This is a genomic window from Mycobacterium sp. SMC-4 (assembly GCF_025263265.1).
GTDB lineage: Bacteria > Actinomycetota > Actinomycetes > Mycobacteriales > Mycobacteriaceae > Mycobacterium.
Map to the genome: position 1 here is coordinate 3,261,005 of NZ_CP079869.1, position 56,793 is coordinate 3,317,797.

Consider the following 56,793-nt stretch of genomic DNA (forward strand, 5'->3'; position numbering starts at 1 on the left):
GGCGGCCTCGGCGAGCGCGGGCGCAGCCTGAGCCTGCAGAACGTCACGTTCGAGCGCCTCCTTCTGCTGCATCAAGGCCTGATTGACCGCGCGTGCGGCGCCGAGTTGGTACGAGCGCTCCGCGGCATCAGTGGACAGCCACAGCGTCACCCCGAGACCGAGCCCGAGCGCAGAGATCACCAGCACCACGAACGGGACCCGCGTGATGAGTCGGCGCGGGTTCAGGTCGATCGACGCCAGTCTGACCAGGATTCGTTGCCGAAGCGGAGGGCGAACAACCTTGGGCGCCTTGGCTTTCCGGGCCTTCGAACGCGCCTTGGCCTGGGAGGCACTCTTGGGCCGCACCGGACCGTCGGCCGGTCGGGACGTCGGCGTGGTCCGCGGCGCCGACCGGTCGGGCCGGGTGTCACGGATGTTCTGTCGACCGCGGGGGGCCGCTTCCAGCGTGGCCCGCTTTGCTTCGCGAGAGCTGCGTCGGGAGTCGCGCTGGCGGTTCTTCCTGGCCGGCTCGCGCGTGCGGTCCGACCCTGTGCGAGTAGTCCGCACCGGTTTCTTCGACTTCATCGCGACTCCCCCATAACTTTCTCGACCGCGCGCAGCCGGACCGGAGCGCTTCTCGGATTTCGGTTGATCTCGTCAGCGTCGGCGCGTTCGGCGCCGCGGGTCAGTGCGACGAATTGTGCTTGGTGGCCGGGCAGTTCGACCGGCAGCCCGGGCGGTGTGCGCGAGGCGGTCGCCGCCGCGAACGCGGTTTTGACGATTCGGTCTTCCAGAGACTGATAGGCCATCACGGCGATCCGGCCGCCGGGCCGAATCGCGTCGAGGGCAGCGGGGATGGCCCGGTGCAGCGACTCCAGTTCGGCGTTGACGGCGATGCGTAATGCCTGGAAGGTGCGCTTGGCTGGGTGGCCGCCAGTGCGACGGGCCGGCGCGGGGATCGCCGCATAGAGCAATTCGACCAGCTCAGAGGTGGTGCGCAATGGTGCCGTAGCTCGGCGTCGCACAATGTGGGAGGCGATGCGCCCGGCGAACCGCTCCTCGCCGTAGTTGCGCAGTATGCGGGCGATGTCCTTCTCGCCGTAGCTGTTGAGGATCTCGGCTGCGGTCAGCTCCGACTGGCGGTCCATCCGCATGTCCAGCGGAGCGTCGGTGGCGTAGGAGAAGCCCCGCTCGACCTGGTCGAGCTGCATCGACGACACTCCGAGATCAAACAGGATCGCGTCCACTTCCGCTGTCGCCGAGGGGCTTTGCGCGATCGCCTCAACGAGGCCGTCGTAACGGGTCTGCACCAGGGTGACCCGGTCGGCGAACGGCTCCAGTCGCCGGCGCGCGAGGTTCAGCGCCTCCGGATCACGGTCCAGCCCGATCAGTGACAGACCGGGGAACTGGTCGAGGAAGCGCACCGCGTGGCCGCCGGCGCCCAGCGTCGCATCGACGAGCGTAGCGCCGGCGCCGTCTCCGCTGCGCCGCATGAGCGCCGGGGCCAGCAGCTCAACACATCGGTCGAGCAGTACCGGGATATGTGGCTCGTGATCGACCATCGCAGCACCGTGGGGTTCAGGGGCGGCCCCTGCAGTGTGGTCCCTGTCCGAGAGCACGAACCTGACGTCGGGGAAGTACGTCAGGGTCGGTTCGGGCAGAGGCCACACTGCACGGACCTGCCGGCCAGTGGGCAGATCAAAAGATGTCGCCGAGTGCTTCATCGCTGGCCGCGGAGAAGTTCTCTTCGTGTAGCTCCTGGTAGTTGCGCCAAGCCTCGGCGTCCCAGATCTCGAGGAACTCGATCGATCCGATGACGACGCAGTCCTTGCTCAGGTCGGCGTAGCGCCGGTGTTCCGAGGACAGAGTGATCCGCCCCTGCGCGTCCGGATACTGCTCGTCGGTGCTGGCCGCCAGATTTCGCAGGTACGCCCGAGCCTGCGGATTGCCGCGTTTGGCGCGTCCATTGATCTCGGCGATCATCGCCTCGAACTCCGCTCGCGGATAGACAGCAAGGCTGTGATCTTGACTTTTGGTGACCATCAACCCTCCTGCCAATGCGTCGCGGAACTTGGCGGGCAACGTGAGCCGCCCCTTGTCGTCGAGCTTGGGCGTGTAGGTGCCGAAGAACATCTCGTCACCTCGCAGACCTTCTCAAGCCTTGCCCTTCACGAAGCCCCGGTCGCTCCGTTGTCCGCCACTTTACCCCACAATCCCCCACTTTGCGCCTAATCCTCCCGCGCGTTTCCACTCAGAGCCCGCTCATCGGCAGTGGGAATCCAGACAAGGGACCCCCGGCGACGCAGCGCACGGGCAGACGCGGGACAAAAGCCCTGTTCAGCGGCCTACGGCGGCACCAAACTCAGATGTGGGGCGTAGTGGGGCCAAAAAAGGGGGCAGCCCGACCGGGCTGCCCCTACCGAGTGAGTCCGAGCTACTGCTCGAAACGCCGACGGAAGCGATCCTCCATGCGACTGGTGAACGAACCGCCGTTACCCTTGGCGCGCTTCTGACGCGCTGCGGAAAGATCGTCGGGCACATTGTCGCGGCCCGCGGCCACCCGCGGCCCGGTGATGGCGAACACCACACCGCCGAACATGACGATGAAGCCCACCACAGACAGGATCGGGAAGCCCCCGATCCAGGTCGCGTTGATCACCACACCCGACACCAGCATGGCCAAGCCGAGGATGAACAGCGCAGCACCTTGGAAGCGGCGCCGAGCCGACGGAGCACGCAGGTTGCCCCCACGGACGCTGGACGCGAACTTGGGATCCTCGGCATACAGCGCGCTCTCGATCTGGTCGAGCATGCGCTGCTCATGATCGGAGAGTGGCATTCGTCCCTCCCTCTCGCCGCGGCGGTGTGGCAGTCGTTCGATTCATGGATGCCCAACTTCGGGCGCTTAACACTCATGATACGAGCTCGATCTGCGCCGTACCACCTAGTTCACCGCCCGATTCTATGACGGACACTGTCACCAGGAACCGCCACCTCGTCGAAGTCGATAATGGACACGACTCACCGATCACCACGCGGAAGGGCACACAGTTGGCGACGCACCTGATCGAGTTGTCGCCCAGCGATATGAAGCGCCGGCTCGGCGACGCGCTGGCAATCTACGTCGACGCCATGCGCTACCCCCGTGGGACCGAGGACCAACGTGCCTCGATGTGGCTCGAACATGCCCGTCGACAGGGGTGGAAGGCGGTAGCTGCGGTCGATCTGGCACCGCCGGCCGAGCCGGCAGGTCTGGCACCGCCGGCCGAGCCGGCAGATCTGGCACCGCCGGCCGAGCCGGCAGACCTGGCACCGCCGGCCGATGCACCGATGCTGGGCATCGCTTACGGCTATTGCGGCGCGCCCGACCAATGGTGGCAACAGCAGGTCAGTGCCGGTCTACGCCGCAGCGGGGCCGACGCCGCGCGGATCTCGGAGTTGATGAGCAGCTACTTCGAGCTGACCGAACTGCACATCCATCCACGTGCGCAGGGCCGCGGCCTCGGCGAAGGCCTGATCCGCCGGCTGCTCGACAACCGCAGTGAGCGCAATGTGCTGCTCTCCACACCCGAGGTCAACGGCGAGGCCAACCGCGCGTGGCGGCTGTATCGCCGACTGGGTTTCACCGACGTGATCCGTGACTACCACTTTGCCGGGGATCCCCGCGCGTTCGCCATCCTCGGACGGGCACTGCCTTTGGTGAAACCCCCGCCCGGACGGCCGACTTGAGGTCCCTCGACGCGCCTCATCTGGCACGATGACCGGGTGCTGATCCGTCACCGGACCTCCAAGCGTCTCCTGACGCTGCTGTTGTTGCTGTTGCTGGTGGCCCCGTCGATGACCGGGTGTGTTCGGGTGCGGGCGTCGATCACGGTGTCCCCCGACGACCGGGTGTCGGGCCAGATCGTCGCCGCAGCGATGCCGCGTGACGACAACGACAAGGGCCCCCAGCTGGTCAACAACCTGCCGTTCGCCCAGAAGGTCGCGGTGTCGGAGTACAGCCGCGATGACTACGTGGGCTCTCAGGCGGTGTTCTCCGACCTCACCTTCGGCGAAGTTCCGCAGTTGGCCGGGATGAACCGCGACGCCGTCGGGATGGACATCTCGCTGCGCCGCGCCGGCGACCTGGTGATTCTGGAAGGTCGCGCCGACCTGACCACGCTCAACGATTCCGAAGCCGACGTCTCGTTGTCGGTCGCGTTCCCCGGGGAAGTCACGTCCACCAACGGCGACCAGATTTCGTCGCAGGTGGTCGAGTGGAAACTGCGTCCGGGTGTCGTGAGCACGATGAACGCCCAGGCGCGTTACACCGATCCCAGCGCGCGGTCCTTCGTCGGCGCCGCGATCTGGTTGGGGGTCGCCTCGTTTCTGGTCGCAGGAGTGATCGGGGCGCTGGCCTACACCAACCGGGACCGTTCCCCCCGCCCCGGGGATCGGCAGGACACCGCGCAACAACCCTGAGTTGCTGCGCTTGCCGGCACAGCATTTACTCTGAGTGCACTTGCCGGGGCGAGTGCTGACGACACAGAAAGGGGCGTCCGCTGAGCGTGGATGCAGCGGCACCATCGGCCGTCGAACTGGCCGCGGCCGTCACCGGACAGCTGCGGGACTACCTGCGCGAGCGTCGCCGCGACGCCGCGTACATCGGTGCCGACTACGCGGTGCTCACCGAGGCACTCGAGGAGTTCGTGCTCCGCGGCGGCAAACGGTTGCGCCCGGCTTTCGCCTACTGGGGATGGCGCGCGGTCGCCGGCACCGAACCCGGACCCGACATCCTGCGATTGTTCTCCGCGCTGGAACTTCTGCATGCGTGCGCTCTGGTCCACGACGACGTGATCGACGCGTCGGCGACACGACGCGGACTGCCGACCGTGCATCGGATTTTCGCCGAGCGGCACAGCGACAAGGACTGGCACGGCTCCGCCGAACAATTCGGGCTCTCGGCAGCGATCCTGCTCGGTGACCTGTCGCTGGTGTGGGCCGACGACATCGTCGCCACCGCCGTGGCCGGGACCGAAGCCCACGCGCGCGTACAACGAGTGTGGTCAGCGATCCGCACCGAGGTTCTCGGCGGTCAATACCTGGACATCGTGTCCGAAGCCAGCGGCGCCGAGACGGTCGCGTCGGCCGTCACCGTGAACATCTACAAGACGGCCTCCTACACGATCACCCGGCCGCTGCAACTCGGTGCGGCTGCCGCGGCCGACCGGCCCGAGGTGCTCGAAGCGTTCCACGAACTGGGCACCAGCCTCGGCGTGGCCTTCCAACTGCGCGACGACGTGCTCGGGGTTTTCGGAGATCCCCAGGTCACCGGGAAGCCCTCCGGGGACGACCTGCGCTCCGGCAAGCGCACGGTGCTGCTGGCCGAGGCTGTCGAGCTCGCCGAGAAGAACGATCCGGACGCTGCTGAACTGCTGCGCACCTGCATCGGCACCGAGCTGACCGAATCGCAGGTCGTCGAGGTTCGCGCGGCGATCGAGTCGGTAGGTGCGCTGGCCGCGGTGGAAGGCCGGATCGATCGGTTGACCCGTAGAGCCATCGGTGTTCTCGACTCCGTACCGATCGACGCGCACGCTCGGGTCGGTCTGACCGAACTCGCCAGATTGGCCGCCAACCGGTCCGCGTAGGCATGACGACGCCAGCGCCCACAGAGGCTTCGAGAACGAATCTGTCGGAACGAATGTCCGAACAGCTCCGACAACTGACCGCCTTCACCCGCTCGCCGTCGGCCCGGCCCGCGCTGCTGGGCGCCCTCGGCGCCGCACTGATCACCGCGGGTGGCGTCGGCGCAGGCAGCACCCGATTGCACGACCCGCTGCTGGAGTCCATGCACATGTCCTGGCTGCGGTTCGGGCACGGACTGGTGCTGTCGTCGATGCTGCTGTGGGGCGGCGTGGCGCTGATGCTGGGCGCGTGGTTGTGGCTGGGCCGGCGGGTGATCGACCGCACCGCCACCGAGTACACGATGATCGCCACCACCGGGTTCTGGCTGCTGCCGTTGCTGCTCAGCGTCCCGGTATTCAGTCGCGACACGTATTCCTACCTGGCGCAGGGTGCACTGCTCCGCGACGGCTTCGACCCGTATGTGGTCGGTCCGGTGGAGAACCCGAACACGTTGCTGGACGACGTCAGCCCGATCTGGACGACCACCACCGCCCCGTACGGTCCAGCGTTCATCCTGGTCGCCAAATTCGTCACGATGATCGTCGGGGACAACGTCGTTGCCGGCACCATGTTGTTGCGACTGTGCATGTTGCCGGGGCTGGTGCTGCTGATCTGGGCAGCGCCACGGATCGCACGACACATCGGCGCCAATGGCGCGACCGCGTTGTGGATCTGTGTGCTCAATCCGTTGGTGATCATCCACCTGATGGGTGGGGTGCACAACGAGATGCTGATGGTCGGTCTGATGATGGCCGGCATCGCGCTGACATTCCGCGGCCGATACGCCGGGGGCGCCGCGTTGATCGCCGTCGCGGTAGCCGTAAAAGCCACCGCAGGCCTGGCAATCCCGTTCATGGTCTGGGTCTGGGCCCGCGGGCTGCGGGAGCGTCGCGGATTTTCACCCCTACGGGCCTTCGTGTCCGCGACGGCGGCATCGCTGCTGATCTTTGTCGCGGTGTTCGCGGTGTTGTCATTGGCCGCCGGGGTCGGACTGGGTTGGCTGACCGCCCTGGCGGGTTCGGTGAAGATCATCAACTGGCTGACCGTGCCGACTGCTGCGGCCAATCTGATCAACGCTGTGGGTGGACTGGTGATCCCGGTCAACTTCTACGCCGTGCTGGAGATCAGCCGCATCATCGGCATCGCGATCATCGCGGTGTCGGCGCCCCTGCTGTGGTGGCGGTATCGACATACCGACCGGGAAGCGTTGCAGGGCACCGCGCTGCTGATGGTGGTCGTCGTGCTTTTCGTGCCGGCTGCGCTGCCGTGGTACTACACCTGGCCACTGGCCGTGGCGGCGGCACTGACGCAGTCACCGCGCGCGATTGCGCTGATCGCCGGGTTCTCGACATGGATCACCGTGATCTGGCGGCCCGACGGTGCCCATGGCATGTACTCCTGGACCCATGTGCTGTTGGCCCTGGCCTTCGCGGTGGCGGCGTGGTACTGGCTGGCCCGAGCATCGGTCAGTACGGCGCGACCGCCGAGCGGTCAGTAGGCCACGACCGTCGAGCGGTCAGTAGGCCACGACCGTCGAGCGGTCAGTAGGCCATAGCCTGCGCGCGACGAATGACCTCACGGGCCTGGTGAGAATGCAACGCATCGGCCGGACGGGCGTTGGCCACCTCTTCGGTGGAGCCGTCGCGCCGAATCGTCAACGACGGATCCGGGGTGAACAACCAGCGCATGATCTCGGTCTCCCGGTAGCCGCCGTCGTGCAACACCACGAGCAACCCGGTCAGGCTCTTGACCACCTGCCCGCTGTCATCGAAGAAGATCTTCGGGACCACAACGTCTTTACCGCGCCGCACCGCCACCAGATGGCCTTCACGCAGATGCTGATGCACCTTCGACAGCGGGATGCCCATCATGCGGGCCACCTCGCTGAGTTGGTAGACGGCCTCGTCAGGGTCCAGCACGTCCTCGGCAGTCGGAATGCTGCTCATCGCACAGAGTCTAGAACTACGCGCATCTACGCGCTGCCCCCTTGCCCGGCCCGTGCGCCGAACTCCCCCGGCGCCGACTCGTACCATATGTGCGGTGGAGACCTACCAGCCTGCAGACGCCCTCACCGGCTCTGTACTGGACGGCCGCTACCGGGTCGACGGGCTGATCGCCACCGGTGGTATGTCCGGGGTGTACCGCGGGCTGGACCTGCGTCTCGACCGCCCCGTCGCGGTGAAGATCATGGACTCCCGCTACGCCGGCGACGACCACTTCCTGACCCGGTTCCAGCGGGAGGCTCGGGCTGTCGCACGCCTCAAGCACCCGGGTTTGGTCGCGGTCTACGACCAGGGTGTCGACGGGCGTCACCCGTTTCTGGTGATGGAACTGGTAGAGGGCGGAACGCTTCGGGAACTGTTGCGTGAGCGTGGGCCGATGCCGCCGCACGCGGTCGCCGCGACGCTTCGGCCGGTGCTCGGCGGTCTGGCCGTGGCTCACCGCGCCGGTTTGGTACACCGCGACATCAAACCGGAGAACGTACTGATCAGCGACGACGGCGATGTCAAGATCGCCGACTTCGGGCTGGTCCGCGCAGTCGCCGAGGCGAAGATCACCTCGACCAGCGTCATCCTCGGCACCGCGGCGTATCTGGCGCCCGAACAGGTCGCCACCGGCGAGACCGACGCGCGCGGCGACGTCTACGCAGTCGGCGTTCTGGTCTTCGAGTTGCTGACCGGCCGCACCCCGTTCGCCGGGGACACCCCGCTGGCGGTGGCCTACCAGCGTCTTGAGCACGACGTGGTTGCTCCGAGCACGGTGATCAGCGGTGTGCCAAGGCAGTTCGACGACATCGTGGCGTGCGCGACATCCCGCGACCCGGAACACCGCTTCGGCGATGCGGCCGAAATGGCCGAACAACTCGACGTGATCGCGCGCGAACTCGCACTACCAGAGTTTCGGGTGCCGGCGCCGCGGAACTCCGCACTGCACCGCTCCGATACCGTGCCCGGCGACCGCGCCACCGCGATTAACGCGCCCGACGACGATGCCGACATCAGCGCCGCGCGGCCCGGCGACGGTCAGACTCGTGCGTTCAGCCGAGCCGAGCTGCCGCCGCAGGATCTCGATGATGACCCCGAATATCAGCCTTTGACAGGGCAATTCGCCGGCATCGAGCTCTCGGAGTTCTATTGGGCCCGGCAGCGCGCCAAGCGCATGCTGTTGTTCTGGGTGATCGCGGTGATCACCCTGGCGGGGCTGGCCGCCGCGGGAGCCTGGACGCTGGGCACCAACCTGCCCAACTTGCTCTAACCGCGGAGCATCTCCGCTTCTGCCTAACCGCGGAGCATCTCCGCTTCTGCCTAACCGCGGAGCATCTCCGCGACCAAGAACGCGAGCTCCAGCGACTGCTGGGTGTTCAGCCGCGGATCACAGGCTGTCTCGTAACGACCGGCCAAGTCGGTGTCAGAGATGTCCTGCGCACCGCCCAGGCATTCGGTGACGTTCTCGCCGGTGATCTCGACGTGGATGCCACCGGGATGGGTGCCCAGCGCATGATGCACCTCGAAGAAGCCCTGCACCTCATCGACGATGCGGTCGAAGTGACGCGTCTTGTACCCGGTCGACGACTCATGGGTGTTGCCGTGCATGGGATCGCACTGCCAGATCACCTGATGCCCGGAGGCCTGCACCTTCTCGATGATCGGCGGGAGCACGTCGCGCACCTTGTGGTTACCCATCCTGCTGACCAGAGTCAGACGGCCGGCAACGTTGTGCGGATCGAGCCGTTCGACGTACTCGACGGCCAACTCCGGTGACGTGGTGGGGCCGATCTTCACGCCGATCGGGTTGGCGATCACCTCGGCGAACGCGATATGGGCCCCGTCGAGTTGGCGGGTGCGCTCCCCGATCCACACATAGTGGGCAGAGAGGTCGTAGAGCTTCGCGGGTGCGTCCTGCGCGGCTGGATCTTTCTCGGCCAGGCGCAGCATCGCCCGCTCGTAGTCCAGCACCAACGCCTCGTGGCTGGCGTAGATCTCGGCGGTGTCGAGGTTGCGATCGTTGACGCCACAGGCGCTCATGAAGTTCAGCGCCCGATCGATCTCACCGGCGAGCGCCTCGTAGCGCGCGCCGGCCGGCGAGGTGCGGACGAACTCGCGGTTCCAGTCATGCACCAGATGCAGCGATGCCAGTCCCGAGGAGGTCAGCGCGCGGACCAGGTTCATCGCCGCGCTGGCATTGGCGTAGGCGCGAACCAGTCGGGACGGATCATGTTCGCGAACCGCGGCGTCGGGGGCGAACCCATTGATCATGTCGCCGCGATAGGACTTCAGGCCCAGCGCGTCGATATCGCTGGACCGCGGCTTGGCGTACTGGCCGGCGATCCGGGCAACCTTGACCACCGGCATGCTGGCGCCGTAGGTCAGCACCACCGCCATCTGCAACAGCGTGCGGATGTTGGCGCGGATGTGGGGTTCGGTGTTGTCGACGAATGTCTCGGCGCAATCCCCGCCCTGCAGCAGGAACGCCTCGCCGCGGGCAACTGCGGCCAGCTGGGACTTGAGCCGTTCTATCTCCGAGGGCACGGTGACCGGAGGCACGCTCTCGAGCACAGTGCGCATCGCGGCCGCCTGACCGGCATCCCAGCTCGGCTGCTGCACGGCGGGCTTGGCCAGCGCAGCGTCCAACCGTTGGCGCAGGTCCTCCGGCAGCGGCGGAAGCGCAGGTAGCTGGTCGATGGGTACGTCGACGGTCCAGTTCACCCGTCAATGGTAACCGCGGGTCAAAACCGCAGTTGGGGGTCGCGCCGGCCGGTGATCAGCTGATACCGCAGCAGGTTGTGTTTGGCGTCGACGAGCGCATCATGGGCGTCGCGCGGGCGCGGCGGCATCCGCGGTGAGCCGCGGTCCTCCCAGAACTGGCGCAACTCACGGGTGAACCGCGGGATCGCCGGCGGCAGATCGGTCATCGGGCCCCATAACTGGCACAACACCACGTGGTCGTAGGCGCCCACCCACGCCCACAGCTCTATCGGTTCGTCGCCGTCGACACCAAAGAAATCCTCGAGTTCAGAGCGGATCTGACGCCGCGAGCGCCACAGCGACGACGCCGGCGACGGTAGCTTGGGCAGGACGTGCTTACGCACCCACCGGCCTGCCCGCTCCGGGTCGAATTCGGTTGAGATCGCGTAGTATTCGCGGCCATCCTCGGCTGCGACACCGATCGAGATCAACTCGATGGTGCGGCCGTTGTCGATGAACTCCGTGTCGTAGAAGTAGCGCAAAGCTATCCGGCTTCCTGTGAGACGGCCTCGCGCCCGCCGGGAGCGGGTGCGGCACGGATCTCCCGGTCGAGTTGCTGATCGACCAGCGCGTCGTCGGGAAACTTGGGCATCCCGGCGATGGCGTCCTGCAGCCATAGTTTGGCCTGAACCACCGGACGGCGCAGCCAGCGCTCCCGTTCCAGCGCACGGTGCATCTTGCGGGGCCGGGTGGTGTAGCGCCACCGCGCCCACGGGGCATGCGGCCGCGACAACCGTAGCGCACCGATGAACAGCAGCGGGGTGATGAACATGCCCACCAGGCCGGTCCACACCTTGCCCTTGAGCAACACGATCACCGCCAACACCAGCGTGGCCGCGGCGCCCACCACCACCGCGGTGCGCGCCTCCCAAGACTGGTCGCGCTGCCAGATGCCGACGTCGAAGAACGACAGCGGGTTGAATCCCAGCACCAGCAGCCCGGCCACGGCCACCGCAACGAACACCGCATCGACGGAGGTGCGGCCGTCCTCGGCCCAGTAGACGTCCGACAGATGCAGGATCAATGCGAACTCGTCGAGCACCAGCGCCGCTCCGATACCGAAAAAGATTGAAGCGGCCGTGAACTCGGGTACACCTCCGTCGACCGCCAGCGTCACCATCGCCACACCGGAGACCATGACCAGAATCACACCGATCACCACGTGGTGGATGTGCAGGCCCGAACCGCCGGAGATGTTGCGCGGTTGCCACCACTTGCGCGGCGCGTCGCTGTCGGCGTGCCTGCGGATGTACCGCACGATCGTGCGGGTGACGAAGAACGTCACGATGAACGCGAACAGGCAGCACACCAGCGGCAACCGCGAATACGGAATACCCATCGGGAGGCCCGACGCAGCGCTCAGCGTGAGGTGCACCCGCAAAACCTACGCCGACCGACGCGTGTCGGGCCGGGATACCCGCCGGCGCGCCGGTACGCCCCGATAGTCTGGAGCCTGACATGAGTACGTTGCGGTCGCCCGGCGGGGCGGGGTGGGGGCCGAAGCTCGCCTGGCGGTTGTTCCAGCTGATGACCACGGCAGCGCTGATGTGGGCGGGTTGGCGACTGCTGGGACGCATCCCCTACCGGATCGACATCGACGTCTACCGCATGGGCGGCCAGGCGTGGCTCGACGGCCGGCCGCTGTACGCCGACGGGGCGATCTTCCACACCCGGGGCGGCATCGATCTGCCGTTCACGTATCCGCCGCTGGCTGCGGTGTTCTTCGCACCGTTCGCCATGCTGTCGCTGGAAGCTGCCAGCGTCGCGATCACGGTGACGACACTGGTCTTGTTGCTGGTCTCGACGGCGATCGTGCTGACCCGGCTCGACGTCTGGCCGACCACCACGGCCACCGGTGAGCCCGCGTGGGCGCGACGAATCTGGCTCTCCGCGGCTCTCGTGGCGCCGGCGGTGCTGTTCCTCGAACCCATCCGGGCCAACTTCGACTTCGGCCAGATCAACGTGGTGCTGATGACGTTGGTGATCGCCGACTGCATCCCGCGCCGCACCCCGTGGCCGCGCGGCATGCTGCTGGGTATCGCGATCGCGCTGAAGCTCACCCCGGCGGTGTTCCTGCTGTTCTTCCTGCTGCGCCGGGATACCCGGGCACTGCTGGTCACCGCGATCTCGGCGGTGGTCGCGACGCTGACCGGGTTCGCGTTCGCGTGGAGTGATTCCTGGGAGTACTGGACCGAGACGGTCCGCAACACCGACCGCATCGGTACGGCCACGCTCAACACCAACCAGAACATCGCCGGCGTGCTCGCCCGCCTGGGCCTGGACGAAGGCCCGCGTTTCGCGCTGTGGACATTGGCCTGCTTCGCCGTGCTGGCGCTGACCGTGTGGGCGGCCCGGCGAGCTCTGTGTGCCGGACAGCCGACGCTGGCGCTGATCTGCGTGGCGATGTTCGGTCTGGTCGTCTCACCGGTGTCGTGGTCGCATCACTGGGTCTGGTCACTGCCCGCGGTGATCGTCACCGCGGTGCTCGCCGTGCGACTGCGCCACGCCGCACTCGGGGTGGTCTCGGCCGTCGGGTTGGCGTTGATGATCTGGTCGCCGATCACGCTGCTACCCGCCCACCAGGAGACCACGGCGACGCTGTGGCGTCAGTTGGCCGGCGCGTCCTATCTGTGGTGGGCGCTGGCGGTGGTCGCCGTCACCGCCAGCGTGCGGGTCGGCGCCGCGCGCGACACCGACGAAACTCACCGTGACGCGCGCGTGTCAGCGGCGAGCTGACCGCGACCGTCGGTCGGAACCGGCATTGTCAACCAGCTGCTGATTCAGGAAGCCGAGTCGGCGGCTTGGTCGCCGCCGGAGCTTTTCCCTCTTTGACATCGGCGGCGTAGAGGTCGACGTACTCCTGACCGGACAAACCCATCAACTCGTACATCACCTCGTCGATCACGGCGCGCTCGATGAAGCGGTTGCCGGCCAGCCCCTCGAACCGGCTGAAGTCCATCGGCGCACCGATCCTGATCGTCACCCGGCCCACCCGCAGCCCCTTACCGGGAGGATTGACGACGTCGGTTCCGATCATCGCGACCGGAATCACCGGAACCTGGGTCTCCAGCGCCAGCCGGGCCAGTCCTGTCTTGCCCTTGTAGAGCTTGCCGTCGGGCGAACGGGTGCCCTCCGGATACATCCCGAGCAGCTTGCCCTGGTCGAGGATCCGCTGGGCGGTGATCAACGCGGCCTGCGCACTGTCGGCGTTGGTGCGATCGATCGGCACCTGACCGACCGCGGTGTAGAACCATGCCAGGAACCGCCCCTTGACCCCGGTTCCGGTGAAGTACTCCGATTTGGCCAGGAACGTGATCCGGCGCCGCACCATCAACGGCAGGTAGAAGCTGTCCATCACCGCCAGGTGATTACTCGCCAAGATAGCCGCGCCGCCGGGTGGAATATGCTCCAGCCCTTCGATTTTCGGTCGGGCTATCAGAGCCAGCAGAGGACCCAGAAGAACGTACTTGAACAGCCAGTACCACATGGACCCTCCGGATCACCCGACCTCACGACGCGGTCACATCAATGTCTGCCCGCGGTGCCGCCGTTGCGACCGCGGAGCTCGGGGCCAACTTTACTCACGGTGTGTGCCCGCGACCACATCTGTGTTCAGTCTTCGACGATCACCGGTATGGGTTGATATCGGCCCGGAGCCTCACCCGACCCGTCGGGCTGGGGAGGCGAGGGATCCGGCGGCTGCCCGCCGTCGGGCCCCTGAGGACCGCCGTCGGGCCCCTGCGGGCCGCCGGGGTCATCCATGTTCTCCACCAACGCCTTGACCAGGGCCAGCAATGCCACGCTGTGCTCGGCGACAACGGAGAGCAGCGGGTGCTGTTCGCCGGAGACCAAGGCGGCCAGCGCGCACACCGGACACCACACCTGCTGACAGCGGCCGGGGCTGTCCTCGCCGGCCTGCATCCGGGCCGCGGCGAGCCGGACCGCCGGGTCCAGCCGGTCGATGATCAACTGCGCCATCTGGCGAAGCTCCGGAGGAATATCGGGGTGCTGCTTTCGCCCGCCGCTATCGGAGTGAGCGCCATTCACGCCGGCCACACCTCCGGATTGGGTCGAAATCGCACAGTCAGTTCGCTGCCGCGAAGAGCCGCGTCAATGACAATGCAGCGCCGCAGCACCGATGCCAGTCGGACTCGGCGCCGCATCCCGCCGACGCCGATGATCAGGTCATCGTCGACCCTACCCAAGGTGAGGGCCGATGAATCAACCTGAGGCAATTGCACCCTCAGTCGGTACACCGCGTCCAGCCCGCTACCAAACTCCCGGTCGACGACGGGCCGCAACGGGCCAGGCGGAGGCGAGCCGTCACGGCGCCGCGCGGCGTCGAGCAGCTCCCCCAGCGCTTTGGCGCCGATCGGCTCCCCGGCCAGATGCGGAACCATGACCAGCTGCACGTCGCCGATCACCCGGTCGAGGTCGTCGAGAACTGCCGCTTGGTCGGCGATGCGTTCGGCGTACCAGTCGAAGGCCGGGTGCGCCGGCAGATTCCGGTACTCGAACGATTCGTCTTGCACCAGAATCTGATTGACGATCATCTCGGCCACCGAAACACCCATCAGCGCCAACGAACCCAGGGTTCGGACCGCTTCGGCGGCCACCACCCGTTCGGCTGTCAACACCAGGTGCGCGTTGACCCGTGATCCGTCGGTCAGCAATGTACTGAGCCGCTCGGTACCCGTAGCGACACGTTCCAGCAAATCCACGACAGCCGCGGTGCGGGGGTCATCGGCACTCGACAACCGCCGGTGGCGCGGCCACGCGCGCTCGATGTAGAGCGCGAATGTCGCGGGCAGGGTGAGCATGCGCATCGCGTCGGCGGTCGAGGCACAGTCGACGACGACCAGATCCCACTGACCGCAATCGGCCAGCTCACCCACCGCATCCAGGCCGAGCACCTCCTGCACACCCGGCAGCGCTGAAAGTTCCTCAGGCGCAAGGTCACCCACGTCGGAATCGGGAAATCGGTCCGACAGTAGCCGGGCGTTGTCGCGCCATTGACGCTCCAGCAGCGCCAAAGTGTCCAAGGCCAGGGCATCGAGCACGCCCCCGCCGGTCTCGACGGTGTCCAGATCGGCGAGCACCCGTGTGGGCGCGCGCTCCCCGGTCGGAGTCACCGGCACACCCAACACATCGCCGATCGAGTGCGCCTGGTCGGTGGAGACCAGCAGCACCCGCATGCCGGCGCCGGCGGCGCGCACCGCCGTAGCGGTTGCCAGTGTCGACTTTCCTACCCCGCCCTTGCCGACGAACAGGCTGATCCGAGCTCCCCCGCGCTCCGCTGGGGCGGATTCCTCGCGCTCAGTCAGCCTCGACTCGTTTCTTCAGATCCTTCAGGGCGGTGTCGGTCAGCCGGCGTTCGGCCTTGCGTTTGAGCAACCCGATCATCGGGATCATCAGGTCGACTGACAGCTCGTAGGTGACGTCGGTGCCAGAACCCTTCGGCGCCAACCGGTATGCACCCTCCAGTGACTTCAGCAGTGTGCTCGACACCAGCGACCAGGTCACCGACTGGCGGTCGACCGGCCATCGGTAGGACAACACCATCGTGTCCTTGAGCACTGCGGCGTCCAGGACCAGACGGGCCACCTTGGGGTAGCCGTCGTCGTCAGCCTCCAGCACCTCGGCTTCCTTGTATTCGGCCACCCAGTCCGGGTAGGAACCGATATCGGCGATGACATCCATCACCGTCGAGGGTTCGGCATCGATGTAGATCGTCTGCGCCGTCTTGTCCGCCACTTCAGGTGTCCCCGGTCTGTCCGCTCGGTCTGGCCGCTGCCAGAAATCTACTCTTCAACCCGCTGCCGCGAGCCCGCGTCGGGTCAGGCCAACCGAGAAACCCCGACTGGGCGCCCGGCCTCCAGCGTGCGCTTGACCTCGAAGGCCATGTCCTTACCCGCGACCCGACGACGGTGATTCATCTTCGCCAGATTCATCTTGGCCAGCTGCCAGGCAGCCGCCCCGGACGGCTCGGCGTGCACGAAGTAATGCAACACCACGCCGTCGAGCACCGGCTCCAGCCACACCTCCATGGTTCCGGTCAGCGCGCCGGAGACCTTCCAGCGCTGTCCCAGCTCACCGCGATCCTCGACCACCGTCAACCGCAGGTCGGGCCACCAGCGACGCCAGCGGGCCTGGTCAGCCACGGCCGCGCCCACAGCCGCCGGGTCAGCCGCGACGAAGGTCTCGTCGGCGATCTGGATGCTGTTCATGGCTGACAAGCTTCACACATGCGGGGCCCTGGCCTCGCCCCGGGCGACTAGGGTGTACAGCACACCAATATTTGTCGAGCTGGCCGAAATCACGAGAGGTCTTCACCGTGCGCGAGTACAGCGTCCCCGCTTCCTTCACCGTCGAAGAGCACGACAACGTCGCCAGTGCGGTGTACGCCCACGAACGGGAGAATCCCGACCACGTCATCTTCCAGCGCCTGGTCGACGGCACCTGGCAGGACGTCACGTGCCGGCAGGCCGCCCAGCAGATCCGGGCGGTGGCGCAGGGGCTCATCGCCCAGGGTGTCGAACCCGGCGACCGGGTCGCGATCCTGTCGGCCACCCGCTACGAATGGCCGATCATCGACTTCGCCATCCTCTCGGTGGGCGCGGTGACCGTGCCGATCTATGAGACCAGTTCGGCCGAGCAGGTGCAGTTCGTGCTGTCCGACTCCGGCACGGTGGTGGCATTCGGCGAGACCGAGGCCCACACCCGCCGCATCGAGCAACTGCGTGACCAGCTGCCGCAGCTGCGGGCCGTCCACACCATCGAGGGGCCTGGTAGCGCGGCGATCGACGACCTCGCTGCGGCGGGCCGTGACGTCGACCCCGAGGCCGTAGCCCAGCGGTTGGCGGCCATCAAGTCCGCCGACGCAGCCACGTTGATCTACACCTCCGGAACGACTGGACGCCCCAAAGGTTGCCAGCTGACCCATTCCAACCTGCTCTACGAGATTCGCGGCACCAAAGAGTGCTTTCCCGATCACCTGACCAAAGGCGAGAAGCTGCTGGTATTCCTGCCTTTGGCACACGTACTGGCACGGGCTCTGACCCTTGGCGCGTTCACCAGCGGCGTCACTCTCGGCTTCACCAGCGACATCAAGAACCTGGTGCCGATGTTCGGGGTGTTCAAGCCGACGCTGGTGGTGTCGGTACCGCGGGTGTTCGAGAAGGTCTACAACACCGCGGAGTTGAACGCCGAGAACAGCGGCAAAGGCAAAATCTTCCTGGCTGCGGCCGAAACGGCCATCCAGTGGAGCCGGGCACAGGACACCGGCGGGCCGGGCTTGTTGCTGCGGCTCAAGCACGCGCTGTTCGACCGGCTTGTCTACGGGAAGCTGCGCGCGGCGCTCGGCGGCAACTGCCATGCGGCGATCTCCGGTGGCGCACCGCTGGGCGCCCGGCTGGGCCACTTCTACCGCGGTGTCGGTCTGTCCATCTACGAGGGCTACGGCCTGACCGAGACCAGCGCGGCGATCACCGTCAACCGGGTCGGCGACCTCAAGGTCGGCTCGGTCGGCCGACTCGTCCCCGGCAACAGCATGCGGCTGGGTGAGGACGGCGAGCTGCTGGTCAAAGGCGGCGTGGTGTTCAACGGCTACTGGGGCAACGAGGCCGAAACCGCTGCGGTGTTCACCGACGGCTGGTTCCACACCGGCGACCTGGGAAGTATCGACGATGACGGTTTCGTGACCATCGTCGGCCGGAAGAAGGAGATCATCGTGACCGCCGGCGGTAAGAATGTCGCGCCGGCGCTCCTCGAAGACCGTCTGCGCGCCCACCCGCTGATCAGTCAGGCGATGTGCGTCGGCGACGAGAAGCCGTTCGTCGCGGCGCTGATCACGATCGACCCAGAAGCCTTCCCCGGCTGGAAGGAGCGACACGGCAAGGATGACGGCGCCACGGTCGGTGACCTGGCCAAGGACCCTGATCTGCTCAGCGAGATCGAGCTGGCGGTCAAGGAAACCAACGACGCCGTGTCCAAGGCCGAGCAGATCCGCAAATTCACCGTTCTGCCGGTCGACTTCACCGAGGACACCGGTGAGCTGACCCCGACGATGAAGGTCAAGCGCAAGGTCGTCGCCGAGAAGTTCGCCGCCGACATCGAGGCGCTCTACGCCAAGAACTGACAGCTAGAGCAGTCGCGCCAGCCGCTGCGCCTGGCGATGCCATTGCCAGTTGTCGAGCACCCACTGCCGGCCCGCCGCGCCCATCGCGGAGGCGCGGCGAGGTTCGGCCAGAAGATCGCCCACCGCCGCGGCGATGGCACCGACGTCCCAGCCATCGACCACGGTTCCGGTCTTGCCGTCGAGCACCGTCTCGGGAGCTCCGCCCGAACGGCCTGCCACCACCGGCACACCGGTCGCGGAAGCCTCCAGATAGACGATGCCCAGGCCTTCGACGTCCAGGCCGCCACCGCGGGTGCGGCACGGCATCGCGAATACATCGGCCATCGCGTGATGGGCCGGGAGCTCGTCGGCGGGCACACCGTCGGTGAAGATCACCTGCTCGGCAACCCCGAAGCCATGGGCCAGCCTGCGCAGCGAGGTCCGGTGCGGCCCGCCGCCGACAATGACCAGTGCGGCCCCGGGCACCCGCTGTCGAATCGCCGGAAACGCCCGAATCAACATGTCCTGGCCTTTGCGGGGCACCAGCCGCGATACGCAGACCACGACCGGGCGCTGCCCGAGCCCGTACCGTGCCCGTAACCGTGCCCGGGCCACCTCGTCGGGGGCGAAACGGGCGGCGTCCACCCCGGGTGGGACGTGCTCGAGTGCCGCGTGCGGCCCGAACGCCGATGCGAAGCGGCTGCGCGTGTAGTAACTGATGTAGGTGATGACGTCAGCGCTGTTTCCGATGCGCCGCAACGCATTACGGGCTAGCGGCAGCATCGACCAACCCACTTCGTGACCGTGGGTGCTGGCGATCACCCGCCGAGCGCCTGCGGAGCGGGCCAACGGCGAGAGCAGTGCCAGCGGGGCGGCGGCGCCGAACCACACGGTGTCGATGCGGTGCTGCTCGATCATCCGCCGCATCCGCAGCGCCACCGTCGGTTCGGGCACCATCAGCGTGGTGGGGTGCCGGATGACCTGATATCCGTCTGCGGCCGCCCTGGCGTCGTAGTCCGGGGCGCCCTTCCACGTGGGCGCGTACACGGTCAGAGCGTGCTGACCCGTGTCGACCAGTTGGGTCACCAGCGCTTCCAGGTACGCCTGAATTCCGCCGGGCCGAGGCGGATAGTCATTGGTGACGAGCAGGACACGACTCACGACGACCCTGCCGTCAGGGCTGCGAGGTTAACACCGAGGACATCACGCACCGCGGTCTCGACGTCACGGTGACCATGCCCGCACGCCGCGACGTACAGTTCGCGCAGCTTGCCGGGGCCATAGGTGGCGGCGACATACGACGCGAACTCCCAGGCCCGGTCGTAGGCAGCCGAACGCTGCGGGCCCGGTGTGCTGAGCTCCTCGTCGGTCGGCAACACTGCGGGCATGACCGGCTCAGGCACCGGTGGACGTCCGACGTAGTCGGCCACCCCTTCGACAAGCCACACCGGGGCGTCGATGGCAGTGTCGCCCCGAGCCGCGTGGTGAAAGAGCTCGTGGCGCAGCACGATTCGCAAATCGTCGTCGGTCATGGCGGCCGCAGCTGGGGAGAACATGATGCGCTCGGCAGTAGTGGTGGCCGCAGTATCTGCTCCCCCGGCGGCCAGGGTCTCGAATTGGTCGGCAGTGCCGGCAACGACGATCTCGACCTCGCGGGGCCACTGTGGACCCCAGAAGCTGGTGACGGCTTCGGTCGCGGCGGGCAGTTCGGACGCGATGCGCTCAAGCAGCACATCTCCACCGGGCGCCCCGAGGTCGATGAGCGCGGCGGTCCTGCCATCCGGGGTGGTCAGGGCGGTCAGCGCCGGCGCAGGGGCGACCGCCGTTGCAGTGTCGGCTGCACCGGTGTCCGCCGTCGCGAGACTGGTCGGTTCGGCGTGCACCGGCCCGCCTGGGGCACTGCCTGTCCCGGCGACGAGCAGCACCGCGCAGACCAATTCGGCGCCCAGTACCGCGCCGAGCCGGCGCCGGTTGAGCGCGCGGGCGCGGTCAGTACCGACGGACGTTGTAGATCGGGGCATTATCCACCGGGGCGACTCGCACGGGCGTGCCGTAGGTGGATGCGTGCACCATCATTCCGTCACCGATGTAGATGGCGACGTGCGAAGCGTCGGAGTAGTAGGTGACAAGATCACCGGGGCGCATCTGATCCCTCGATACCGGCTGTCCGCCACGCGCGAGGGCTTGACTGGAGTGCGGCAACGAGACGCCGGCCTGCTGGAACGACCACATCACCAGGCCCGAGCAGTCGAAGGCGCTGGGTCCGGAACCGCCCCACGAGTACGGCGAACCGATGCGGCTCATGGCCGCCTGGATCACGGTGGCGGCCACCGGGGAACCGGGAGTGGCGACGTCACCGGGTGGGATCGCACCCGGCAGCGGCGGAGCCGGCGGCGCGGCGAGCACGGCCGGGTCCTCGCCTGGCGGCGGCGCCGGCGCTTCCGGCCCGGGCGGAGGCGGCGGCATCGCGGCCAGCGCCTCGCGCTGGGGTTGTGTCAACGCGTCGTACTGCGCCTTGACAACGGCGATCTGGACCTGTAGCTGGCTCTGCTTGGCCTGCAAGTCGGCGCGCACCGCGGCAGCCTGCTCAGCAGCGGTCTTCGCCTCGGCCGCAGAGGCGGCCGAGGCCTTCTCGGCGCGCTCGGCTTGTTGGCCGATCTCGATGAACCGGGCCATCTGAGCCGACATCTCGGCGGCCATCACCCGTTGCACAGACAGTTGGTCGATGAGCCCTTGCGGCGACGGCGCGGTGAGCATCGCGTCGAACCCGGACGTGCGTCCACCCATGTACTGGGCAGCGGCCAGGTTGTCGACCTTGCCCTGATAGTCGGTGAGCTGGATTCTGGCCGACTCTGCGGCGGCAGTATCCGCGGCGTGCTTGGCTTCGGCGGCGTGCTGGATGTCGAGCTTGTTGTTCAGGTCGAGTTGGGCGGAGTGCATGGCCTCGGTGGTCTGTTCGGCCTGCCGGGACAGCTGCCTGAGCTGGGCCAACGCGTCGTCAGCGGGGTCGGCATAACCGTGGCCGGCCAAGCCGGTCATCATCGCGCCGACGAGCGCCATGCTGGCTATCACTCTGATGAGGGTCTGCCGAGACCGGCTGGTACTCCGGTGCGCGCGGGCGAACGTCAAGATTTCCTCGTCCTTCGATTGCCGTAAAGGAGCCGCCTCGAACTGCGATTAGGTCTCAGATAGGTTACGAAACGGCATCGGCCTTGTCCAACACGAGACGCAAATTTAACAGCCTCGGCTGTGATGCGCTGGGCGCCAACCCTACCGCGTGTCGTCAGGCGACGCCCGACCCACCCTGCCGGTGGATCGGCACCAGCCGCAGCCTCGGCGCCAACCCGACTTCAGCGAGCGCCTCGAGGGCACGCTGTTCGTCGACACGAAGTGTCTCGGGCACCCCGAGCAGCACGCTGACGACGCAATCCCGGCAGCCGGGGCCACGCACCGCACAGTCGTCACAGTCGATGGTCAGCGTGCCGTCGTCGTCCACCGGGCCTGCATGGTCGTCTCGCCGGCAATGATCCTGCGTCATCGCATCCGTCCTCTCGATCGGCATGGGCGCACGGTATCGGCGCCGTCCGACAAGTCGCGGATCCTCGGATTCACCGCGTCGGTGCCGGGACTTGTCACCGGACGCGCTTACGTTCGGCCCATGGGGCAGCTCAGCTTCGCCGACGTCGACACGCTGGCCGACGTGACGTTGCGGGAGACGACATTCGTCGTCGTGGACCTCGAGACCACCGGCGGTCGAGCCTCCGGTGAGCGCCACGACGCGATCACCGAGATCGGAGCGGTCAAGGTGCGCGGCGGCGAGGTACTCGGCGAATTCGCCACCCTGATCGACCCGGGGCGCGCCATCCCACCACAGATCGTCGCGCTGACCGGAATCACCTCGGCGATGGTCTACGACGCGCCACCCATCGAAGCGGTGCTGCCGTCGTTCCTGGAGTTCTGCCGCGGAGCCGTCCTGGTCGCCCACAATGCCGGCTTCGACATCGGGTTTCTGCGGGCGGCCGCGGAGCGCAACCAGGTGCCCTGGCCCAAGCCGCCGGTGCTGTGCACGGTCCGACTGGCACGCCGGGTGCTGACCCGCGACGAGGCGCCCAGCGTGCGCCTGGCGGCATTGGCGCAGTTGTTCGGCGCCGCGACCCGACCGACCCACCGTGCACTCGACGACGCCCGGGCCACCGTCGACGTGCTGCACGGGCTGATCGAGCGGGTCGGCAATCAGGGCATCCACACCTACCCCGCACTGCGCTCGTACCTGCCCGATGTCACCCCGGCCCAGCGCGGCAACCGTCACCTGGCCCGGGCGCTGCCGCACAGTCCGGGGGTGTATCTGTTCCGCGGTCCGTCACGTGAGGTCCTCTACGTCGGCACCGCAGTGGATTTGCGCCGCCGGGTCACCCAGTACTTCAACGGGGCCGACCCGCGCGCCCGGATCAAGGAGATGGCCTCGCTGGCCATCGCCGTCGACCACGTCGAGTGCGCCCACGACCTGGAGGCAGGCGTCCGCGAGCTGCGCCTGCTGGCAGCGCATGCCCCGCCCTACAACCGGCGCTCGAAATTCCCCCATCGATGGTGGTGGCTGACCCTGACCGACGAGCCCTTCCCGAGATTCTCGGCGGTGCGCGCGCCGCGCACCGACACTGCCGTCGGGCCTTTCCGCACCCGCGCGGACGCGGCCGATGCCGGGGATCTGATCGCGCGCTTCACCGGAGTGCGCACCTGTACCGCTCGATTGGCCCGCTCGGCCATGCACGGAGCCAAGTGTGTCGACCGCGAGGTCGCACCGTGCCCGGCCGAGCGTGGTCTTGACGCCGAGTCATACCGCGCCGCGGTGGACAGGGCGGTTGCGCTGCTCGATGGACACTGCAGTCAACCGCTGGAGGCCGCGATCGGCCAGATCGCCGAGTTGGCCGATCGGCATCGTTACGAGACTGCCGCACGCATGCGCGACCGGGCTGCAGCCACCATCGACGTGCTGTGGCGCGGTCAGCGGCTGCGGGCGCTGACGTCCCTGCCCGAGCTCATCGCCGCCCGGCCCGACGGTGAACGTGGCTGGCACCTGGCGGTGATCCGCCACGGGCGGCTGGCCGCTGCCGGCCGTGCGCCCCGCGGAGTGCCGCCGATGCCGGTCGTCGACGCGCTCTGCGCGGCCGCCGAGACGGTGCTGCCCGAGCCCGGCCCGCACGGCGGCGCACTGATCGAAGAATCCGCGCTCATCACGCAATGGCTGTCCCGGCCGGGCGTGCGCATCGTGCGCGTGGCCGCGGGCTACTGCTCGCCGATCGGCGCGGCCGGACGCTGGGCCGCATGGGCGGCCTGCGCGCGCTCGGCGCAGGTGGCCGCCGAGCAGACCCGCGACTCAGAGCTGCTGGGTGAACCGCACCCACCGCGCGAGCAGTTGTTCGGCCGCGCCGGAGTCGATCGCGTCCTTGGCTCTCGTCAAGCCGGACTCCCAGGCCGGGACCCACTTGGCGTCGCTGGATAACCCGGCGTACGCGACCATTGCGCCGGCGGCGTTGAGCAGCACCGCATCCCGGACCGGCCCCTTCGCCCCACCCAGCACGGCGCGGGCCTCCGCCGCGTTCGACTCGGCGTCGCCGCCGACCAGCTCGGAGATTTCGGCACGGGCGAAACCGAACGCCGCCGGATCGAAGGTCAACCGCTCCACCGTGCCTGCCTGAACCCGCCAGATCGTGCTGGTCGTGGTCGTCGTCAACTCGTCGAGACCGTCGTCGCCATGCACCACCAACACGCTGGAGCCCCGCGCGGCGAACACGCCGGCCATCACCTCCGACAGGTCGGGCCAGGCGCAACCGATCAGACCTGCACGTGGGGTCGCCGGGTTGGTCAGCGGGCCGAGCAGGTTGAACACCGTGGGCACACCGATCTCGCGTCGCACCGCGCCGGCATGCCGGTAGGACGGATGGAACTGAGGCGCGAACGCGAAACCGATGCCGACCTCGGAGACGCAGCGCGCCACCTCCTCGGGACCCAGATCGATGCGCAGTCCGAGCGCTTCGAGCGTGTCCGCACCACCGGACAGCGATGACGCGGCGCGGTTGCCGTGCTTGACCACCGGCACTCCGGCCGCGGCCACCACCATGGCGGCCATCGTCGACAAATTGACGGTGTTCGCGCCGTCACCGCCGGTTCCCACGATGTCCACTGTCGCGGTGCCGATGCTGTCTGTCGGCACTCGCCGCGCGTGTTGGAGCATGATGTCGGCCATCTCAGTGACTTCTGCCGACGTGGGCCGCTTCATCCTCATCGCAACGCCGAACGCAGCGATCTGCGCCGGGGTAGCGGTCCCGGACATGATCTGATCCATCGCCCAGCCTGTCTGTCCTGGTAGCAGTGCCTGGCTGGTGGTCAACCGGCCCAAGATCATCGGCCAGGTCGGCTCGGCACCGCGTTCGTGGGGGGCGAGGCCGGACTGGGGAGAAGGAAAAGTCACAGGCTGATTATGACGAATTGCCAGACCCGGGTGGAGTTCGACAACTACAAAGCGTCATACTTGCTCCTGTGACGAGCGCTGTAGGTACTTCGGGAACCGCCATCACGTCGCGCGTACATTCGCTGAACCGGCCGAATATGGTCAGTGTTGGCACGATCGTCTGGCTTTCCAGTGAGTTGATGTTCTTTGCTGGACTGTTTGCGATGTACTTCACCGCGCGTGCTCAGTCCGGGGGCGAATGGCCGCCGCCGCCAACGGAGTTGAACCTCGCGCTGGCCGTGCCGGTGACGCTGGTGCTCATCGCGTCGTCGTTCACCTGCCAGATGGGCGTGTTCGCCGCCGAGCGCGGCGATGTGTTCGGGCTGCGTCGCTGGTACACCCTGACGCTGGCCATGGGCACCTTCTTCGTCCTCGGCCAGGGCTACGAATACATACACCTGGTCGACCACGGAACCTCGATCTCCAGCAGCGCCTACGGCACCGTGTTCTACCTGGCCACCGGCTTCCACGGCTTGCACGTGATCGGCGGACTCATCGCGTTCGTGCTGCTGCTCGCCCGCACAAAAATGAGCAAGTTCACCCCGGCGCAGGCCACCGCGGCAATCGTGGTGTCGTACTACTGGCACTTCGTCGACATCGTGTGGATCGCCTTGTTCGCCGTCATCTACTTCGTCCGATGAGAAGGGGTTCGATGCCTACGTCCGTGAAACGCCGTCGGTTGCGCCGGCGGCTGTCGGCAGCACTGCTGCTCGCAGTGGGATTGACGTTCGCGGGCGGTCTCGCCGCCACGCTGACGCCGACCCCGCAGGTGGCTGTCGCCGACGAGTCGGCCTCGGCACTCTTGCGCACCGGCCAGGAGCTCTACGAGATGTCGTGTGTCACGTGCCACGGTGTCAATCTGCAGGGTGTTGCCGATCGCGGCCCCAGTCTGATCGGCGTGGGCGAGGCTGCGGTGTATTTCCAGGTCTCCACCGGCCGGATGCCGGCGATGCGCAACGAGGCACAGGCGCCCATGAAGGATGCCGTGTTCGACGAGCAGCAGATCGACGCACTCGGCGCCTACATCCAGGCCAACGGCGGCGGCCCGGTGGTGCCGCGCGACGAGAACGGCGAGATCGCCATGCACTCGCTGCGCGGTGACAACCTCGCCCGCGGCGGCGATCTGTTCCGGCTGAACTGCGCCTCATGCCACAACTTCACCGGCAAGGGCGGCGCACTGTCCTCGGGTAAGTACGCTCCCGACCTCGGCGTGGCCAACGAAGCCCAGATCTACACCGCCATGCAGACCGGCCCGCAGAACATGCCCAAGTTCTCCGACCGGCAACTCACCCCGGAGGAGAAGCGCGACATCGTTGCCTACGTCCGCGACTCCGCGGAGGTCAAGACCCCCGGCGGCCTGGGACTGGGCGGCTTCGGACCCACCTCGGAAGGGATGGTGGCCTGGATCGTCGGCATGGTGGCGATCATCGCCGGCGCGCTGTGGATCGGAGCACGGGCATGAGCGACAACCGCGACGACGACGTGAGGGGAACCGACGCGCCCGGACAGCAGGGCGCGCCGGGTCAGCCCTCGGATGCTGAACTGGCGCGCATGACGCGCGAGGAGCTGGTCGAACTCGGCGGCAGACTCGACGGCGTCGAGACGATCTTCAAGGAACCGCGCTGGCCGATACCGGGAACCAAGGCCGAGAAGCGGGCCGAACGGCTGGTGGCCTTCTGGCTACTGCTGGCCGGATTCTTCGGACTGGCTCTGCTGGTGGTCTTCCTGTTCTGGCCCTGGGAGTACCAGCCCGTCGGCTCCGAAGGTGAGTTCATCTACTCGCTGGCCACCCCGCTCTACGGCCTGACTTTCGGTATGTCGATTCTGGCGATCGGCATCGGTGCCGTGCTGTACCAGAAGAAGTTCATCCCCGAGGAGATCTCGGTTCAGGACCGCCACGACGGCCGCTCCCCCGAGCTACACCGCAAGACCATCGCAGCCAACCTCGGCGACGCGCTGGACGGCTCGACGATCAAGCGCCGCAAGCTGATCGGCCTGTCGCTGGGCATCGCGTTCGGTGCGTTCGGCATCGGTTCGGTGGTGGCCTCGATCGGCGGCCTGATCAAGAACCCGTGGAAGCCCGTGGTGCCCACCGCCGAAGGTATGAAGGCCGAGCTGTGGACCTCCGGGTGGACGCCGCGCTACGAGGGAGAGACGATCTATCTGGCCCGCGCCACCGGCCGGCCCGGTAACTCGCCCTATATCAAGATCCGCCCCGAGGACATCGACGCCGGCGGCATGGAGACGGTGTTCCCCTGGCGCGAATCCGATGGTGACGGAACAACTGTCGAATCCGAGCACAAGCTGTTCGACATCTCGATGGGCGTGCGCAACCCGGTGATGTTGATCCGCATCAAGCCCGGCGACATGTCGCGCGTGGTCAAGCGCCGCGGCCAGGAGAGCTTCAACTTCGGTGAACTGTTCGCCTACACCAAGGTCTGCTCGCACCTGGGTTGCCCGTCATCGCTCTACGAGCAGCAGACCTACCGCATCCTGTGCCCGTGCCATCAGTCGCAGTTCGACGCGCTGCACTTCGCCAAGCCGATCTTCGGTCCGGCGGCCCGCGCGCTGGCTCAGCTGCCGATCACGATCGACCAGGACGGCTTTTTGGTCGCCAACGGCGACTTCATCGAACCCGTCGGACCGGCATTCTGGGAGCGGAAGTCATGAGCCCACGTCTAGACGCAGCCGAGATCGCGGCCAAACAGGGCGACGCGATCGACTCGCGGTATCACCCCTCGGCGGCCGTGCGTCGGCAGCTCAACAAGGTCTTCCCGACGCACTGGTCCTTCCTGCTCGGCGAGATCGCGATGTACAGCTTCATCGTGCTGCTCATCACGGGCATCTACCTGACGTTGTTCTTCGACCCGTCGATGGCGCACGTCACCTACGACGGGGTCTACCAGCCGCTCCGCGGTGTCGGCATGTCGCGGGCCTATGAGACCACCCTCGAGATCAGCTTCGAGGTGCGCGGCGGCCTGTTCGCGCGCCAGGTTCACCACTGGGCAGCTCTACTTTTCGCCGCATCGATCATGGTCCACCTTGCCCGCATCTTCTTCACCGGCGCGTTCCGGCGGCCGCGTGAGGCGAACTGGGTGATCGGCTCGCTGCTGCTGATCCTGGCCATGTTCGAGGGCTTCTTCGGTTACTCGCTGCCCGACGACCTGCTGTCAGGCACGGGCCTGCGCGCCGCCTTCTCGGGGATCACGATCGGCATCCCCGTCGTGGGTACCTGGATGCACTGGGCGCTGTTCGGTGGCGACTTCCCTGGGGACATCATCGTCCCCCGGCTCTACGCGCTGCACATCTTGGTCATCCCGGGCATCATCCTGGCCCTGATCGGTGTGCACCTGGCCCTGGTGTGGTTCCAGAAGCACACCCAGTTCCCCGGTCCCGGACGCACCGAGACAAACGTCGTCGGCGTGCGGGTCATGCCGGTCTTCGCCGTGAAGTCCGGCGCCTTCTTCGCCGTCACCGTCGGCGTCCTGGGTTTGATGGGCGGTCTGTTGCAGATCAACCCGGTGTGGAACTTGGGGCCCTACAACCCATCCCAAGTCTCGGCCGGTAGCCAGCCCGACTTCTACATGATGTGGACAGACGGTTTGATCCGGCTCTGGCCGGCGTGGGAGTTCTATCCGTTCGGGCACACCATCGCCCAGGGCAACTGGGTTGCGGTGGCGATGGGGCTGATCTTCATCCTGCTGATCATCTATCCGTTCCTCGAGAAGAAGTTGTCCGGTGACGATGCGCACCACAACCTGTTGCAGCGTCCGCGTGACGCACCGACGCGTACCGCTGTCGGCGCCGCTGCGATCTCGTTCTACATCCTGCTGACCTTCGCGTGCATGAACGACATCATCGCGCTGAAGTTCAACATCTCGTTGAACGCGACGACCTGGATCGGCCGCGTGGCCATGGTGTTGCTGCCCGCGATCGTTTACTACACCACCTACCGGTGGGCGGTCGGTCTGCAGCGCAGCGACCGCGAGGTGCTCGAGCACGGCATCGAGACCGGCATCATCAAGCGGTTGCCGCACGGCGCCTACGTCGAGCTGCACCAGCCGCTCGGACCGGTCGATGAGCACGGTCACCCGATTCCGCTGGAGTACCAGGGCGCTGCCCTGCCCAAGCGGATGAACAAGCTGGGCTCCAGCGGCGCACCGGGTTCGGGCAGTTTCCTCTACGGGGATCCGCTCTCCGAGCACGAGGCGATCACCGAGGCGTCGCATGCCTCCGAGCGCAAGGCCATCGCGGCATTGCGCGAGGTGCAGGAACGCAACACCTCAGGGAACGGCTCGTCCGGTAACGGATCTTCCGGCAACGGGCATCACTGACACCCGAGTAACCAAGCCCGACAAGCTGATCCGTCTCGGCCGACCGGCCGGGGCGGATCAGCTTTTTGCGTGACTGCCGGATGACACCCGGACGGTCCCATCAGCGGGCGGTCACCTCGGACGGGGCCCGCAACACCTCGCCCACCGAACGTGCGCCCAGGGCGGGGACAACGCGAGATCACCACCGCCGACGCACAACCGGTGCCGACCGCCCGCCATCAGCGCACAACCAGCGGGGCGCTCAGGACTCCAGTGTGGCGCCGAGCTCGCGCACGAAGTACCACGGGATGGCCACCATCGCGACGGTGACCACACCGGCGAAGGCGTAGAGCACCCACGCCACCGTGTCGTTGCCGACGGCCAACAGGTAGGTCGACACCCCGATCAGCAGGACGGCGACGCCCATCGCACCGACCAACGACGTCGCACACCGAAACCAGATTTGGTCGATGTACGGAGACGACGGTGCGGCTGAGGTGACGGACGGTTCGGCAGCCTCCGCGCTTGGTGCTGCCGCGGCCGGCGCGACCCGCAGTTTCTCTGTCGCCGCGTCGGCGCCTCGGACGGGCTCACCGACCGGCTCGGCGACCGGTTGCGGTGCCGCCCGCTCGGGCCGCTGCTCGGCGGTCCGCCGGGCCCGCAGCAACAGCGGCACCGCCGCGACGATCACAGCCGCCGACACGGCGATGATCACGTAGAGCACCCACGGCGTTCCACCCCCGCCGGTGTCGACGTGGCCGCGCCCGAGGTCGATCAGCGCGACGACTGCCGCGACAGCGGCACCCAGGGCGGCCAACCAGGCCACCGCACATCCGGCCAGCAGCAGCCGATCGTTGCGCTCCAGAGAGAACGGGTCGAAGGTGGGACGTGACCGCGTCGCGGAATCCGTCAGATCTGTCATCGGCAGTGACTCGCTAACAGCTGGTCTGGGCGGCGTTGTTGGTGTTCGAGGACAGCACTTCACCGTCGCTCGTCGTGATCGAGCAGTTCAGTCTGCTCACCAGAAAGAGGCTGGACGCCTGCACCGACCCCACTTCGGACTGCGAAATCGGGGTCACGGTCAGCGACCACGGAATGTAGACGTTGCGTTGGGTCCGGCTCCGCCCGGTCGCATCGACGTAGGTGACGGTGATGATGTCACCGGGAGCCTTCGTCCCGGTGACCGAATAGGTCACCTGGCGTGGGCCCGCGCGGGTGGTCGTCGGCGGCGGCGGAGGGGGCGGCTCGGTGGTCGCCGGTGGCGGGGGCGGAGGCTCCTCGGCGGCCGGGGGCGGCGGCGGTGGTGGTGGCGGCGGGGGCTCGGTGATGGTCACCGTCTCCGGGGGTGGCGGCGGTGGCTCCTCCGTCGGGGGCGGCGGCGGAGGTGGTGGTGTGGTCGTGGTGATTTCGTCCTGTATCGGCGGCAGCGAGGTCGTCGTCGGCTGTGGGGTGGCCAGGCTGTCGGTGTCGGTCCGGGTCACCAGCACCGAGACCGACACGACCAGGGCCACGGCCGCGACGATGGCCATCACTCCGACCACCCAGGGCCAGCGCGGCGGATCCTGCGGTTCCCCGGCGTCCGCCCCCGCGTCGTAGCTGTCGTAGTCGTAGAGTCCCGGGTCGGCAGCCACATAGGGCGCGCTGACGAACTGCTCGGACTCGGGCGCCGAATACGCCCGTGGGTACTCTTCCTGGGCTGGGGGGCCGGACGCGCCGCCCTCAGCACCGGCCGCGTCTGCGGTGGGGTCCTCAGACGAGGGCTGGCCCGGCTCCTCACCTGGGAGATCCGCGCCGCCTGAGTCCCGTCCGGGGGGATTCGGCCCGCTCATCTACGCTTGTCCTTCTCGCCTGGCTGTCCAGCCCCGTGAGGTGCCGTCAGCAGCCCACGGTGCCCCGGCAACACTACCCAACGGGAATCGGACCGAGACGTTCAACGCTGGCGACGGACGAACTCATGCCCCGATTGTGACCTTGCCGGCACCACGGGAAGACAATGCCCCGGCTTAGTGCTTCTCAGGTCCAATGTGGTACTCGAACACCAGCCCACACACGCTGGCCAGCACGAAAGCCACGCCCGCGACGATCAGCCAGGGCAGGAAGAACGCCATGCCGACCGCGGTGACCGAGGCAGCCAGCGCGATGAGAATGGGCCACCAGCTGTGCGCCGGGAAGAAGCCGAGTTCCCCGGCTCCATCGGCGATCTCGGCGTCCTCGTAGTCCTCGGGTCGGGTATCGAGACGACGAGCAATGAAGCGGAAGAACGTACCGACGATCAAGGTCAGACCGGTGGTGAGCACCAACGCGGTGGTGCCCGCCCATTCCACACCGCCATTGGCGAAAACCGCGGTCAGCCCGCCGTAGACGATCGCGCACAGCGCGAAGAACGCCGTCAGGAACTCGAACAACCGGGATTCGATATGCATCTGCTGTCCTACCTGTTCGCCTGCTGGATTTCGGGAGCACCCTCACCGCGGCGCGTGTCGAACGGGCGGGTGGTCACCGCGACCGGAGACTGGTTGATCGCCTCCAGAGCCTCGGAGTTCGACCGCCCGGCCAGACGCTGATCGAGGTACGCCTTGAAGTCGTTGGGCTCGACGACCCGGACCTCGAAATTCATCATCGAGTGATAGGTGCCGCACATTTCGGCGCAGCGGCCGACGAAGGCGCCGGTCTCCAGAATCTCGCTGACCTGGAAGATGTTGTCCGAGTTGTTGTTCTCGGGATTCGGATTGACGTCCCGCTTGAACAGGAACTCCGGTACCCAGAACGCGTGGATCACGTCGGCAGAGGCGATCTGGAACTCGATCCGCTTACCTGACGGCAACACCAGCACCGGGATCTCGTTGGACGACCCCAGCGTCTCGATCTCGTTGTAGTTCAGGTAACTGCGGTCCTCAGGGTTGTTACCACGGATCGCTCCGTAGCTCTCGCGTCCGTGGCTGTCGGTGCCCTGCGGACGGGAAACCATCGCTTCCTTGCGCTCGTTGTCGGTGCCGTCATAGGTCAGCGTGCCGTCGGCGAAGTTCACCGACTGGTAGCCGAACTTCCAGTTCCACTGGAACGCGGTCACGTCGATGACGACCTCGGGGTTGGGCTCCTTGTGCAGCATCCGTTCCTGCACCACAACGGTGAAGTAGAACAGCACCGAGATGATCAGGAACGGCGTCACGGTCAACGCCAGTTCCAGCGGCATGTTGTAGCCGAACTGGCGCGGCAGCTCGGTGTCGTCCTTCTTCTTGCGGTGGAACAGCGTGGTCCAGAACAGCAAGATGTAGACGATGGCGCCGACGACGAGCGCGGCGACCAACGAGCCGATCCACAGTTCCCGGTTCAGGTGGGCTTCGGGTGTGATGCCTTTGGGCCACCCAAGCCCGAGGACCTCCGACCAGCTGCATCCGCTGAGCAGGACCGCCGTCCCTCCCAGGAGCAGGGACAATGCCACCAACTTAAGGCCGCGAGCGGACACGTTGGCGCCTCCTACCAAGTTCGTTGGACCGCCGTGCGGTCGACGGCTGCACTGAATACTACGCAGCGTAGACCACCCGCTTCCAGCGAAGCCACGCGACCGTGCCTCTGCCGCCGCGCCAGGCCGAATGCGCCTCGCCGATTAGGCATACTGGCGCGGTGTGCGGACTGCTGGCGTTGGTGACCGACTCTGCAACTGAGGTGTCTTCGAGCACCGTCGACACCATCTCCGGGGCCACCGCGCTGATGCGCCATCGCGGCCCGGACGAGCCGGGCACCTGGCACGACGAGCGCGTGGTGCTGGGTTTCAATCGGCTCTCGATCATCGACATCGCCCACAGCCATCAGCCACTGCGCTGGGGCCCGCCGGAGGCACCGCAACGGTATGCGCTGGTGTTCAACGGCGAGATCTACAACTACCTGGAGCTGCGCGACGCGCTGCACGCCGAGTTCGACGCCGAGTTCCACACCGACGGCGACGGCGAGACGATCCTGGCCGCCTACCACCATTGGGGCACCGCCGCGTTGACCCGGCTGCGCGGCATGTTCGCCTTCGCGCTGTGGGACAGCGCCGAACAGGAATTGCTGTGCGCACGCGACCCGTTCGGCATCAAACCGCTGTACATGGCCACCGGCCGCGGCGGCACCGTGGTGGGCAGCGAGAAGAAATGCCTGCTGGAGGTCGCGGAGCCGCTGGGAATCGACCTGACGCTCGACGACAGGGCGGTGCAGCACTACACGGTGCTGCAGTACGTGCCAGAGCCCGAGACCCTGCACCGCGGTATCCGGCGGCTGGAGTCGGGCAGTTACGCACGTGTGCGTCCCGGGCAGACGCCGCAGATCACCCGCTACTTCACGCCGACGTTCGACGCGATCCCCTTCCCGGCCTCGGGGTCCGAACAGCAGCAGCGCTACGACGAAATCACCGCGGTGCTGGAGGACTCGGTGGCCAAGCACATGCGCGCCGACGTGACCGTCGGGGCGTTCCTGTCCGGAGGCATCGACTCGACCGCGATCGCCGCGCTGGCCATGCGGCACAATCCGCGGCTGATCACCTTCACCACCGGTTTCGAGCGTGAAGGTTTCTCAGAGGTGGACGTCGCGGTCGCATCGGCCGAGGCCATCGGCGCGCGCCACGTCACCAAGGTGGTCAGCCAAGAGGAGTTCGTCGCGGCGCTGCCCGAGATCGTCTGGTACCTCGACGAGCCGGTCGCCGACCCTGCGCTCGTGCCGCTGTTCTTCATCGCCCGAGAGGCGCGCAAACACGTCAAGGTTGTGCTCTCCGGTGAGGGTGCCGACGAGTTGTTCGGCGGCTACACGATCTACCGCGAGCCACTGTCGCTCAAACCCTTCGATTACCTCCCGCGCGGGTTACGCAAGTCGGTCCGACGGTTCGCCGACCCGCTGCCGGAGGGCATGCGCGGCAAGAGCCTGCTGCATCGCGGTTCGCTGACGCTCGAAGAGCGCTACTACGGCAACGCCCGCAGCTTCTCCGACGCGCAGCTGCGCGCGGTGTTGCCGCGGTTCCGGCCGGACTGGACCCATACCGACGTCACCGCGGCGGTGTACGCCCGGTCGCAGGGCTGGGATCCGGTGGCGCGGATGCAGCACGTGGACCTGTTCACCTGGCTGCGCGGCGACATTCTGGTCAAGGCCGACAAGATGACGATGGCGAACTCGTTGGAACTGCGGGTGCCGTTCCTGGATCCCGAGGTGTTCGCGGTGGCCTCCCGGCTGCCCTACGAGCAGAAGATCACCCGGTCGACGACGAAGTACGCGTTGCGCCGCGCGCTGGAGCCGATCATCCCGGCGCATGTGCTGCACCGACCCAAGCTCGGCTTCCCGGTCCCGATCCGGCACTGGCTGCGCGCCGGTGAACTACTGGACTGGGCGTACGCGACGGTGGCCGCCTCCGGAGCCGGTGACTATGTCGACCTGGCGGCGGTCCGGGCGATGCTCGACGAGCACCGCACCGGCGCCACCGATCACAGCCGCCGGTTGTGGACCGTGCTGATTTTCCTGCTGTGGTACGCGATCTTCGTCGACGAGACGGTCAGGCCCACCATCGGCGAGCCCAGCTACCCGGTGCAGCTTTAGGCAAGCGCCTCGGCGATGTCGGCGCCGGCCTGTGCGCCGTAGGCGTCGTTGAGGCGCGTGACCGCCGATTCTTTGTCCCACGACCATTCCTGCGGCCCCGGCGCCTCCAAGACCAAGGTGGCCACCATCGAGGCCAGCTGGGCAGCCCGCTCCAGGGACAGTCCCGCGTCGCGCCCGGTCAGGAAGCCGGCGCGGAACGCATCACCGATACCGGTCGGATCCTCTTTGTGCGTCTCGGGGACCACGTCGACGTGGACGAAGGTGCCGTCCCGGCCGACCAGGTCGACGCCCTTCTCGCCCAGCGTCGTGACCCGCAGCTGGATCTGGCCCATCACCTCGGCCTCCGACCAGCCGGACTTCTGCAGCAGCAGGTCCCACTCGTAGTCGTTGGTGAACAGATAGGTGGCACCGTCGATGAGGCGGCGAATCTCCTCGCCCGTCAGGCGCGCCAGCTGCTGGCTGGGGTCGGCGGCGAAGGCCAGGCCCAGCGATCGGCACTCCTCGGTGTGCAGGAACATCGCTTCGGGGTCGTTGGCGCCGATGATGACGAGGTCGGGAGCACCGGACTTCTCCGCCAGCTCGGCCAGCTTGATGTTGCGGGCCTCCGACATCGCGCCCGGGTAGAAGGACGCGATCTGGGCCATGTCCACATCGGTGGTGCACACGAAACGGGCCGTGTAGGCACTCTCGGAGACCAACACGTGGTCGCAGTTCACGCCGTGCGAGGTGAGCCAGGCGCGATATTCGTCGAAATCCGATCCGACCGCGCCGACCAGTACCGGATTGCTGCCCAGCACGCCCATCGCGTAGGCCATGTTCCCGGCGACGCCGCCGCGGTGCATCACCAGGTCGTCGACCAGGAAGCTCAGCGACACCTTCTGTAGGTGATCGGGAAGCAGTTGTTCGGAGAACTTCCCCGGGAAACGCATCAGATGATCTGTGGCAATCGATCCGGTTACCGCAATGGTCACGCAGTCCCACCCTTCATGTCTGTAGTCACCGGCTCGACGACCCGATGGACGAATCGGAGTTCACCCTAGTGTCGGTCCGCGCGCGCGGCTCGTCTCCCCCACCTGAGCGCCCTTGCGCACCCGAGGCACTGCCCGCGCTTGCGCTAACCTGCCTATGAGTGCCTGCGTGGTGCATCGAGAGACTTCCTGCGATCCTGCGACCCCTCGGGAGTACATGTATGACTGGTCCCTACCCGCCCCCATACGGCGCCGGACCAGCAGGCCCACAGGGCTATCCGCAGTCCTTCTCCCCACCGCAGTATCCGGCGGGTGCGCAGCCCTACCCGACCACCTTCGACCCCGGCTACCCGGGTGCGCTGCCTCCGCCGGTGCCCTATCCGCCCAAGCGGCGCAAGTGGTTGATCGGCGGCGTGGTGGCCGCGGCGGTGATCGCGCTGGCCGCCGGGCTGACCGCGGTGGCGCTCATCGGAGACGACAACGCGCCGTCGGCCACCGGACCGTTGACCGAGTCTTCCGCGCAGGCCGCCGTCCAGAACTACCTCGACGCGCTGACCAACGGAGATGCCGAGGCGGTGGCGCGACATACGCTGTGCGGGCTGTTCGACTCGGTGAAGGAGAAGCGGTCCGATCTGGCGCTGGCCAGCCTTTCCAGCGATGCGTTCCGCAAGCAGTACGGTTCCGCGCAGGTCACGTCGATCGACAAGATGGTGCGGTCCTCGCCCACGCAGGCCCAGGTGCTGTTCACCATGCGGGTGACGCCGCAGACGGCGACACGCAACCAATCCGGAGAGGTCGACGAGCAGGCTGTCGCGCAGGTGTTGTCGATCGATGACCAGGTGCTGGTCTGTTCGTACCTACCACGAACGGCCGGTCATTACTGACCGGCCGCGGTGGTTGAAACAGATCAGTTGAAGGAGTCGCCGCAGGCGCAAGAGCCGGTGGCGTTGGGGTTGTCGATGGTGAACCCCTGCTTCTCGATGGTGTCGACGAAGTCGATCGTGGCGCCCTGCACGTAGGGAGCGCTCATCCGGTCGACGGTCAGCTCGACGCCGTTGAAGTCGACCGTCAGGTCCCCGTCGAGGGTGCGGTCGTCGAAGAAGAGGTTGTACCGCAGGCCTGCGCAGCCGCCGGGCTGGACAGCGATCCGCAGCGCGAGGTCGTCACGGCCTTCCTGATCGAGCAGCGCCTTGGCCTTCGCGGCCGCGGCGTCCGTCAGGACCACGCCGTGTTGTGCCTGCACTGCCGACTCGTCCTGAACAGTCATGGAATCTCCTGTGTGGATGTACGTGGGTGAAGCCCCTCCTACCCGTGGCTCCACACGGTCAACGGTACCCGCTCGCGCCGCTATTCCCCATCTATCGCCACTCGGCGGCGACCTCGGCGGCCAGTGCGCAGAGCTGCTCGGCCGCCTCGTCGAGGGCCCGCTGGACCGAGCCGGCGTGCTCGGACAGCGAGTACGCGGCGGCGATACCGGCGTCGCGGGCGGCTGTCGACTCCAGCGCGACCTGCCCGGCCAGCACGAGAACGGGCAGGTCGCGGGCCCGCGCAGCGGCGGCCAGCGCGCTGACGACCTTGCCGTGCAGGGACTGGTCGTCGAACTTGCCCTCGCCGGTCACCACGACATCGGCGGTGGCCACGTCGTGCTCGAGTCCGGTGTGGGCGGCAATCACCGCGGCACCGGATTCCCGTCGCGCGCCGAGCGCCAGCAGAGCTGCACCAAGTCCACCGGCTGCGCCGGCGCCGGGTTCGTCGTGGATCGGCCGTTGCGCGGCCGCGTCGAGTTCGGCGGCCCAGCGGGTCAGCCTGTCCTCCAGGATTGCCACCGTCTCGGCGTCGGCACCCTTCTGTGGTCCGAACACTGCGGCGGCGCCCATGGCGCCGAGCAGCGGGTGTTCGACGTCACTGGCCGCGATCAGTTCGACCCCGGCCAACCGCTGCCGGGCAGCGGCCAACCCGCCCAGCACGTCGACCATGCCGCGGCCACCGTCGGTGCAGCTGCTGCCCCCGAGCCCGACCACCATTCGTCGGGCACCGGCAGCGAGCGCGTCGGCGATCAGCTGACCGACTCCCCTGCTGTGCGCCTCGAGGGCCGTTCGGACCGTCGGCGGCCCGCCCAGCAGCGCCAGCCCGCAGGCCTGGGCGCATTCGAGGTATGCCGTGACCGGTGGTCGGGTGTCGTCGAGCACCCAGTGGGCGATGACCGTCGAGTCCAGCGGTCCGCTGACCGTGGCGGTGCGCACCGTCCCGAGCCGGCTGGCCAGGACGTCGACGAAGCCGGGGCCACCGTCGGACTGCGGTGCCAGGATCAGCCGGTCCTCCGGTCGCGACGCCGCCCAGCCGGAAGCGATGGCATGCGCCGCGGCCACCGCGGTCAGGCTGTCGCCGAACGAGTCCGGTGCGATCAGCACGGAGCGACTCATCCCGGCAGACTATGACCTGATCAAGGGCTCTGCACGGCGACGGCGGCGTGACCGGCGGGGTTCGCTTGTCCCGGCATCGGGACAGTAACCTGGCAGGCGTGAAACTCCTGGGCCGCAACAACGACGATGCCGGCGACCCCGCGGATGACGGAAACTCCGGCACCGACGAGAACGCGCAGAGCGCCCGCTCCGGGCGTACGACCACCGCTCCCAAGGGCCGGCCGACACCGAAGCGCAGTGAGGCTGCGCGCACCCGCCGCCCGGTTGCGCCCGCGCCGATGACCACCGCCGAGGCGCGCAAGCGCCGCAAGGAGATGCGCGGGCCCAAGCTCTCACGCGACGAGAAGAAGGCCCAGCGCGCGGAACGCCGCGTGGTGATGAGTGAGCGTCGTGACCGGATGATGGCCGGCGAGGAGGCCTACCTGCTGCCGCGCGACAAAGGTCCGGTGCGCCGCTACGTGCGTGACATGGTCGATGCGCGCCGCAACCTGCTCGGCTTGTTCATGCCGTCGGCACTGTTCCTGATCTTCGTGATGCTTGCGGTGCCGTCGGTGGAGGTTCAGCAGCTGTTGTCGCCGGCGATGCTGTTGCTGGTCGTCGTCATGGTGATCGATGGCATCGTGTTGGGACGCAAGGTCAACCGCAGGGTGAACGAGAAGTTCCCGGACAACACCGAAACCGGCTTCAAGCTTGGGTTCTACGCCGCCAGCCGGGCCTCTCAGCTGCGCCGGATGCGCGCTCCGCGACCGATGGTCGAGCGCGGCTCACGCGTGGCGTGACGGCCTCGGTGTCCTATTTTCCCGCAGTCGCAGCACCGGACCAGCAGATCTCGGCAGCCGCGCGTACCCGGCAGGGCGAACTGACCAAGCCGCAGGGCGCGCTGGGCCGACTGGAAGACCTCTCGGTGTGGGTGGCCGCGTGTCAGGGTCTCTGTCCGCCGCGCCAGTTCGAACGCGCCCGGGTGGTCGTGTTCGCCGGTGATCACGGCGTGGCCTCGGCCGGGGTGTCGGCCTATCCGCCGGAGGTCACCGCGGCGATGGTGGCCAACATCGACGGTGGCGGTGCCGCGGTGAACGCACTGGCGACCATCGCCGGCGCCACCGTGCGCATCGCCGACATCGCCGTCGACACGGTCGAACCGTTGTCACCGGCGATCGGATCACATCGCATCCGTCGATCCAGCGGCAACATCGCCGTGGAGGACGCGTTGAGTCCCGACGAGGTCGTCGAGGCCATCGAGGCGGGTCGGAGCATCGCCGACGAGGAGGTCGATTCCGGAGCGGATTTGCTGATCGCCGGGGACATGGGTATCGGCAACACCACGCCGGCGACCACGTTGGTCGCCGCACTCACCGACAGCGAGCCGGTCGCTGTGGTCGGGCGCGGCACCGGCGTCGATGACGCCGGTTGGGTGCGCAAGACCGCGGCAATCCGCGACGCGCTGTACAGGACCCGCAGGCTGTCAGCCGATTCGGTTGCGCTGCTGCGGATCTGCGGCGGGGCCGACTTGGCGGCGATGGCCGGCTTCTGCGCTCAGGCCGCGCTGCGTAAGACTCCGCTATTGCTCGACGGCCTGGTGGTGACAGCCGCGGCGCTGGCCGCCGAGGGGCTGGCGCCCGGCGCGAAGCTGTGGTGGCAGGCAGGTCACCGTTCGACCGAACCCGCCCATTCCGTGGCCCTGGAGCATTTGGGGTTGACACCGATCGTGGAACTGGACATGCACCTCGGTGAGGGGACCGGTGCTCTGGTGGCCCTGCCGGTGCTGCGGGCCGCGGTGGCCGCGCTGGCTTCGATGGCGACCTTCCAGGAAGCCGGGATCAACGGGGGCTGAGACGTGATCCGCTCGGTCGTCGGCGCTTTCGCGTTCGCCACGGTGCTGCCCACCCCGAAGGCGCTGACCGCGTACGTCGGCCGCGGAGTGCTGACTGCGCTGCCGGTCGCGGGGTTCACCCTGGGAGCGTTGGCAGCCGCGCTGTGGTGGCTCGGCGGGCTGGCGTTCGGAGACCGAAGTGCGTTGGCGGGCGCCGTGGTGGTGGCGGCGCTGGCGCTGGCAACCCGCGGACTGCACATCGACGGGCTGTCGGACACCACCGATGCACTCGGCTGCTACGGACCGCCCGAGCGTGCGTTGGCGGTGATGCGCGACGGTTCAGCCGGCCCGTTCGGTTGCGCCGCGGTGGCGTCGGTGATCCTGCTCCAGAGTCTGGCTTTCGCACAGGCCACCGCGCTGGGAGTGCTCGTCGCCGTCGCAGCCGGCCGGGTCGCCGCCGTCGCGGCCTGCCGTCGCTCGGTGCCCGCCGCGGCGGGCAGTTCGCTCGGCCGACTGGTTGCGGGCACTCAGCCGTGGTGGGTGGCGGGTGCCTGGGTCGCGGTGGTGGCCGTGGTCGCAGTGTGGGCGTGTGACCGGTGGTGGCACGGACCGCTGGTGGTGCTCGTGGCGGTGTTGTGCAGCGTGGCGCTGGTGTCACACTGCGTACGCCGGTTCGGCGGCATCACCGGCGACGTGTTGGGCGCGGCGGTCGAGGTGACGACGACGGTCGCCGCGGTGGGCCTGGCGATCAGCTGAGCTGGGCCATCCAGCCATGGGTGTCGGCGAAGGTGCCGCGCTGGATCCCGGTCAGGGTGTCGCGCAGGGCCATGGTGATCTCGCCGGGTTCGCCGTCGGCAATGGTGAATTCGCCGCCCGACTCCCCGGCGCCGTACTTGACGTGTGACACCGGGGTGATGACGGCAGCGGTGCCGCAGGCGAACACCTCCGTGATCTCCCCCGCGGCGGCCTTCTTCTGCCATTCATCGACGTCGATCTTACGTTCCTCGACCGCGAACCCAGCATCAGTTGCCAACTGCAACAACGAATCTCGTGTGATTCCAGGCAGCAGCGAGCCCGACAACTCAGGGGTGACCAGCCGTGCGGTTCCGCCGCTACCGAACACGAAGAACAGGTTCATGCCACCCATTTCTTCGACGTAGCGGCGCTCCAGGGCGTCCAGCCAGACCACTTGGTCGCAGCCGTGCTCGGCGGCCTGAGCCTGCGCCTGCAGCGAGGCCGCATAGTTGCCGCCGAACTTGGCCGCACCGGTGCCGCCCGGCGAGGCGCGCACGTACTCGTGTGACAGCCAGACGCTGACCGGCTTGATACCGCGCGGAAAGTACGCGCCGGCCGGCGAGCCGATGACCAGGTAGCGGTACTCGAGGGCCGGGCGCACACCCAGGCCCGGCTCGGTGGCGATGATGAACGGCCGCAGATACAGCGATTCCTCCCCGCCCGCAGGCGGCACCCAGGCCTCGTCGACGGCGATCAGCTGCCGCAACGACTCGATGAACAGTTCCTGTGGCAGTTCCGGGATGGCAATGCGTCGCGCCGAGGCCCGCAGCCGGGCAGCGTTGGCCTCCGGGCGAAACGACACGATCGAACCATCGGCCCAGCGGTAGGCTTTGAGCCCTTCGAAGACCTCCTGCGCATAGTGCAGAACGATCGCCGACGGGTCGAGCTCGATCGGTCCGTAGGGCTGCACCCGTGCGTTGTGCCAACCCTTCCCGTCGACATAGTCGATCGAGACCATGTGGTCGGTGTGGTACTTGCCGAAGCCGGGGTTGGCGAGGATCCCGGCGCGCACCTCGTCACTCGCCGGGTTCGCGTTGCGATCGACGGTGAATTCGAGGGCGTCAGTCATGAGGGCGATTGTATATCCGCACCGCCAACGAATTTTGTGCCCCGACCCGCAGGCGTCAGCGCGTCCTGGTGTCGACAAACGGCGGCTTGACCACGTCGCAGTCGACCAGCCGACCGCGTACGTCGACGGCCACCCGGGCACCGTCGGCGATCTCGGCTTCGGTGTCGATCAGCGCCAGCGCGATGCCGACTTTCAGTGTGGGCGAGAAGGTTCCGGAGGTGGTGACGCCGACGGCACGGTCCCCGTCGACGACGTTGAGGCCGGCGCGCAGCACCCCGCGACCGACAGCCCGCAGCCCGCGCAGGGTCCGGCGCGGCCCGACCTGCTTCTCCGCCAGTAGCGCCTCGCGGCCCCAGAACGCGTCCTTCTTCCAGCCGACGGCCCATCCGCAGCGAGCCTGCACCGGTGAGATGTCGGACGACAGCTCGTGGCCGTGCAGCGGATAACCCATCTCGGTGCGCAGGGTGTCGCGAGCGCCCAGCCCCGCGAGTTCACCGCCGGCTGCCCGCACGCGGTCGACCAGAGCGTCGAACACCACGGCGGCCTCGTCCCAGGACGGCAACAGCTCGTAGCCGTGCTCACCGGTGTAGCCGGTGCGGCACACCCGGACCTCCACGCCGTCGAAGACGGCGTCGGCGAAACCCATGTAGTCCATGTCGGTGGGCAGGCCCAGTCCGGCGACCACCTCGGTGGAGCGCGGTCCCTGCACAGCCAGCACGGCGCGCGAGCGGTGCTCGTCGGTCACGGCGATGTCCGACGGCGCGTGCTCGCGCAAGGCCGCCACCACGGCGGCGGTGTTGGCGGCGTTGGGCACCAGGAAGATCTCGTCATCGGCGACGTAGTAGACGATCAGGTCATCCATCACGCCGCCCGATTCGGCGCAGCACAGGGTGTACTGCGCCTGACCGGGTCCGATGCGGCGCAGGTCATTGGTCAGCGTCGAGTTGATGAATCCGGCGGCGTCCGGGCCTTTCACCAGAGCCTTACCGAGGTGGCTGACGTCGAACAGTCCGACGGTGGTGCGGGTGGCGGTGTGCTCGGCCACGGTGCCGGTATAGGAGACGGGCATCAGCCAGCCTCCGAACTCGGCGAAGCTCGCACCGAGCTCTCGGTGTCGCTGTTCGAGGGGCCCGGCCAGCAGGTTGTCAGTCACGACCAACCACAGTAGTGGGCCAGTGGCTAGGGTGGTTGCCCGTGAGCACCGCAGCCGGTTACCAGTCCCCGTCCGTCACCGTCGCCAGCGCGCTGCCCGAGCGGCCGGCCGCATCGTCCGTCCTGGTCGTGCCTGTCGTCGGCTCAGGTGACGACGACGCCAGGGCCACGGTCGTCGACTCGGGATTCCTCAGCGCAGCCGGCATCGCCGAGATCGAGACTGCACTGGCGGCGCTGGCCGCCAAAGGAGGCGCCGAGCAGGTAACTCGCGTGGTGGCGCCGTCGCTGCCGGTCGACAGCGTGTTGGCGGTGGGGCTGGGTCAGCAACGCGACGACGTCGGGGCCGAAACCATTCGCCGCGCCGCCGGTGTGGCGGCACGCGCGCTGTCCGGTGTCGAGACGGTGATCACCACCCTCACCGCGCTCGACCTGGCCGCCGCTGTCGAGGGATTGATCCTGGGCGCCTATCGCTTCACCGAGTTCCGCTCGGACAAGACCGCGCCCAAGGACGCCCCGGTCGCGGCGGTCGTCGCGCTGAGCGCACTGCCCGATGCGCAGGCCGTTGCGGATCGGGCCGCGGCGATCGCCGGCGCGGTGGCCACCGCCCGCGATTTCGTCAATACTCCGCCCAGCCACCTGTACCCAGACGAGTTCGCCCGTCGCGCAAAGGTTTTGGGAGAGGCCACCGGCATGGAGGTGGAAATTCTCGACGAGGCGACCCTGGCCGAACAAGGATTCGGCGGGATCGTCGGTGTGGGCAAGGGTTCGGCGCGGCCGCCTCGACTGGTGCGGCTGGTGTACCGCGGTGCACCGGGCCAAGACGCCAAGACCGTGGCCTTGGTCGGCAAGGGAGTCACGTTCGACACCGGCGGCATCTCGATCAAACCCGCCGCCAACATGCACCACATGACCTCCGACATGGGTGGTGCCGCAGCCGTTGTCGCCACCGCGGTGCTGGCCGCCGGCCAACAGTTGCCCCTCAACGTCATCGCCACCGTGCCGATGGCCGAGAACATGCCGTCGTCGACCGCGCAGCGCCCCGGTGATGTGCTCACCCAGTACGGCGGCATCACCGTCGAGGTGCTCAACACCGACGCCGAAGGCCGGCTGATTCTCGCCGATGCGATCGTGCGGGCTTGCGAGGACGAACCGGACTACCTGATCGAGACCTCCACGCTGACCGGTGCGCAGACCGTCGCGCTGGGTGCCCGGACACCCGGGGTGATGGGCAGCGACGAGTTCCGCGACCGCGTGGCCGCGCTCTCCCAGTCCGTCGGCGAAAACGCCTGGGCCATGCCACTACCCGACGAACTCAAGGACGACCTCAAGTCCACGGTGGCCGATCTGGCCAACATCAGCGGGTCGCGCTACGCGGGCATGTTGGTGGCCGGTGTGTACCTGCGGGAGTTCGTCGCCGAGAACGTGCAGTGGGCCCACATCGACATCGCGGGGCCGGCCTACAACTCGAACGGACCCTGGGGGTACAACCCCAAGGGCGGCACCGGCGTACCGACGCGCACGCTGTTCGCGGTGCTCGAAGACATAGCCGTGAACGGCTGATCAAGCTCCAGCCGTGAACGGCTGATCAAGCTCCAGCCGTGAACGGCTGATCAAGCTCCAGCAGTGAACGGCTGATCAAGCTCCAGCCGTGAACAGCTGACCGCGGAGCATGTCTAGCGGTCCATCTCCTCGCGGGCCGCGCGCTTGCGCTCGATACGCTGCCGCGCGTCGAAATCCCGCATCCGCTGCGGATACCCGACCTTCTGCACGTCATAGACGGGGATGTTCAGCTGTTTGGACAGCCGCCGGGCCCCGGCGTCACCTCCGGCGCGGCGCCGCGTCCACTCACCGTCGGCGGCGACCAGGACCACGGTGACCTCGGTGACGGTCGTCTTCGGCTCCACAAAGGCTTCCACCCCGGTGTGCTCGGCGACCCAACGCTGCAGGTAGCGCAGATCGGCTGCCGGGTCGGGTCCAGAGGTGGCTTTACGCGAGCGGCGCCGACCACCGAACCTGTCGAACAGTCCCACCGCGTGCGCTCCTCTCTGTCCGGACCCGACTGACGTCGACCGCCCCACAATTCGATAGTGCCAGAGCAGCCAGAACCCATGTCCGCGGCGAAACGTGTGAGTAGACGTGACAGGATGGGTAACGACACTTCAACCACCTGCGACTGACCGTGCAAGGGAGCCACACCATATGGCCATCTCCGTTCAGATGCCCGCACTCGGCGAGAGCGTGACCGAGGGGACTGTGACCCGCTGGCTCAAGCAGGAGGGAGACACAGTCGAGGAGGACGAGCCATTACTGGAAGTGTCGACCGACAAGGTCGACACCGAGATCCCCTCCCCCGCCGGCGGGGTGTTGAAGAAGATCATCGCCCAGGAGGACGACACGGTCGAGGTCGGTGGCGAGCTGGCGGTGATCGGCGACGCCGATGACGACGACGGTGACAGCGGTGCCGACGACGGTGACAGCGACCCCCAGGACGACAGTGCCGAGGACGACTCCGCGGCCGACGAGTCCGATGAGTCCGACGACGAGCCAGACCCTGAGCCCGCCGACGAGTCCGATGACGAACCCGAACCCGAGCCGAAGAAGTCGTCCGGCGGATCCGGTGGGGGCTCCTCGACCCCGGTGCTGATGCCCGAACTCGGCGAGTCCGTCACCGAGGGCACGGTCACGCGCTGGCTCAAGAGCGTCGGAGACACCGTGGAGGTCGACGAGCCGCTGGTCGAGGTATCCACCGACAAGGTCGACACCGAGATCCCGTCTCCGGTGGCCGGAACGCTGCTGTCCATCACCGCCGAAGAGGACGACACCGTTGAGGTCGGTGGCGAGCTGGCCAAGATCGGCGAGTCCGACGGTGAGTCGGGCGACAGTGAACCCGAGCCGGAGCCCGAGCCCGAGCCGGAGCCGGAGCCGGAGCCGGAGCCGACCAAAGAAACCAAGGAGGCCAAGCCCCAGGCCAAGCCGTCCGAGGAGGCCGAGCCGGAACCTAAGTCGCAGCCCAAACCCGAACCGACATCGGAGTCCACGCCGCAACCGAAGTCCACGTCCGACGAGTCGTCGGGCGACTCCGGACCCTATGTCACCCCGCTGGTGCGCAAACTGGCATCCGAGCACGGGGTGGATCTGGGCACCGTGAAGGGCACCGGTGTCGGCGGCCGTATCCGCAAGCAGGATGTCCTTGCCGCGGCCAGCGCCAAGGAAAAGGCCGACAAGGCCCCCGCCGACAAGCCGGCCGCCGAGGCGCCGGCCAAGGCGGCCAGCACCGCGCCGGCACCGCAGGGTGCGCTGGCCCATCTGCGTGGCACCACGCAGAAAGCCAACCGCATTCGCCAGATCACGGCGAAGAAGACGCGCGAATCCCTACAGACCACAGCGCAATTGACGCAGACCCACGAAGTCGACATGACAAAGATCGTGGCGTTGCGCGCCAAGGCCAAGTCGCAGTTCGCCGAACGCGAAGGCGTCAACTTGACCTATCTGCCGTTCATCGCCCGCGCGGTGATCGACGCGTTGAAGATCCACCCCAACGTCAACGCCAGCTACAACGAGGACAGCAAGGAGATCACCTACTACGACGCCGAGCACCTCGGCATCGCGGTCGACACCGACCAGGGACTGCTGTCACCGGTGATCCACAACGCGGGAGATCTGTCGCTGGGCGGCTTGGCGCGCGCCATCGCCGACATCGCGGGGCGAGCGCGCTCAGGCAACCTCAAGCCCGACGAGTTGGCCGGCGGCACGTTCACGATCACCAACATCGGTAGCCAGGGCGCCTTGTTCGACACTCCGATCCTGGTGCCACCGCAGGCGGCCATGCTGGGCACCGGAGCGATCGTCAAGCGTCCGCGGGTGATCATCGACGAGTTCGGCAACGAGTCGATCGGTATCCGTTCGGTGAGCTACCTTCCGCTGACCTACGACCACCGCCTGATCGACGGAGCCGACGCGGGACGCTTTCTGACCACCATCAAGCGACGGCTCGAAGAAGGCGCATTCGAGGCCGACCTGGGGGTGTAGGCCGGCGTGTCGAAGCCATCAGATTCGGTCGTCGCGGTCGCGGGATCGTCAGGTCTGATCGGAACGGCGTTGGTGTACGCGCTGCGCGCGACCGACCGTCGCGTGCTGCGGCTGGTCCGGCGGGCTCCGACCAATGCCGATGAGGTGTTCTGGAATCCCGACACCGGTCAGTTCGACCCCGAAGCGCTGCGCGGTGTGACCGCAGTGGTCAACCTGTGCGGCGTCAACGTCGGCGAGAAGCGCTGGTCGGGAGCGTTCAAGCAGAGCCTGCGGGACAGCCGCATCGGCCCCACCGAGGTGTTGTCGCGCGCCGTGGTGGAGGCCGGGGTCCCGTTGCTGATCAACTCCAGCGCGGTCGGGTTCTACGGTGACACCGGCGCGACCCCGGTCGATGAGACCGCAGCGCCCGGGCACGGCTTCCTGGCCCGACTGACCGTCGACTGGGAAGCGGCCACGGCCATCGCCGCCGACAACGGCGTGCGGGTGGTGCTGACCCGCACCGGTCTGGTGATGGCGCAGTCCGGCGGCATGCTGGGTCGGATCAAGCCGTTGTTCTCGCTGGGTTTGGGCGCCCGGCTGGGCAATGGCCGCCAATACATGTCGTGGATCAGCCTGGAAGATCAGGTACGCGCCCTGCTGTTCGCGATCAGCAACGAGGAACTGTCCGGCCCGGTGAACTTCACCGGGCCGGCGCCGGTCACCAACGCCGAATTCACCACGGCGCTCGGGCGCACGCTGAAGCGGCCGACCCCGCTGGCGGTACCGGGCTTCGCCCTGCGCGCCGTGCTCGGCGAGTTCGCCGACGAAGGCGTGCTGGGGGGCCAGCGGGTGATTCCCGCAGCGCTGGAGCAGGCCGGATACTCGTTCCAGCACAACACCATCGGCGAAGCTCTGGCCTTCGCGACCGCACCCGGCCGGGACTGAGAGTAGCGTCGCGTCCATGACCTCGTCAGTGCGCTCGCACGGGTCAGCGGTGCAGGTACGCCGCCTCGGCACCGTGGACTACCTGCAGGCGTGGGATCTGCAACGTGAGCTGGCCGCCGAGCGTGTTGCGGGCGGCCCGGACACCCTGCTGCTGCTCGAACATCCCCCGGTCTACACCGCGGGGCGGCGCACACTGCCCGAAGAGCGGCCGGTCGACGACACACCTGTGGTGGAGACCGACCGAGGCGGCAAGATCACCTGGCACGGCCCAGGTCAGTTGGTCGGGTATCCCATCATCGGACTGGCCGAACCGATGGACGTGGTGGACTTCGTGCGCCGGCTGGAAGAGGCGTTGATCACGGTGTGTGCGCAGTGGGGCGTGCCGGCCGGCCGGGTCGACGGACGGTCCGGGGTCTGGGTGGCCGGCTCCTCGGCGCGGCCACGCAAGATTGCCGCGATCGGGATCCGGGTGGCGCGGGCGACAACCCTGCACGGATTCGCACTCAACTGCGACTGTGACCTGTCGGCGTACGGTTCGATCGTGCCGTGCGGCATCGCCGATGCCGGGGTGACATCGCTGAGCGCCGAACTGGGCCGCCGCGTCACCGTCGCCGAGGTCACCGACCGAGTGGCCGAGACGGTGCTCGATGCGCTCGACGGTCGCATCGCCACCAGCGTCGCCGTTACCGCAGGCGTAGACTCGGCCCAGTGACTATCGCTCCCGACGGCCGCAAGCTGCTGCGTCTGGAAGTGCGCAACGCCCAGACCCCGATCGAGCGCAAGCCGCCGTGGATCAAGACGCGAGCCAAGATGGGCCCGGAGTATCGGGAGCTCAAGGGCCTGGTGCGGCGTGAGGGTCTGCATACCGTCTGTGAGGAAGCCGGCTGCCCCAACATCTTCGAGTGCTGGGAAGACCGCGAGGCGACGTTCCTGATCGGCGGCGAGCAGTGCACCCGCCGGTGTGACTTCTGCCAGATCGACACCGGCAAGCCCGCCGCGCTCGATCGCGACGAGCCGCGACGGGTCGCCGAGAGCGTGCAGGCGATGGGTCTGCGCTACTCCACCGTCACCGGTGTGGCGCGCGACGACCTGCCCGATGGTGGCGCCTGGCTCTATGCCGAGACGGTCCGCCAGATCAAGGCACTCAACCCCAACACCGGTGTCGAGTTGTTGATCCCGGATTTCAACGCCGAGCCGGCACAGCTGGCAGAGGTTTTTGCGTCGCGCCCGGAAGTCTTGGCACACAACGTCGAAACCGTTCCGCGCATCTTCAAGCGGATTCGCCCCGGGTTCCGCTACGACCGCAGCCTGTCGGTTCTGACGATGGCCCGCGAGCACGGGCTGGTCACCAAGAGCAACCTGATCCTGGGTATGGGTGAGACACCCGAGGAAGTCCGGTCGGCATTGCGGGACCTGCATCAGGCCGGCTGCGACATCGTGACCATCACCCAGTACCTTCGGCCCTCTCCGCGCCACCATCCGGTGGAGCGCTGGGTGCATCCGGACGAGTTCGTCGAGCATCAGGATTTCGCCACCGAACTCGGCTTCTCCGGAGTACTGGCCGGACCGCTGGTCCGCTCCTCCTACCGGGCGGGCAAGTTGTACGCACAGACGGTGGCATCCCGACCCACGGGAGCCCCGGCGAGCGCGGCATCGCACTCCGTATCCTGAAGCAATGGCGAAAAGGCGTAACCCGGCCGAGGCCAAGGCTGCCAAGGCCGAGGCGAAGGCAGCCCGTAAGGCGGCGGCCAAGCAGCGGCGCGGTCAGTTGTGGCAGGCATTCAAGATCCAGCGCAAAGAGGACAAACGCCTCCTGCCCTACATGATCGCCGCGTTCGTGGTGATCGTGGGCGCATCGGTGGCCGCCGGCATATACGCGGGCGGGTTCACGATGTACATGATGATCCCGCTCGGGGTAGTCCTGGGCGCGCTGGTGGCTTTCATCATCTTCGGCCGCCGCGCGCAGAAGTCGGTGTACCGCAAGGCCGAAGGGCAGACCGGTGCGGCTGCCTGGGCGCTGGACAACCTGCGCGGCAAATGGCGTGTCACCCCGGCTGTCGCCGCGACCGGGCACTTCGATGCCGTGCACCGGGTCATCGGACGCCCGGGAGTCATCTTCGTCGCCGAAGGATCACCGAACCGTCTGAAGCCGCTGCTGGCCCAGGAGAAGAAACGCACCGCGCGTCTGGTCGGCGACGCTCCGATCTACAGCATCATCATCGGCAACGGTGAGGGCGAGGTTCCGCTGTCCAAGCTGGAACGGCACTTGAACAAGCTACCGGCCAACATCACGGTCAAACAGATGGACTCCCTGGAGTCCCGGCTGGCCGCACTCGGCACCAAGGTCGGTCCCGCGGCGATGCCGAAGGGCCCGATGCCGACCAACGCGAAGATGCGCGGCGTGCAGCGCACCGTCCGTCGGCGCTGAACGCCTCGCATCGCCTCCGGACCCGCGTGTTACCGGCGAACGACCGCGGTCTTGGTCGCGAGGTCGTGCAGGCCGCGCAGGTCGGAGTCGGTGAACAACGCCGGGATCACCAGCGTGATCAGCAATTGACGCGCCAGCGCGCGCCCGGATCCGACGTGCTCGCGGTGATCGACCGACCTCACCTGCAACCCGAGCGCGAACTGGCCGGGGGTGAAGCCGAAAAGTCGGACCGACAGCACGCCGAGCACGAACCAGACGATGAGCTGCGTGGTCTGCAGGTTCGCGAAGCTGATCCACCCGAATGCCATCGCCAAGGCGGCCAGCCCGAGAGCGACCACCCAGTCGACGGCAAGGGCGGCGATGCGACGACCGAACCGGGCTATGGACCCGGCGCCGTCGGCGGGCAGTCCGAGCCGTTCGCCCGGATACTCGCTCGGCGCGGGAGTATCCGGCCCAGAAAGCCAGGATCGAAAACCGGAACCGGAACTGGGGGGCATGCAGCCAGGATAGGTGCCTGTGGAAGCGCCCCGACCCGGGACGTCACCGCACGCGTAACGTCTACGCAACATGCGCTTGACTGCCGTGCAACATCGTGTCCATACCGTCACCGGCGGGCTACCGAAAAAAGGAGAGCAATCTAGTGGCAGAACAGACGGCCGACGACATCATGAAGCTGATCAAGGACGGGAATGTCGAATACGTCGACATTCGCTTCTGCGATCTGCCCGGCGTCGTCCAGCACTTTTCGATCCCGGCGACGGCTTTCGACGAGAGCGTATTCGAGGACGGGCTCGCCTTCGACGGCTCCTCGGTGCGCGGCTTCCAGTCCATCCACGAGTCGGACATGATGCTGCTGCCGGATCCGGCGACTGCACGCATCGATCCGTTCCGGGCGGCCAAAACGCTCAACATGAACTTCTTCGTCCACGACCCGTTCACCCGTGAGGCGTACTCCCGCGACCCGCGCAACGTCGCCCGCAAGGCCGAGAACTACCTGGCCAGCACCGGTATCGCCGACACCTGCTACTTCGGCGCCGAAGCCGAGTTCTACATCTTCGACTCGGTGAGCTTCGATTCACGGATCAACGGCACCTTCTACGAGGTCGACTCGGAGTCGGGCTGGTGGAACACCGGTGAGCCGCTGGAAGCCGACGGCAGCCCCAACCGCGGCTACAAGGTGCGCCCCAAGGGCGGCTACTTCCCCGTCGCACCGTATGACCACTACGTCGACCTTCGCGACGAGATGTCGACCAACCTGATCAACGCCGGCTTCACGCTCGAGCGCGGCCACCACGAGGTCGGTACCGCCGGGCAGGCCGAGATCAACTACAAGTTCAACACGCTGCTGCACGCGGCCGACGATGTGCTGCTGTTCAAGTACATCATCAAGAACACCGCGTGGCAGAACGGCAAGACGGTCACGTTCATGCCCAAGCCGCTGTTCGGTGACAACGGATCGGGTATGCACGCCCACCAGTCGCTGTGGAAGGACGGCAAGCCGCTGTTCCACGACGAGTCGGGTTACGCCGGCCTGTCGGATCTGGCCCGCCATTACATCGGCGGCATCCTGCACCACGCGCCGTCGCTGCTGGCCTTCACCAATCCGACGGTGAACTCCTACAAGCGGCTGGTGCCCGGCTACGAGGCGCCGATCAACCTGGTCTACAGCCAGCGCAACCGTTCGGCGTGCGTGCGTATCCCGATCACCGGCAACAACCCGAAGGCCAAGCGCCTCGAGTTCCGTTGTCCCGACAGCTCGGGCAACCCGTACCTGGCCTTCGCGGCCATGCTGATGGCCGGCATCGACGGCATCAAGAAGAAGATCGAGCCGCTGGCCCCGGTGGACAAGGACCTCTACGAGCTGCCGCCCGAGGAGGCCGCCAACATCCCACAGGCCCCGACGTCGCTGGCGTCGGTGATCGACAAACTCGAAGAGGACCACGAGTACCTCACCGAGGGCGGTGTGTTCACCGAGGACCTGATCGAGACCTGGATCACCTACAAGCGGGAGAACGAGATCATGCCGATCCAGATCCGTCCTCATCCGTACGAGTTCTCGCTGTACTACGACGTTTAGTCGGCTCGCCGACGCGACGTTTAGTCGGCTCGCCGACGCGACGTTTAGTCGGCTCGCCGACGCGACGTTTAGTCGGCTCGCCGACGCGACCCTTTCTGCGCGAGCAGACGCTGAGGCCCCCAGAATCCCCTGATTCTGGGGGCTTTCGCGTCTGATCGGCAGGCTTCGGTGTCGCGGCACCGGGTGATCAAAGTGCCGGGGTGTTACCCACCTTTACCGAATTCGACATTTCGACTCTGCTCACGCTGGGTAACGTCGGCCTATGGTTCAAAGAATCGACGCGCGCCTGAGCGCCTTCTCGTCGCCGATGTTGAGCATCTTCCGCATCATGTTCGGCGTCCTGTTCGCCCTGCACGGCACCATGAAGTTGTTCGGCTGGCCACTCGGCGAAGCGGCCCCGGTAGGCGCCTGGCCGATGTGGTGGGCCGGGGTGATCGAGCTGGTCACCGGAGTCCTGATCACCATCGGGTTCTTCACCCGGATTGCCGCGATCATCGCCGCCGGCATGATGGCCGTCGCCTACTTCTGGCAGCACTGGGGCATCCTCGGCGGAGAACTCGGCAGTTTCTGGCCGTTCGCCAACGGCGGTAATGGCGGCGAACTCGCCATCCTGTTCTGCTTCGGCTTCCTGCTGCTGGCGACCACGGGGGCCGGCGCATGGTCGGTTGATCAGCGGGGACGCGCGTCGGCGATCACCAGCCGCTGACCGTCACTCGCCGGTTGTGCGCCCAGGGCGCAAATGCGGCGCCGGATTCAAGCGGTGGCTGCAACAAATGTGGACGGGTCTGAGAGTAGACGGTCGAGTTCTTCTGCGGGCGTGCGCCAGCCGTGGCGTTTGCGGGGACGGGAGTTGAGCTCGGCGGCGACTTGGTCGAGCCAGCCTGGACCGTAGAACGACAGGTCAGTGCTTTTGGGGAAGTATTGGCGTAGGAGGCCGTTGGTGTTTTCGTTGGTGCCGCGCTGCCAGGGGCTGTGGGGGTCGCAGAAGTAGATGGGCAGGCCGGTGGCCTGGGTGATCTGGGTGTGTAGGGCCATTTCCTTGCCCTGGTCCCAGGTCAACGAGCGGCGCAGGATCTCCGGGATCTCGGGGATTTTGGCACTCATCGCCTCGGCCAGGGTGGCTGCGGTGCGATCACCGGGCAGGTGCAGCAGCATGACAAACCCGGTGGTCCGTTCGACCATGGTGCCGATCGCTGAGGCTGAGGCGGTGCTACCCAGGATGAGGTCCCCTTCCCAGTGCCCGGGGATTGCGCGGTCATCAGCCTCGGCGGGACGCTCGCTGATATTGATCATGTCTTTGATTTGGCCGCGGCTCTCGTTGGTTTTGCGGCCCTGAGGTTTTCGGTGAGTTCGACCGGACCGAAGTGCCTGCTTGATCAGGCGTGCCAGTTCCCCACGGGGTTGAACATAGAGGGCTTGATAGATCGTCTCGTGGGACACCCACATCTCCGGATCGTCGGGGAAATCAAGGCGCAACCGGCCCGCAATCTGTTCTGGGCTGTCGCGCCGCTTCAAGCGTGTCACGACCTCGTCCAACAGCACAGAAGCAGTCTCGAGCTTGCGCTTCTTGGGCCGCTTAGTGTTAATGGCAGCGACGTCATGGCCCACGCCAGCCCGGTACCCGCTGGGGGTGGCTCCACGGGCACATTCGCGGTAGATCGTCGACCGGTCCCGGCCCAACGCGTCAGCGGCTTGAGCTACCGTCGCCCCGGCGGCCAGCAGCCGCTCCAGGCGCCACCGCTGGTCAAACGTCAGCCGGCCGCGCCGACGTAGGCTATCGAGGTCTCGGGCGGCATCGGCGTCGTCGTTGGCAGCGACAGGGGTCAGGGGCACATAACCAGCCTGAGCGACCCAGCGTCGTGCCTGATTCTCCGACACGCCCGCAGCCACCGCCGCGGCCACGACGGTGGCCCCGTCATGCATCGCCGCCCAAAACGCCGCTCGCACCGCGGGCGAGTACCGAGTGCCACAGTGCCGCGGATCGGGCTTGTAACCAGCCTCCCTCGCCCACCTACGGCCGGTCGCACCACAAACGCCAGCCACTGTTGCCGCTGCCGTCGGCGCCAATCCCGACCTCAACGCCACATCGAAGCTCTCACGCACCGAGTCCGGAACGCCTTTGCCACCGAGATGACTCCACCCCATCGAACAACACCCCTCAACAATCAGGTGTTGCAACGACCGATTGAGTCTGAGGGCCTGATCTTCGCCCTGCGTGCACACTCGACGGCGAAATCAGCGACTCAAACGGCGTCGCGCGCCCAAGCCGGCTTGATGAACACCCCTTCGGCCTCAACCGTCGCGCCCTCGGCGTCGATCAGGTAGCCCCGGGCGAACGTCTTCACACCTTCGGAACGTTCGACGAACGCCTCGGCGCGCAGCGGCCCCAGTGGGGTGCCACGCAGATACCGAAGGCTGATGGTGCCGGTGAACTTGGGCTGCAGCAGACCTTCACTGGCGACCTCGCCGAGAATATGGTCGAGCACCAGCGCGCAGATCCCGCCGTGCACCCACCCTGGTGGACCCTCGTAGGCCGGCCCCAGCGTGAACTCGCTCCAACAGCTGCCGTCGGGCTCGTGCTCGATGATCATCGGCGGTGCGATCGCATTGCGCAGCCCGACAGCGGGATTGGCCCACGCCACCGGGCGGCCGGTGTCGGCATGCCGCAACGTCGAGCGCCCGTCGCGCTGACGACGCTGCAACAGAGCCGTCGCCTGCTGCAGATGCGTCAACGCCTCCTGCACGGTCTGGTCATCGACCTCGGTGTGGATACCCACGTCGATCAGTGTGCGCAGCGCATCAGTCAACGGCTCGTAGGAACTACGCAACCGCTCGTAATCCGCAGCACTGATCACATCGAACGAGAACTCCATTTACCCTCCGGGTCTCATGGTCGGCTCAGCCTCCGTGTCTCATGGTCGGCTCAGCCTCCGTGTCTCATGGTCGGCTCAGCCTCCGAAAACCTTGCGCACCACGGCCTTCGCGCGGCGCGTCACACGCAGATAGTTGTCCAGGAACTCGCCGCCGTCGCCGTCGGTCCAACCGGCGGCCACAGCAACCGCGTTGAGCAGCCGGCCCGGTCCCGGCAGCTGGTCGGTCGGTTTACCCCGGACCAACACCAACGCGTTTCGTGCCTTCGTCGCGGTCAGCCAGGCGTCGCGCAGCAACTCGACGTCGCCCTCGGCGATCAGCTCAGCGGCCCCGATCGCGTTCAACGACTCCAGTGTCGAGGTGTTGTGCAGGGCCGGAATCCGGTGCGCGAACCGCAGTTGCAGCAACTGCACCGTCCACTCGATGTCGGCCAGTCCTCCGCGTCCGAGCTTGGTGTGGGTATTCGGATCCGCACCGCGCGGCAACCGCTCGGCGTCCACGCGGGCCTTGATGCGGCGGATCTCCTGTACCGCCTCGGCCGACACGCCGCCGGCCGGGTACCGGGTCTTGTCCACCATCAACAGGAACCGTTCGCCCAGCGACAGATCGCCGGCCACCCGATGCGCCCGCAGCAGCGCCTGGATCTCCCACGGCTGCGCCCACTGCGCGTAGTACGCCTCATACGAGGCCAGAGTGCGTACCAGTGGCCCGCTTCGGCCTTCCGGGCGCAGATCGGCGTCGACCTCCAACGGCGGGTCGGCACTTGGCGTCCCCAGCCGCGAGCGCACCTGCTCGGCCACCGTGGTCGCCCACTTGACCGCCACCGACTCCTCGACGCCCTCGGCGGGCTCGCAGACGAACATCACGTCGGCATCGGACCCGTATCCGAGTTCACCACCGCCGAGCCGCCCCATCCCGATGACCGAAAGCCGCGCCGGCGGCCCCTGTGCCGGAGTGTTAGCCCGGGTCACCGCATCCAGCGCCGCCTGCAGCACGGCCACCCACACCGAGGTCAGCTGCCGGCAGACGTCGGTGACGTCGAGCATGCCCAGGAGATCGGCCGATGCGATGCGCGCCAGCTCCCGTCGGCGCAGCGACCGCGCGGCCGCAATCGCCCGTAACGGATCCGAATGCCGCGCCGCCGACGCGACCAGCGAGCGCGCCGCGGCCTCGGTGTCGACGTCACACAGCTTCGGACCGTTCGGACCGTCGGCGTACAACTGGATGACCTCGGGGGCGCGCATCAACAGGTCCGGAATGTAGGCCGAGGTGCCGAGCACGTGCATCAAGCGTTTGGCGACGGCGCCTTCGTCTCGCAGCGTCCCGAGGAACCAACGCTGGTCGGCCATCTCGTCGCTGA

56 protein-coding genes and 1 pseudogene (2 of these 57 only partly in view) are annotated in these 56,793 nt (G+C 67.3%); 25 read left to right on the top strand and 32 right to left on the bottom strand.

The window, feature by feature from the left end; translation table 11 throughout:
* The 4 genes from KXD98_RS15505 to KXD98_RS15520 all read right to left on the bottom strand — a co-directional run.
* Positions 1-564: the 5' portion of a hypothetical protein gene (locus KXD98_RS15505; protein WP_260759270.1), read on the bottom strand. It extends 462 nt beyond the left edge of the window; the window shows 564 of its 1,026 coding nt (coding positions 1-564); its start codon is at positions 562-564; its stop codon lies off the left edge, out of view.
* On the bottom strand, positions 561-1,703 hold the full coding sequence (gene rsmH / locus KXD98_RS15510) for a 16S rRNA (cytosine(1402)-N(4))-methyltransferase RsmH (protein ID WP_396881384.1): 1,143 nt from the start codon (positions 1,701-1,703) through the stop codon (positions 561-563). Before rsmH ends, KXD98_RS15505 begins: the two co-directional genes overlap by 4 nt.
* Positions 1,678-2,112: a division/cell wall cluster transcriptional repressor MraZ gene (locus KXD98_RS15515; protein WP_260759272.1), complete on the bottom strand. Its 435-nt coding sequence runs from the start codon at positions 2,110-2,112 to the stop codon at positions 1,678-1,680. Before KXD98_RS15515 ends, rsmH begins: the two co-directional genes overlap by 26 nt.
* A gap of 301 nt (positions 2,113-2,413) precedes the next feature.
* A complete protein-coding gene (locus KXD98_RS15520) occupies positions 2,414-2,818 on the bottom strand; it encodes a DUF3040 domain-containing protein (protein WP_260759273.1) in 405 nt (134 codons plus the stop codon).
* 212 nt (positions 2,819-3,030) lie between these two features.
* Here KXD98_RS15520 and KXD98_RS28425 point away from each other — a divergent pair, with 212 nt between their 5' ends.
* The 4 genes from KXD98_RS28425 (at position 3,031) to KXD98_RS15545 (ending at position 7,141) form a co-directional block, all read left to right on the top strand.
* Entirely contained in the window at positions 3,031-3,708 is a 678-nt protein-coding gene (locus tag KXD98_RS28425; RefSeq protein WP_313901294.1) for an N-acetyltransferase, read from the top strand.
* A 36-nt stretch (positions 3,709-3,744) separates the two neighbouring features.
* The gene (locus KXD98_RS15535) at positions 3,745-4,440 is read left to right on the top strand and encodes an LppM family (lipo)protein (protein ID WP_260759274.1); all 696 of its coding nucleotides are present in this window, start codon (positions 3,745-3,747) and stop codon (positions 4,438-4,440) included.
* 86 nt (positions 4,441-4,526) lie between these two features.
* Complete coding sequence (idsA2, locus tag KXD98_RS15540) at positions 4,527-5,606, top strand: bifunctional (2E,6E)-farnesyl/geranyl diphosphate synthase (RefSeq protein WP_260759275.1); 1,080 nt, start codon at positions 4,527-4,529, stop codon at positions 5,604-5,606.
* A 2-nt stretch (positions 5,607-5,608) separates the two neighbouring features.
* Positions 5,609-7,141 carry an alpha-(1->6)-mannopyranosyltransferase A gene (locus KXD98_RS15545; RefSeq protein ID WP_396881388.1) on the top strand — a complete coding sequence of 511 codons (1,533 nt, stop codon included), beginning with the start codon at positions 5,609-5,611 and terminating at the stop codon, positions 7,139-7,141.
* 43 nt (positions 7,142-7,184) lie between these two features.
* Here the strand turns inward: KXD98_RS15545 and KXD98_RS15550 are convergent, their stop codons facing one another.
* Positions 7,185-7,589 carry an Rv2175c family DNA-binding protein gene (locus KXD98_RS15550; RefSeq protein WP_260759277.1) on the bottom strand — a complete coding sequence of 135 codons (405 nt, stop codon included), beginning with the start codon at positions 7,587-7,589 and terminating at the stop codon, positions 7,185-7,187.
* Between the two features lie 85 nt (positions 7,590-7,674).
* On the opposite strand from KXD98_RS15550, the gene KXD98_RS15555 reads away from it, so the two are divergent.
* Complete coding sequence (locus KXD98_RS15555) at positions 7,675-8,898, top strand: protein kinase domain-containing protein (RefSeq protein ID WP_260765218.1); 1,224 nt, start codon at positions 7,675-7,677, stop codon at positions 8,896-8,898.
* 50 nt (positions 8,899-8,948) lie between these two features.
* On the opposite strand, the gene KXD98_RS15560 is transcribed toward KXD98_RS15555, so the two are convergent.
* The 3 genes from KXD98_RS15560 to KXD98_RS15570 are packed head-to-tail and all read right to left on the bottom strand — an operon-like array spanning position 8,949 to position 11,727.
* Entirely contained in the window at positions 8,949-10,349 is a 1,401-nt protein-coding gene (locus KXD98_RS15560; RefSeq protein WP_260759278.1) for a class II 3-deoxy-7-phosphoheptulonate synthase, read from the bottom strand.
* A 20-nt stretch (positions 10,350-10,369) separates the two neighbouring features.
* A complete protein-coding gene (locus KXD98_RS15565) occupies positions 10,370-10,870 on the bottom strand; it encodes a polyadenylate-specific 3'-exoribonuclease AS (protein ID WP_260759279.1) in 501 nt (166 codons plus the stop codon).
* A 2-nt stretch (positions 10,871-10,872) separates the two neighbouring features.
* A complete protein-coding gene (locus KXD98_RS15570) occupies positions 10,873-11,727 on the bottom strand; it encodes a hypothetical protein (protein ID WP_260765220.1) in 855 nt (284 codons plus the stop codon).
* Between the two features lie 119 nt (positions 11,728-11,846).
* On the opposite strand from KXD98_RS15570, the gene KXD98_RS15575 reads away from it, so the two are divergent.
* Positions 11,847-13,124, top strand: a complete 1,278-nt coding sequence (locus KXD98_RS15575) for a glycosyltransferase 87 family protein (RefSeq protein ID WP_260759280.1) — start codon at positions 11,847-11,849, stop codon at positions 13,122-13,124.
* Between the two features lie 28 nt (positions 13,125-13,152).
* Here the strand turns inward: KXD98_RS15575 and KXD98_RS15580 are convergent, their stop codons facing one another.
* The 5 genes from KXD98_RS15580 to KXD98_RS15600 all read right to left on the bottom strand — a co-directional run bounded on the left by KXD98_RS15580 (position 13,153) and on the right by KXD98_RS15600 (position 16,615).
* Positions 13,153-13,875 (bottom strand): 1-acyl-sn-glycerol-3-phosphate acyltransferase, encoded by a 723-nt coding sequence (locus KXD98_RS15580; protein ID WP_260759281.1) that lies wholly within the window; start codon positions 13,873-13,875, stop codon positions 13,153-13,155.
* Between the two features lie 125 nt (positions 13,876-14,000).
* Positions 14,001-14,366 carry a hypothetical protein gene (locus tag KXD98_RS15585; RefSeq protein ID WP_260759282.1) on the bottom strand — a complete coding sequence of 122 codons (366 nt, stop codon included), beginning with the start codon at positions 14,364-14,366 and terminating at the stop codon, positions 14,001-14,003.
* Positions 14,367-14,431: 65 nt separating this feature from the next.
* The gene (locus KXD98_RS15590) at positions 14,432-15,712 is read right to left on the bottom strand and encodes an ArsA family ATPase (RefSeq protein ID WP_260765222.1); all 1,281 of its coding nucleotides are present in this window, start codon (positions 15,710-15,712) and stop codon (positions 14,432-14,434) included.
* Positions 15,705-16,142, bottom strand: a complete 438-nt coding sequence (locus tag KXD98_RS15595; protein ID WP_260759283.1) for an SRPBCC family protein — start codon at positions 16,140-16,142, stop codon at positions 15,705-15,707. Before KXD98_RS15595 ends, KXD98_RS15590 begins: the two co-directional genes overlap by 8 nt.
* A gap of 83 nt (positions 16,143-16,225) precedes the next feature.
* On the bottom strand, positions 16,226-16,615 hold the full coding sequence (locus KXD98_RS15600) for a polyketide cyclase / dehydrase and lipid transport (RefSeq protein WP_260759284.1): 390 nt from the start codon (positions 16,613-16,615) through the stop codon (positions 16,226-16,228).
* Positions 16,616-16,722: 107 nt separating this feature from the next.
* Between KXD98_RS15600 and KXD98_RS15605 the strand changes: the two genes are divergently transcribed.
* Entirely contained in the window at positions 16,723-18,525 is a 1,803-nt protein-coding gene (locus tag KXD98_RS15605) for a long-chain fatty acid--CoA ligase (RefSeq protein WP_260759285.1), read from the top strand.
* Positions 18,526-18,528: 3 nt separating this feature from the next.
* On the opposite strand, the gene KXD98_RS15610 is transcribed toward KXD98_RS15605, so the two are convergent.
* From KXD98_RS15610 to KXD98_RS15625, 4 genes are all read right to left on the bottom strand, one after another.
* On the bottom strand, positions 18,529-19,665 hold the full coding sequence (locus tag KXD98_RS15610; protein ID WP_260759286.1) for a glycosyltransferase family 4 protein: 1,137 nt from the start codon (positions 19,663-19,665) through the stop codon (positions 18,529-18,531).
* Complete coding sequence (locus KXD98_RS15615; protein WP_260759287.1) at positions 19,662-20,525, bottom strand: basic secretory family protein; 864 nt, start codon at positions 20,523-20,525, stop codon at positions 19,662-19,664. The genes KXD98_RS15610 and KXD98_RS15615 overlap by 4 nt, the downstream gene beginning before the upstream one ends.
* Complete coding sequence (ripC, locus tag KXD98_RS15620; RefSeq protein ID WP_260759288.1) at positions 20,494-21,633, bottom strand: peptidoglycan hydrolase RipC; 1,140 nt, start codon at positions 21,631-21,633, stop codon at positions 20,494-20,496. Before ripC ends, KXD98_RS15615 begins: the two co-directional genes overlap by 32 nt.
* Before the next feature lie 154 nt (positions 21,634-21,787).
* Positions 21,788-22,042 carry a hypothetical protein gene (locus KXD98_RS15625; RefSeq protein WP_260765224.1) on the bottom strand — a complete coding sequence of 85 codons (255 nt, stop codon included), beginning with the start codon at positions 22,040-22,042 and terminating at the stop codon, positions 21,788-21,790.
* A 120-nt stretch (positions 22,043-22,162) separates the two neighbouring features.
* On the opposite strand from KXD98_RS15625, the pseudogene KXD98_RS15630 reads away from it, so the two are divergent.
* Positions 22,163-23,941, top strand: a pseudogene (locus KXD98_RS15630) (DEDD exonuclease domain-containing protein); the annotation flags it as partial.
* Here KXD98_RS15630 and trpD read toward each other — a convergent pair.
* Positions 23,879-24,907: an anthranilate phosphoribosyltransferase gene (gene trpD / locus KXD98_RS15635; RefSeq protein WP_260765227.1), complete on the bottom strand. Its 1,029-nt coding sequence runs from the start codon at positions 24,905-24,907 to the stop codon at positions 23,879-23,881. The pseudogene KXD98_RS15630 and the gene trpD overlap by 63 nt on opposite strands.
* 134 nt (positions 24,908-25,041) lie before the next feature.
* Between trpD and KXD98_RS15640 the strand changes: the two genes are divergently transcribed.
* Genes KXD98_RS15640 through KXD98_RS15655 form a run of 4 tightly spaced genes read left to right on the top strand, consistent with a single transcriptional unit; the run spans position 25,042 to position 29,346 of the window.
* A complete protein-coding gene (locus tag KXD98_RS15640) occupies positions 25,042-25,653 on the top strand; it encodes a heme-copper oxidase subunit III (RefSeq protein WP_260759289.1) in 612 nt (203 codons plus the stop codon).
* Positions 25,650-26,474, top strand: coding sequence for a c-type cytochrome (locus tag KXD98_RS15645; protein ID WP_260759290.1), 825 nt, complete (start codon positions 25,650-25,652; stop codon positions 26,472-26,474). The genes KXD98_RS15640 and KXD98_RS15645 overlap by 4 nt, the downstream gene beginning before the upstream one ends.
* Positions 26,471-27,682 (top strand): ubiquinol-cytochrome c reductase iron-sulfur subunit, encoded by a 1,212-nt coding sequence (locus KXD98_RS15650; protein ID WP_260759291.1) that lies wholly within the window; start codon positions 26,471-26,473, stop codon positions 27,680-27,682. Before KXD98_RS15645 ends, KXD98_RS15650 begins: the two co-directional genes overlap by 4 nt.
* Positions 27,679-29,346, top strand: a complete 1,668-nt coding sequence (locus KXD98_RS15655) for a cytochrome bc complex cytochrome b subunit (protein WP_260759292.1) — start codon at positions 27,679-27,681, stop codon at positions 29,344-29,346. Before KXD98_RS15650 ends, KXD98_RS15655 begins: the two co-directional genes overlap by 4 nt.
* A gap of 241 nt (positions 29,347-29,587) precedes the next feature.
* On the opposite strand, the gene KXD98_RS15660 is transcribed toward KXD98_RS15655, so the two are convergent.
* The 4 genes from KXD98_RS15660 to KXD98_RS15675 form a co-directional block, all read right to left on the bottom strand.
* The gene (locus tag KXD98_RS15660) at positions 29,588-30,247 is read right to left on the bottom strand and encodes a DUF2561 family protein (RefSeq protein ID WP_260759293.1); all 660 of its coding nucleotides are present in this window, start codon (positions 30,245-30,247) and stop codon (positions 29,588-29,590) included.
* Positions 30,248-30,260: 13 nt separating this feature from the next.
* Complete coding sequence (locus tag KXD98_RS15665) at positions 30,261-31,154, bottom strand: MmpS family protein (protein WP_260759294.1); 894 nt, start codon at positions 31,152-31,154, stop codon at positions 30,261-30,263.
* A gap of 174 nt (positions 31,155-31,328) precedes the next feature.
* Complete coding sequence (locus KXD98_RS15670) at positions 31,329-31,748, bottom strand: cytochrome c oxidase subunit 4 (protein WP_260759295.1); 420 nt, start codon at positions 31,746-31,748, stop codon at positions 31,329-31,331.
* 8 nt (positions 31,749-31,756) lie between these two features.
* Positions 31,757-32,809 carry a cytochrome c oxidase subunit II gene (locus tag KXD98_RS15675; RefSeq protein ID WP_396881396.1) on the bottom strand — a complete coding sequence of 351 codons (1,053 nt, stop codon included), beginning with the start codon at positions 32,807-32,809 and terminating at the stop codon, positions 31,757-31,759.
* A gap of 140 nt (positions 32,810-32,949) precedes the next feature.
* Between KXD98_RS15675 and asnB the strand changes: the two genes are divergently transcribed.
* Positions 32,950-34,887 (top strand): asparagine synthase (glutamine-hydrolyzing), encoded by a 1,938-nt coding sequence (gene asnB / locus KXD98_RS15680; RefSeq protein ID WP_396881397.1) that lies wholly within the window; start codon positions 32,950-32,952, stop codon positions 34,885-34,887.
* On the opposite strand, the gene KXD98_RS15685 is transcribed toward asnB, so the two are convergent.
* Positions 34,884-35,858 (bottom strand): carbohydrate kinase family protein, encoded by a 975-nt coding sequence (locus KXD98_RS15685; RefSeq protein ID WP_260759297.1) that lies wholly within the window; start codon positions 35,856-35,858, stop codon positions 34,884-34,886. The genes asnB and KXD98_RS15685 overlap by 4 nt on opposite strands.
* A 218-nt stretch (positions 35,859-36,076) precedes the next feature.
* Here KXD98_RS15685 and KXD98_RS15690 point away from each other — a divergent pair, with 218 nt between their 5' ends.
* On the top strand, positions 36,077-36,739 hold the full coding sequence (locus tag KXD98_RS15690; protein ID WP_260759298.1) for a hypothetical protein: 663 nt from the start codon (positions 36,077-36,079) through the stop codon (positions 36,737-36,739).
* A 23-nt stretch (positions 36,740-36,762) separates the two neighbouring features.
* Here KXD98_RS15690 and KXD98_RS15695 read toward each other — a convergent pair whose 3' ends face one another.
* Entirely contained in the window at positions 36,763-37,122 is a 360-nt protein-coding gene (locus KXD98_RS15695) for an iron-sulfur cluster assembly accessory protein (RefSeq protein ID WP_260759299.1), read from the bottom strand.
* 91 nt (positions 37,123-37,213) lie between these two features.
* A complete protein-coding gene (locus tag KXD98_RS15700; RefSeq protein WP_260759300.1) occupies positions 37,214-38,278 on the bottom strand; it encodes a glycerate kinase in 1,065 nt (354 codons plus the stop codon).
* A gap of 98 nt (positions 38,279-38,376) precedes the next feature.
* On the opposite strand from KXD98_RS15700, the gene KXD98_RS15705 reads away from it, so the two are divergent.
* Genes KXD98_RS15705 through KXD98_RS15715 form a run of 3 tightly spaced genes read left to right on the top strand, consistent with a single transcriptional unit; the run spans position 38,377 to position 40,844 of the window.
* Positions 38,377-39,057 carry a DUF3043 domain-containing protein gene (locus KXD98_RS15705; protein WP_260759301.1) on the top strand — a complete coding sequence of 227 codons (681 nt, stop codon included), beginning with the start codon at positions 38,377-38,379 and terminating at the stop codon, positions 39,055-39,057.
* Entirely contained in the window at positions 39,054-40,109 is a 1,056-nt protein-coding gene (cobT, locus tag KXD98_RS15710; RefSeq protein ID WP_396881401.1) for a nicotinate-nucleotide--dimethylbenzimidazole phosphoribosyltransferase, read from the top strand. The genes KXD98_RS15705 and cobT overlap by 4 nt, the downstream gene beginning before the upstream one ends.
* Positions 40,110-40,112: 3 nt before the next feature.
* Positions 40,113-40,844, top strand: coding sequence for an adenosylcobinamide-GDP ribazoletransferase (locus KXD98_RS15715; RefSeq protein ID WP_260759302.1), 732 nt, complete (start codon positions 40,113-40,115; stop codon positions 40,842-40,844).
* Here the strand turns inward: KXD98_RS15715 and KXD98_RS15720 are convergent.
* Positions 40,837-41,952 (bottom strand): branched-chain amino acid aminotransferase, encoded by a 1,116-nt coding sequence (locus KXD98_RS15720; RefSeq protein WP_260759303.1) that lies wholly within the window; start codon positions 41,950-41,952, stop codon positions 40,837-40,839. The genes KXD98_RS15715 and KXD98_RS15720 overlap by 8 nt on opposite strands.
* A 55-nt stretch (positions 41,953-42,007) precedes the next feature.
* Positions 42,008-43,105, bottom strand: a complete 1,098-nt coding sequence (gcvT, locus tag KXD98_RS15725) for a glycine cleavage system aminomethyltransferase GcvT (protein WP_260759304.1) — start codon at positions 43,103-43,105, stop codon at positions 42,008-42,010.
* Positions 43,106-43,146: 41 nt separating this feature from the next.
* On the opposite strand from gcvT, the gene KXD98_RS15730 reads away from it, so the two are divergent.
* Complete coding sequence (locus tag KXD98_RS15730; RefSeq protein ID WP_260759306.1) at positions 43,147-44,664, top strand: leucyl aminopeptidase; 1,518 nt, start codon at positions 43,147-43,149, stop codon at positions 44,662-44,664.
* Positions 44,665-44,777: 113 nt separating this feature from the next.
* Here KXD98_RS15730 and KXD98_RS15735 read toward each other — a convergent pair whose 3' ends face one another.
* Positions 44,778-45,134, bottom strand: a complete 357-nt coding sequence (locus KXD98_RS15735; RefSeq protein WP_260759307.1) for an oxidoreductase — start codon at positions 45,132-45,134, stop codon at positions 44,778-44,780.
* A 169-nt stretch (positions 45,135-45,303) separates the two neighbouring features.
* On the opposite strand from KXD98_RS15735, the gene sucB reads away from it, so the two are divergent.
* Genes sucB through KXD98_RS15760 form a run of 5 tightly spaced genes read left to right on the top strand, consistent with a single transcriptional unit; the run spans position 45,304 to position 50,485 of the window.
* On the top strand, positions 45,304-47,133 hold the full coding sequence (gene sucB, locus KXD98_RS15740; RefSeq protein ID WP_260759308.1) for a 2-oxoglutarate dehydrogenase, E2 component, dihydrolipoamide succinyltransferase: 1,830 nt from the start codon (positions 45,304-45,306) through the stop codon (positions 47,131-47,133).
* A 6-nt stretch (positions 47,134-47,139) separates the two neighbouring features.
* On the top strand, positions 47,140-48,057 hold the full coding sequence (locus KXD98_RS15745) for a TIGR01777 family oxidoreductase (protein ID WP_260759309.1): 918 nt from the start codon (positions 47,140-47,142) through the stop codon (positions 48,055-48,057).
* A 16-nt stretch (positions 48,058-48,073) separates the two neighbouring features.
* A complete protein-coding gene (gene lipB / locus KXD98_RS15750; protein ID WP_260759310.1) occupies positions 48,074-48,769 on the top strand; it encodes a lipoyl(octanoyl) transferase LipB in 696 nt (231 codons plus the stop codon).
* Positions 48,766-49,728 carry a lipoyl synthase gene (gene lipA / locus KXD98_RS15755; RefSeq protein WP_260759311.1) on the top strand — a complete coding sequence of 321 codons (963 nt, stop codon included), beginning with the start codon at positions 48,766-48,768 and terminating at the stop codon, positions 49,726-49,728. The genes lipB and lipA overlap by 4 nt, the downstream gene beginning before the upstream one ends.
* A 4-nt stretch (positions 49,729-49,732) precedes the next feature.
* Positions 49,733-50,485, top strand: a complete 753-nt coding sequence (locus tag KXD98_RS15760) for a DUF4191 domain-containing protein (protein WP_260759312.1) — start codon at positions 49,733-49,735, stop codon at positions 50,483-50,485.
* Positions 50,486-50,514: 29 nt separating this feature from the next.
* Here KXD98_RS15760 and KXD98_RS15765 read toward each other — a convergent pair whose 3' ends face one another.
* Positions 50,515-50,982, bottom strand: a complete 468-nt coding sequence (locus KXD98_RS15765; protein ID WP_260759313.1) for an RDD family protein — start codon at positions 50,980-50,982, stop codon at positions 50,515-50,517.
* 143 nt (positions 50,983-51,125) lie between these two features.
* Here KXD98_RS15765 and glnA point away from each other — a divergent pair, with 143 nt between their 5' ends.
* Positions 51,126-52,562, top strand: coding sequence for a type I glutamate--ammonia ligase (glnA, locus tag KXD98_RS15770; RefSeq protein ID WP_260759314.1), 1,437 nt, complete (start codon positions 51,126-51,128; stop codon positions 52,560-52,562).
* Between the two features lie 262 nt (positions 52,563-52,824).
* Positions 52,825-53,268 carry a DoxX family protein gene (locus tag KXD98_RS15775; RefSeq protein WP_260759315.1) on the top strand — a complete coding sequence of 148 codons (444 nt, stop codon included), beginning with the start codon at positions 52,825-52,827 and terminating at the stop codon, positions 53,266-53,268.
* 47 nt (positions 53,269-53,315) lie between these two features.
* On the opposite strand, the gene KXD98_RS15780 is transcribed toward KXD98_RS15775, so the two are convergent.
* The 3 genes from KXD98_RS15780 to KXD98_RS15790 form a co-directional block, all read right to left on the bottom strand.
* Entirely contained in the window at positions 53,316-54,485 is a 1,170-nt protein-coding gene (locus KXD98_RS15780; protein WP_396883212.1) for an IS30 family transposase, read from the bottom strand.
* A gap of 320 nt (positions 54,486-54,805) precedes the next feature.
* The gene (locus tag KXD98_RS15785; RefSeq protein WP_260759317.1) at positions 54,806-55,435 is read right to left on the bottom strand and encodes a PaaI family thioesterase; all 630 of its coding nucleotides are present in this window, start codon (positions 55,433-55,435) and stop codon (positions 54,806-54,808) included.
* A gap of 75 nt (positions 55,436-55,510) precedes the next feature.
* Positions 55,511-56,793, bottom strand: the end of a protein-coding gene (locus tag KXD98_RS15790) for a bifunctional [glutamine synthetase] adenylyltransferase/[glutamine synthetase]-adenylyl-L-tyrosine phosphorylase (RefSeq protein WP_260759318.1). It continues 1,696 nt past the right edge of the window; 1,283 of the gene's 2,979 nt are visible here — the last part of the coding sequence; the start codon falls outside the window, past its right edge — the gene reads right to left on this strand; its stop codon occupies positions 55,511-55,513.

What these genes read in the sequence shown, in the direction of transcription:
- rsmH (WP_396881384.1), bottom strand. Translation starts at nt 1,703, where the DNA reads ATGAAGCACTCGGCGACATCTTTTGATCTGCCCACTGGCCGGCAGGTC.
- KXD98_RS15515 (WP_260759272.1), bottom strand. Translation starts at nt 2,112, where the DNA reads ATGTTCTTCGGCACCTACACGCCCAAGCTCGACGACAAGGGGCGGCTC.
- KXD98_RS15520 (WP_260759273.1), bottom strand. Translation starts at nt 2,818, where the DNA reads ATGCCACTCTCCGATCATGAGCAGCGCATGCTCGACCAGATCGAGAGC.
- KXD98_RS15545 (WP_396881388.1), top strand. Translation starts at nt 5,609, where the DNA reads ATGACGACGCCAGCGCCCACAGAGGCTTCGAGAACGAATCTGTCGGAA.
- KXD98_RS15550 (WP_260759277.1), bottom strand. Translation starts at nt 7,589, where the DNA reads ATGAGCAGCATTCCGACTGCCGAGGACGTGCTGGACCCTGACGAGGCC.
- KXD98_RS15570 (WP_260765220.1), bottom strand. Translation starts at nt 11,727, where the DNA reads ATGGGTATTCCGTATTCGCGGTTGCCGCTGGTGTGCTGCCTGTTCGCG.
- KXD98_RS15575 (WP_260759280.1), top strand. Translation starts at nt 11,847, where the DNA reads ATGAGTACGTTGCGGTCGCCCGGCGGGGCGGGGTGGGGGCCGAAGCTC.
- KXD98_RS15580 (WP_260759281.1), bottom strand. Translation starts at nt 13,875, where the DNA reads ATGTGGTACTGGCTGTTCAAGTACGTTCTTCTGGGTCCTCTGCTGGCT.
- KXD98_RS15585 (WP_260759282.1), bottom strand. Translation starts at nt 14,366, where the DNA reads ATGGCGCAGTTGATCATCGACCGGCTGGACCCGGCGGTCCGGCTCGCC.
- KXD98_RS15600 (WP_260759284.1), bottom strand. Translation starts at nt 16,615, where the DNA reads ATGAACAGCATCCAGATCGCCGACGAGACCTTCGTCGCGGCTGACCCG.
- KXD98_RS15615 (WP_260759287.1), bottom strand. Translation starts at nt 20,525, where the DNA reads ATGCCCCGATCTACAACGTCCGTCGGTACTGACCGCGCCCGCGCGCTC.
- KXD98_RS15625 (WP_260765224.1), bottom strand. Translation starts at nt 22,042, where the DNA reads ATGACGCAGGATCATTGCCGGCGAGACGACCATGCAGGCCCGGTGGAC.
- trpD (WP_260765227.1), bottom strand. Translation starts at nt 24,907, where the DNA reads ATGATCTTGGGCCGGTTGACCACCAGCCAGGCACTGCTACCAGGACAG.
- KXD98_RS15645 (WP_260759290.1), top strand. Translation starts at nt 25,650, where the DNA reads ATGAGAAGGGGTTCGATGCCTACGTCCGTGAAACGCCGTCGGTTGCGC.
- KXD98_RS15650 (WP_260759291.1), top strand. Translation starts at nt 26,471, where the DNA reads ATGAGCGACAACCGCGACGACGACGTGAGGGGAACCGACGCGCCCGGA.
- KXD98_RS15655 (WP_260759292.1), top strand. Translation starts at nt 27,679, where the DNA reads ATGAGCCCACGTCTAGACGCAGCCGAGATCGCGGCCAAACAGGGCGAC.
- KXD98_RS15660 (WP_260759293.1), bottom strand. Translation starts at nt 30,247, where the DNA reads ATGACAGATCTGACGGATTCCGCGACGCGGTCACGTCCCACCTTCGAC.
- KXD98_RS15665 (WP_260759294.1), bottom strand. Translation starts at nt 31,154, where the DNA reads ATGAGCGGGCCGAATCCCCCCGGACGGGACTCAGGCGGCGCGGATCTC.
- KXD98_RS15670 (WP_260759295.1), bottom strand. Translation starts at nt 31,748, where the DNA reads ATGCATATCGAATCCCGGTTGTTCGAGTTCCTGACGGCGTTCTTCGCG.
- KXD98_RS15690 (WP_260759298.1), top strand. Translation starts at nt 36,077, where the DNA reads ATGACTGGTCCCTACCCGCCCCCATACGGCGCCGGACCAGCAGGCCCA.
- KXD98_RS15695 (WP_260759299.1), bottom strand. Translation starts at nt 37,122, where the DNA reads ATGACTGTTCAGGACGAGTCGGCAGTGCAGGCACAACACGGCGTGGTC.
- KXD98_RS15700 (WP_260759300.1), bottom strand. Translation starts at nt 38,278, where the DNA reads ATGAGTCGCTCCGTGCTGATCGCACCGGACTCGTTCGGCGACAGCCTG.
- KXD98_RS15720 (WP_260759303.1), bottom strand. Translation starts at nt 41,952, where the DNA reads ATGACTGACGCCCTCGAATTCACCGTCGATCGCAACGCGAACCCGGCG.
- sucB (WP_260759308.1), top strand. Translation starts at nt 45,304, where the DNA reads ATGGCCATCTCCGTTCAGATGCCCGCACTCGGCGAGAGCGTGACCGAG.
- lipB (WP_260759310.1), top strand. Translation starts at nt 48,074, where the DNA reads ATGACCTCGTCAGTGCGCTCGCACGGGTCAGCGGTGCAGGTACGCCGC.
- KXD98_RS15760 (WP_260759312.1), top strand. Translation starts at nt 49,733, where the DNA reads ATGGCGAAAAGGCGTAACCCGGCCGAGGCCAAGGCTGCCAAGGCCGAG.
- KXD98_RS15765 (WP_260759313.1), bottom strand. Translation starts at nt 50,982, where the DNA reads ATGCCCCCCAGTTCCGGTTCCGGTTTTCGATCCTGGCTTTCTGGGCCG.
- KXD98_RS15775 (WP_260759315.1), top strand. Translation starts at nt 52,825, where the DNA reads ATGGTTCAAAGAATCGACGCGCGCCTGAGCGCCTTCTCGTCGCCGATG.
- KXD98_RS15780 (WP_396883212.1), bottom strand. Translation starts at nt 54,485, where the DNA reads ATGCATGACGGGGCCACCGTCGTGGCCGCGGCGGTGGCTGCGGGCGTG.
- KXD98_RS15785 (WP_260759317.1), bottom strand. Translation starts at nt 55,435, where the DNA reads ATGGAGTTCTCGTTCGATGTGATCAGTGCTGCGGATTACGAGCGGTTG.